Here is a 57,671-nt window from a genome sequence, read left to right as displayed (position 1 = left end):
ATTATGGATTTTGAGTTTAAATCAAACGACACTTTTACAAAAAGACTAAAAGCTTATGGCATCCACGACTTTCAATCGCTGCTATTTTTTGTAAAGAATTTGCCTTATGGAAGAAATACAAATAGGGAGGATTTATATTTGATTATATCAGAAAGTAAGGGAACTTGCAGTTCTAAGCACGCTTTTTTAAAGGCTGTTGCAATGGAAAATAATTTTTCAGAAGTCAAATTGATGCTGGGAATTTATAAAATGAGCGAAATCAATACACCCAAAATAACTCCTGCTCTTTCTGAAAATAATCTGAATTACATTCCTGAGGCTCATTGTTATCTTAAATATAAAGATGAAAGAGTTGATGTAACTTCCGCCACTTCAGATTTTGCAAGGATTAAAAAGGATATTATGAAAGAAATCGAAATTCTACCTGAACAAGTCTCGAACTTTAAAGTTGATTTTCATAAGAATTACCTCAAAAAGTGGCTTACGGAAAATGAAGTGAATTTCACATTTGAAGAAGTTTGGGAGATTCGTGAAAAGTGTATTAATAATATTTCGCTTTAAACTAAGATTGGCGCCAAACCTCACAGGTTTTTACTTGTCCGCCGCAGGAGGAAAACTTGTGAGGTTTTATCAGAAATATATTTTTTCAGAGTTCCAAAAACCCTCGAAAATTTTCAGTATTCACAACATTAACTTCGGTATTGTAGGTTTCCCCGAAAAGTTTTGGAATTTTGGTTTCGGCTTTAGGGTTGAATTTAAATTCGAAGCCTTTTATTTGTCCCGCATTTTCTTCCACATAATCAATTTCCTGTTGGCGAACGGTTCGCCAAAAATACATTCGGGCATCACTCTTAGAATAACGAAGCACTTTTAATCTTTCAGCAATTATAAAATTTTCCCATAGAGCGCCTTTATCGGCACGAGTTTCAAGCAAATTCAGATTGCCTATTACGGCGTTTCGTACTCCGTTATCATAAAAATAGATTTTTTGATTGGTCTTAATTTCATTGCGAAGGTTTTTGCTAAAACTTGGTATTTTAAATATTACATAAGCTTTACAAAGCATATCAATATAATTTGAAACAGTGTTTTTGTCGATACCAACCAACTGTGCAACTTCATTATAACTCACTTCATTGCCAACTTGAAAGGCAAGTGCCCGTAAGAGTTTGTCTAAGACTTCCGCTTTGCGAATACCGCTTAACGCCAAAATATCCTTATACAAATAACTACTCACAAGCTCCTTAAGAACTTCCTTTTCAGAACCAATTGATGTAAGAACTTCTGGATACATTCCATATATCAATCGAAGATTAAGTTGCTGTTTTGCTTCAAGATAACCAACAGTATTTTCCATTTCGGACCAGGAAATCGGGAAAAGTTCATATTCCCATTTTCTTCCGGTTAAGGGTTCATTTATTTGATTGTTCAGTTCAAAAGATGATGATCCGCATAGCAGAAGTTGAACATCTGGAAATTGATCAGTTATAATTTTAGAGGTAAGTCCAATATTTTCAATACGTTGGGCTTCATCGATAAAAACGTAATTTTTCCCACCAATTATATTTTCGAGCTCCTTGGTATTTGGTGAATTTAGAACTTGGCGAACTGTAGGATCATCGCCATTTAAAAACAGATAATTCTTATTGAGTAGAATTTCCCGAATAAGCGTCGTCTTCCCAACTTGTCTTGGCCCAATGAGAATAATGGCCTTACCATTACCCATTTTCTTCTCAATATAAGGTTGAATTATCCTTTCGAATTGCATATATGGTGATTGTATTCACCAAATATACGTATATTCAGTGAATACAATCACCGATAATCACATTGTTTTAGAGATATATTTTAGTTTTGGATGTTCTATCTTTGTGAGTGTAGATGAAAAAGATCCAAATAAATACCCAGAATTTTACCCTTCACCCAAGCGGTGCCATTTATTGGGAAGATCAAAAAATGCTTCTAATTGCAGATGTCCATTTGGGAAAAGTTGTTCACTTCAGAAAATATGGCGCTCCCGTTCCTGCAACTGCCGCATATCAAAATTTCGAAAAACTCACTGAGGTCACCAATCATTTTGAACCAGATACTGTGTGTTTTCTCGGCGATTTATTTCACAGCAAATTAAACGAGGAATGGAATGATTTTGAAAAATGGGTGGAATACTGCAAAGCCAAAGTTATCCTTATTTCAGGAAATCACGATATTATCCCAAACTATTTATACGAAGATTTAGGTGTAAATGTGTTTGATGAGTTGTTATTGGATGGTTTTTATTTAACACATCACCCAACAGAACTAGAAGAAATGTTTAATTTTTCTGGTCACATCCACCCAGGAATTAGAATGAAAGGAGTGGGCAGACAATTTTTAAGACTTCCTTGTTTTTATAAAACAGAAAACCAACTTATTTTACCCGCTTTTGGTAACTTTACGGGGAAACACATTTTAACCCCTTCGGAAAAAGATGAGGTTTATGCAATTGTGGAAGGAGAAGTATTCTGTGTTTCTAAAAACTAAGCCATTATGAAAAAGACACTACAAATAGCTAATATCATACTTTTCGCGATAATGGTTTTTGTTAACTATCTTTCGGGAACGGGTGCAATAAATAATACGACTATTGCAGATATTTCAAAAGCTAACAACAACTTGTTTACACCAGCGGGATACGCTTTTTCCATTTGGGGACTTATTTATTTGATGCTTTTGGGCTTTGTAATTTACCAAAGCCGAAGTCTTTTTAAAAAAGTGCGGGATGATGCATTTATTTTGAAAACAGGCTGGTGGTTTGTACTTTCCTGCTTCGCCAATATAATGTGGATTACCTTTTGGCTCTATGGTTTTATGGAATATTCCATTCTTGCAATTTTTGTGCTTCTCTATTCCCTCTTAAAAATCGTGATGAAAAACCGAATGGAACTTTGGGATGCGCCAATTTCCGTAATAGCATTTCTTTGGTGGCCGTTTGTATTTTATAGCGGCTGGGTTACTGTTGCAAGCATCGCAAATGTTTCGGCTTATTTAACCAGTATAAAATGGAATGCTTGGGGTTATAGTGAAATTTCCTGGGCAGTGACAATGATCATTATTGCAGGAATCATAAACCTAGTAGTTACTTGGAGAAGAAATATGCGAGAATTTGCCTTAGTTGGGGCTTGGGCATTGATTGCCATTAGTGTAGCAAATTGGGAAGTAAGTCAAACAGTTGCCAATGCAGCACTTGCCGTTGCGGTAGTTTTAAGTATTAGCAGTGGGTATCACGGTTTTAAAAATCGCGCAACCAGTCCAATTAATAAATGGAAGGAATATTCTCAAAAAAAGACATAAGATTTAAGACCCTTCTACGACCAGAAGGTCGCTAGACTTTACAAAAATCACATAAAAAATAACTTTAGATATTAACCAAATCTACAGCTACAACTATCATCTCAATTTCGTTTTCGTTTTCAGTTTCGATTTCCCTCAAACCATTCCCTTAATATCATTCCCCCAAGTTGGATAAGCGAAAATCATTGCCTTTATATTTTCGCAAGTCAATTTTCCACACATTGCTAGCACAAAAAGATTTATCATTTCACCAGCTTCCGAAGCGATAATGTGAGCGCCAAGAACAATATTTCTGTCTTTGTCGACAATAGTTTTATAAGCATAAACCTTTTCATTGATACGTTTGGCGTTAAACCATTGCGGGACACTTTTATATTCTACCACATAATTATATCCTTTTTCCTTGGCTTCTTCTTCGGTCAACCCAATAGTTGCCACTTGTGGAATAGTGAAAACAACGGATGGAACGGGAGGAAAATCCATTTTTGTATGATTCCCTTTTCTGATATTTAACGAAACAATTCGCGCTTCTTGAGAGGATGTAGGCGTTAATGGAAGCGACCCACTTGCGGAAACATCACCACAAGAATACACACTTTTATTGGTGGTATTTTGAAGATATTCATTTACCGAAATCCCACCTTTTTCAAAGGAGACATTTCCTTTTTCTAAATCTAAATCATCAATGGAAGGAACGCGGCCAGCGGTATTAAAAACCATTCGCGCATCGACCGATTGGGTTTTGCCGTTCTTCTGAAATGAAACACGATAATTTTTCTGAAGTTTTTCCACTTCGGAAACCTTTGCGTTGAAAATAAATTTAATTCCCAATTCTTCCGAAGCTTTTGTAAGGTGGGAAACAATATCTGCATCAAAAGGACCGAGTGGACGAGGTCCAAACTCAACAATAGTAACCTTTGCCCCACAACGAGCTGCGATGTGCGCAAATTCCATCCCAATATAACCTCCACCCACAAATACAATGCTTTCTGGCAATTCTGGCAATTCTAAAAAGTCATCACTTATTTTTAAATAATCTCTTCCAGGAATTTTCAGCTCCATCGGTTTTTGTCCGGTAGCGATTACAATTTTCTTCGCTTTCACTGTTTTGCCTTCTACCGAAAGGGTGTTTTCATCCAAAAACTGCGGGGATTGATGGTACATTGTAATTCCAGCTTCATTAAGATCTCTTTCGGTTGTAAAGGGAATTGCATCGGTAAAAGTAGATTTAAATTTCTGAAGCGCGGTCCAATCAATTTTTGGAACCGAAGCGATTCCTTTTCCCTCTAAACACGCTGCAAGATGCATCGCTTCAGTTATTCCTACCAATACCTTTTTAGGATCACAACCACGCTGAGAGCAAGTGCCGCCAAATTCACGATTGTCGGCAATTGCCACTTTCATTCCTTCGGCTGCGCAATCATACGCCACGGATTTTCCGGCTGTACCAGTTCCTATTACAAAAACATCGTATTCTTTTATTGCCATAATTAAGGTTTTTTAGACCCAAAGGTTTCGGAAACCTTTGGGGGTCTATATAATTCGTGTGATCTTAAAAATACAGAAACACGAACCTAATGAATGTTAGCAAAATGATAAAGTTGAAAACAAAAGCCTTACAGGTCTTTGAGACCTGTGAGGTTTGGATTAAATTTGCCGTTCGATGCAAAAAAAATTCGCTACTTCACTCTATTCACGGTCTTTGCAAACGCAAAAACTGGGGGAAACTATATCCAAAAATCAAGCAACAATTGCGGTTTCGGGCCTTATTGGCTCTTCGGTTTCAATGGTTTTGGCCCAAACATTTAAAAATGGAGACCTTCCTTTTCTCTTAATCCTAAATGATAAAGAGGAAGCCGCATACCATCTAAACGATCTCGAAAATCTCTTGGGAGATAAAAATGTGCTTTTTTATCCCGGAAGTTACCGAAGACCCTATCAAATTGAGGAAACCGATAACGCCAATGTTTTACTGCGAAGTGAGGTTTTAAACCGAATTAATTCCAGAAAGAAACCTGCATTTATCGTTACTTATCCCGAAGCGCTATTTGAAAAAGTAGTTACCCGAAAGGAATTAGAAAGAAATACATTAAAGATTGCAGTTAACGACCAACTTTCAATCGATTTTGTAAACGAGGTTTTGTTTGAATACCATTTCAAAAGAACAGATTTCGTTACCGAACCAGGTGAGTTTTCTGTTCGTGGTGGAATTTTGGATGTTTTCAGCTTTAGCAATGACGAACCATACCGAATTGAGTTTTTTGGGGATGATGTTGATAGCATCCGGACTTTCGACGTGGAAACACAACTTTCTTTAGAACAGGTGAAAAAGGTTTCCATCATTCCGAATGTGGAAAACAAGATGATTGATGAAAATCGAGAAACGTTTCTGAAGTATATAAATTCAAAAACCGTGGTTTTTCTGAAAAACGAAGAACTTTTCAGCAGTGCTATTGACACCCTGTTCAATAAAGCTACTGAAGCTTTTAATGCAATCGATTCAGAAATAAAACGCGCAAAACCGTCTGAGTTATTCTGTACTTCGGATTTATTGAAACAACAACTTGAGGATTTTACTTCAGTTCATATAAAAAATGGTTCGATTTCGATTTCAGATTTGATTTCGTTTTCAACTAGACCACAACCTTCATTCAACAAACAATTTAATTTACTGATTGAGAATTTGAATGAAAATACGGAGAATGGATATAAAAATTACATATTCTGTAGTAGTGATCAGCAGGCAAAACGCTTTCAAGATATTTTTGAAGATGCCGAACAAAATGTGCAGCAGTTTGAAACCGTCGTGTTTCCGTTATTTCAGGGTTTTATTGATGATGATTTAAAAGTAGTTTGCTATACCGATCACCAGATTTTTGAGCGTTATCATAAGTTTCAGCTGAAAAATGGGTACGCTAAAAAACAGGCAATTACTTTAAAGGAAATCTCTAATCTGGAAGTTGGTGATTATGTGACGCATATTGACCACGGAATTGGGAAATTTGGCGGACTTCAAAAAATTGAAGTGGAAGGAAAGATGCAAGAGGCTATCAAACTTTTTTATGGCGAACGCGATATTCTGTACCTCAGCATTCACAGTCTTCATAAGATTTCAAAATATAACGGCAAGGATGGTCGTGAACCCAAAATCTATAAATTGGGTAGTGATGCGTGGAAAAAACTAAAGCAAAAAACGAAAACCCGTGTCAAGGAAATTGCTTTCAATTTAATTGAACTCTACGCAAAACGTAGAACGCTAAAAGGATTTGCTTATGATCCGGACAGTTATTTACAAGCAGAATTGGAATCTTCCTTTATTTATGAAGATACGCCAGACCAAAGTACCGCCACGGAAGATGTAAAAAAAGATATGGAAAACGAGCGGCCAATGGATCGTTTGGTTTGTGGCGACGTTGGCTTCGGAAAAACGGAAGTCGCCATTCGCGCGGCTTTCAAAGCGGTAGACAACGGAAAACAGGTCGCTGTATTAGTACCCACAACTATTTTGGCGTTTCAGCATTTTAAAACTTTTTCGGAACGTCTTTCAGAAATGCCCGTAAAAGTTGATTATCTAAACCGTTTTAGAACTGCAAAAGAAAGAAAAGCAGTCTTGGAAGGTTTAAAAGACGGTCGACTTGATATTGTAATCGGCACGCATCAATTGGTAAGCAAATCGGTAGAATTTAAAGATTTGGGATTGTTGGTAATTGATGAAGAACAAAAGTTTGGTGTAGGTGTTAAAGACAAATTGAAAACCATTAAGGAAAATGTAGATACGCTAACCCTAACGGCAACCCCAATCCCGCGCACCTTGCAGTTTAGTTTGATGGCTGCGCGGGATTTATCGGTAATTACAACGCCTCCTCCAAACCGTTATCCTGTGGAGACGCACGTTATTCGTTTTGGGGAAGAAAGCATTCGCGATGCGGTTCGTTATGAAATATCACGTGGCGGACAGGTTTTCTTTGTTCACAATAGAATTGAAAATATTAAAGAAGTCGCAGGATTGATCCAGCGCTTGGTGCCAGATGCGAAAATCGGGATCGGCCACGGGCAGATGGACGGGAAGAAACTGGAAGATTTGATGCTTCGGTTTATGAACAATGAATTTGATGTTTTGGTTTCTACAACCATTATTGAAAGTGGCTTGGATGTGCCGAATGCAAATACTATTTTTATCAACAACGCCAATAATTTCGGACTTTCCGATTTGCATCAGATGCGTGGACGCGTAGGTAGAAGTAATAAAAAAGCATTTTGCTATTTTATCACCCCAGATTTTTCTGCAATGACGGATGAAGCGAGAAAACGAATCACTGCTTTAGAACAGTTTTCAGAATTGGGAAGTGGAATAAACATCGCAATGAAAGATTTGGAAATCAGAGGTGCTGGTGATTTGCTTGGTGGCGAACAAAGCGGATTTATCAACGAAATTGGTTTTGAAACCTATCAAAAAATTCTTTCAGAAGCCATTGACGAACTCAAGGAAAAGGAATTTAAAGATCTTTATGACGACACTTCGTCGGAGTCTATCCTGAGCGGAGCCGAAGGACGAGGAGACCGGAAATTTGTAAAAGAAATTACTATAGACGCAGATTTCGAACTTCTTTTTCCAGATGATTATGTCAATAATATTACTGAAAGGCTTAATCTCTACACAAAGTTGAACCAGTTGAAAAACGAAGCAGAGCTACAGAAATTTGAAAAAGAATTGCTAGATCGTTTTGGAGAACTTCCCAGGGAAGCAGAAGATTTGCTGAACAGCGTAAGGATAAAATGGCTTGCTATTTCTATGGGCTTAGAGCGTTTGATAATGAAGAAGAAAAAGATGGTCGGTTATTTTGTTGCAGATCAACAGAGCGCGTTTTACCAAAGCCCTTCATTTTCAAAAGTGCTTCAATATGTGCAAATTCATCGGCAAAAGGTGACGATGAAAGAAAAACAAACCCGCAACGGATTGCGTTTGATTTTGACTTTTGAGGGGATTTCTTCGGTTGATAAAGCGTTGAATGCTTTGGAGCCTTTTAAAAACTAACTCTTCCAGGGTTTCAAACTCTGGAAGAATTGCAAGACCTGACAGGTTTTAAAAACCTGTTAGGTCTAGTCTTTAATTGAATGTCGGGTAAATGTCGGGTTAAATTCCCTTCAAAATAGTGCACTATATTTACTGTCATCGTACTATTGCTTCATAAATTCTTAGACAAATGAAACAACCTGAACTTGGCCGAAAAATTTTAGAACTCCGAAAGCAAAAAGGCTTTACGCAGGAGGAACTTGTGGAGCAGTGCAATATAAATGTGCGAACCATTCAGCGTATAGAAGCTGGGGAAGTTACGCCACGAAGCTTTACCCTTAAAACTATTTTGAATGCACTAGGTGAAGATTTGGAAAATCTAAAAGAGGCCGAATCCTTAGCATTTGAAAACTTCGATATAAAAGAAATCAAATCTTTTACGTTCTATATAAAACTTGCTTGGATTTGTGGCTTGATTTATTTTCTTTCTGGCTTTGTAGAGTTCGCAGTTGATTATGCCAGATTTTATGAAGAGGAACTGATAATTTCAAATGGAGCTTATATCAGTATGAAGTTTATAGTTATGATCGCTTATATTTATTTTATATGGGGGTTTGTTTTAAGCGGAAAAATCTTTGACAACTATTTAATGAAAATTGGAGGTTTCTTTTTAATAGGAACAACTATTTTGTTTTATGGTTACGATATGGTTTCACTTTATGTTGAGCCATTTTATATGGAGTATGTTTTAGTAGTACAATCCATTTTCTGCGGAATTGGAAGTTTTATTTTTGGCTTCGCATTGCTTCGATTACTAAAACCAATGGGTAGTATTTCCCAAATTGCCGGCGGATTTGAAATAGCGAGCGGAGTGTTTTTTATAATTGTTTTTATGGCTTGGTTAGGGTATCTGTTTTTAATTCCTAGTATTTTTTTACAAATTATTTTGCTCTACAAAATTGGGGAGTTTGTAAAAAATAAAAGCTGAAATTTTTACGATTTAAGATTTTTGTGAAGAATTACTCTTTTTCTTGTTAAGTACTTGTGAATTCCAGATAGCTGTGCAAAAGATTGATAACTTTGCATTTTTAATTCACTAGCTATGTTTAACAAGGCATTTCTTCTTTTTCTTATAATCCCATTCTTCCTTTTTTGTCAGGATTCCAAGACTGAGAATGCCTTAATCGGAAAATTTTCGCCTGCCAAAGATTATGATTTTGGAATTCTATATCGTCTAACGCCTACTGGAAAAGTGTATGCAAAAGATTCCAAGGTAGGGGAGAATGGAGAATTTAAAATAAATTTGGATTCACTACCAAAAGGAAGTTATCGATTGGTGTATAATTTACCAGAGGAAGTAAACTATTTCGATTTAATATTTAACGGGAAAGATGAAGTTTCTTTTACGTTTTCTGAAGAATCGGGAGTGGTATTTAGCGATGCTCAGAATAAAATGTTGTCCGAATACTTGAATAAAATGACCTCAGTCGAAAATGAGCTTAATTCAGAATTGACTGCTGATAAACCAAATGCAAACGAGACTGAAAGACTTCTTAGAAGCCAATTAGGAATTCAAAATAAAGCTGAGAAAGAGTCGGAGAATTCCTTTGCTTCCTTATTCATTAAGGCCAACAAGCCTTACATACCGAATGATTTTAAAAATAGAAACATCTACTTCGGTGACAAAAAGAGCAATTTTTTCAAGAATTTCGATTTTGAGGATAGACAACTGCAAAGCTCCTCCTTTCCCATAAAAATTATTGAAAAATATTATTACGAATTTATCGAGGTACAAGGCGCTTCGTTTTATCGTTCTATAATAAATGATATTTCTTTTGAGCTCCGAAATTGCGATTCTGAATTTCAAAAAACATTATTAGCTGAGTTCTGGCAATCATTGGTCAATAGAAATAAAAATAATGCTGCCAATTATTTAGCCGAAAATTATTTATCTGACCTTGCTTCTTCTCTTGATGATACTGCACTTAGTGAAAAATTAAATTTATTTAAGAATCTTGCCATAGGAGCCAAAGCTCCAGATTTTTCTTGGAAAGATGAAAACGATAATAAAAATACATTTTATACTACAGACGTGGCCGACTATTATGTTCTGGTTTTTTGGAGTTCAGAATGTTCACATTGTATGGAGCAAATGCCGGTTTTGAATGAGAAAATGACAAACCTTAAAAGTGAGAAAATTAAAGTTATCGCCATTGGCCTGGAAATGGAAGATGAGCCTTGGAAAGAAACAATAACAAAGCTTCCGAGTTTTATTCATGTGTTTAAAACGGATGAAGATCGCGCAAATATTACCTTAAAATATAATATTACTGGAACTCCCACCTACTATGTTTTGGACAAGAATAAAAAGATTATCGGGAAGCCTCGGGGTCAGAAAAATCTGTTTGGCATAATTGATTCTTTGGAAGCATATAAAAAATAGTCCGTAAAGGTTATTTCTTGCAAGGCGTGGTGCTGAGATTGTCAAAGTATATTGCCGTAGGCTACATTGTAGGTCATTATATTGGGAATTGGTAATACCTACAAGGTTCTAAAAACCTCGCAGGAAAGAGAAATAAAGATAGAGATTCCCGTCATAGTTTATCCTGAGCAGTAGCCGAAAGATGGGAATTAAAAGTGATAGAATGCATTTTCAAAATGCTCTAGGCTTTCGGCTTTTTGATTTTTCAGAATAGCAATGATATCAAATCGAACTTCAACATCAAGATCATTTGAAACAATATATTCGTTCGCAGCTTTCACCAAATTTTTGATCTTACCAGGAGTTACAAAACTCTGTGGATTCCCAAAAAAATCACTGTTTCTAGTTTTTACTTCAACGATTACAACAGTTCCTTCCTCTTTTTGAGCTATGATATCTATTTCTGCTTTGTCGAAAAAGAAATTGCGACGTAAGATTTTATAACCGCTCGTCATTAGATATTGAGCGGCTATCTCTTCTCCTATTTTTCCGAGTTCGTTGTGTGAAGCCATAATTCTTAAAAATAATAAATATCACGGATTTAAGCTGAAAAGATCAGTTTGCTCTGTAAGATCCATAGCTTCAATTTCGAGTGATTTTTAATTCTTGAATATATTTCTAGAATCGAAATTCATCTGGAATCTCCTCAAGTTTCAAAGTAGTGTCACTGATATTTATAATTCTAAATTCCTTAATCGGTGGAAATGCACTATCCCGATAAGGCCGGCTATCTGCCAAATCAATTTTTAAAGTATTGCCCTCTACGTGGTATCCCCCAATAAATAATGATGGATTATACAGATTTCATCATACCGACGCAGTGAGATTTTATTGTCTGACGAAAAGTGCAATCGATCACTCTTTTTAGAACATACATTCCTATAGTTTTCAAGATGTTGGTTTGAACCGTTGATTATTGTACCAGTTTGTACAAAAGCCCAATTTCCCCAAAGACTTCTAGGAAGCGGCTGTTGAAGAGTAACACAACTGGAGGTTACAGTGTAAATTAGCACTACTAAAACTGCATTTTTTAATATTGAGCTTTTCATATATAGTGGATTATTCAAGTGAAAGTTACAAAATCATTGTATGAAAAAGGGAACTTTTTAGCAATCAACGGATATTATTAAATAAACAGCGCTTATGAATGAGTAAACCGCATTTTAAGTTTTTGAAGAAGACGCTAAATGAAAAAAACTATTTGTCAGTTTTTTAAAAAACAAGTCTAGTTTCATTTTCAGTCACTTCCAAAGTAATATTTCTCCCCATAATTAAGGCTCGATTGTCTTTACAATGTCCCGCAGGTACATTAAAACAAACTGGATAATTATATTCTGAAACTACTTCCACAATAATTTCTTGCGCGGTTTTTCCGAAGGGAATGGTGTTATCATTCATCATTGTCATTCCACCAACAATCAAACCCGCCAAGTTTTCGAGCATTCCATTTCGTTTCAGATTCATCATCATTCGGTCTATGTGATAGAGATATTCATCCAGATCTTCAATAAAAAGAATTTTCCCATCGGTATTTATTGCTGAATCACTTCCGCAGAGGGAATAAAGTACGGAAAGATTTCCACCAATAATTTCACCTTTGACCAAACCTGGTCGATTAAATTTATGCAAGGCATTGTGCTGAGCTTGTCGAAGTGTGTTCTTCTTGTCTATGTTTGTCTCAGATGAGATAGAATGTTCTTCCCCAAATAAAACCTTCCGAATGGACTCCCTCGTTTCTTCAGTTTTCTTTTCAACTTCCAGACACATTTGAGCGTGAAGGGTTTCAACTCCTAAATTATTTATGTGCGAATGCAATACCGTGACATCGCTATAACCAATAATCCATTTAGGATTTTTTTTAAATTTTAAAAAGTCTAATTTATCAATTATCCTAACAGTTCCATAGCCACCACGTGCACACCAAATTGCTTTTATATTTGGATCGATCATCATTTGCTGAAAATCTCTTTCTCGCAAATCATCACTTCCGGCAAATTGGTTTTCCTCGGCTCCAATCGACTTCCCCAAAACAGCTTTTAATCCCCAGTTTTCGAGCAATTGTAGCGCGGGTTGCAACTCTTCTTTTGAAACTTTCCTTGCAGTAGCAACTATGGCTACAGTATCGCCAATTTGAAGAGATGTAGGTGTTATCATGAATTGATTTTAGTCCGCAAATTACTACATTTATATGTACTTTTGTTGTCTCAAAAAAAATTATGAATCAAAATCCAAATAGGTACACAATTACCGCAGCTCTACCATACACAAACGGCCCTGTTCACATAGGCCATTTAGCGGGCGTTTACGTGCCAGCCGATATTTACGCGCGTTACCAAAGACTTCAAAATAAAGATGTTGCCTTTATTTGTGGGAGTGATGAACACGGAGTGCCAATTACAATTAAGGCAAAAAAAGAAGGGATTACCCCGCAAGAAGTGGTCAATAAATATCACGGAATTATCAAAAAAAGTTTTGAAGACTTCGGAATTTCCTTTGATAACTATTCGCGTACTTCTGCGGAGATTCATCATAAAACCGCTTCAGAGTTTTTTAAAAAATTATATGAAGATGGAAAATTCACTGAAGAGGTTACCGAACAATTATACGACGAAGAAGCCAATCAGTTTTTGGCAGACCGATATATCACGGGAACATGTCCAAAATGTGGATATGAAGAAGCTTATGGCGACCAATGCGAAAAATGCGGTTCTAGCTTAAACGCCACGGACCTAATCAACCCAAAAAGTGCCATTTCTGGAAATGTCCCTATTTTAAAGGAAACCAAACATTGGTTTTTACCTTTAAATGAATATGAAGATTTCTTAAAACAATGGATTCTCGTTGACCATAAAAAAGATTGGAAGACCAATGTTTATGGGCAATGCAAAAGCTGGATAGATGATGGCTTACGTCCGCGTGCTGTGACTCGCGACTTGGATTGGGGAATTCCTGTGCCAGTGAAAGGCGCCGAAGGAAAGGTTCTTTACGTCTGGTTTGATGCGCCTATCGGTTATATTTCTTCAACCAAAGAATGGGCGGCGCGTGAAGGAAAAAACTGGGAAGATTATTGGAAAGACGAAAAAACCAAAATGCTTCATTTTATAGGAAAAGACAACATTGTTTTTCACTGTATCATTTTCCCAGCGATGCTAAAAGCGGAAGGAAGTTATATTTTACCTGAAAACGTTCCTGCAAACGAATTTTTAAATCTTGAAGGAAATAAAATCTCTACCAGTAAAAACTGGGCAGTTTGGTTGCACGAATATTTGGAAGATTTTCCAAATCAACAAGATGTTTTGCGATACACTTTAACTGCAAACGCACCAGAAACCAAGGATAACGATTTTACTTGGGCCGATTTCCAAGCTCGAAATAATAATGAGTTAGTAGCTATCTTCGGAAATTTCATCAACCGCGTATTAGTTTTAACCGATAAATATTACGAAGGAGTTGTACCTGAACCATCAACTTTTTCCGAAGTTGACGAACATACTTTAAAGGAATTAAAAGCATATCCAGCCGTGATCGCAAGTTCTTTGGAGCGTTACCGTTTCCGTGAAGCGCAAGGAGAGTTGATGAACGTTGCTCGCCTCGGAAACAAATATCTCGCGGATGAAGAGCCTTGGAAAACCATTAAAACCGACGAAGAGCGCACAAAAACTGTTATGTATGTTGCGTTGCAAATAGCTTCAGCTTTGGCGGTCTTAAGTGAGCCGTTCCTGCCGTTTACTTCAGATAAATTGAAAAACATGCTGAACTTTCAAGGCTTAAAAATTCAACCTACTTGGAAAAGTGTAGCCGTACTTTCTCACCCTTCGGGGGAGATGCCTTTAGGCAGAGGGGGACACAAAATTGGAAAAGCTGAACTCCTTTTCAGCAAAATTGAAGACGAACAAATACAACAACAATTAGACAAACTGGAAAAGACTAAAATGGATAATACAGCAGATAACAAACAGGTTCCTTCTACAGAAGAAGCTTCGGAAGAGATTGCTTCGGCTGCAATAGCCTCTCAAAAAGAAACCATTCAATATGAAGATTTCGTAAAACTTGATATGCGTGTTGGAACCATCATTGAAGCTGAAAAAATGCCGAAAGCAGATAAACTTCTGGTTTTAAAAGTTGATACAGGAATTGATATTCGTACTATCGTTTCAGGTATTGCGCAGAGTTTTACTGCTGAGGAAATCATAGGTAAAAAAGTTACCGTACTTGTAAACCTAGCGCCTAGAAAACTGCGTGGTGTGGAAAGTCAAGGGATGATATTGATGACAGAAGATATTAATGGAAAATTGGTATTTATGAATCCTGATGCTAGTGACGTCGATAATGGAGCAACTATTAATTAAATTTTCACCATTAATAAATAATCCTCGTTTTTTAGAAATAAAGAACGAGGATTTTTTTTGCTTTCTTTGATAGACCCAGTTTCTTGATAGTTAGCTATATAAGCATTAAACTTCTTTCATATTGATCTTCTTATTTTCATTCATAAAATACCTGTAATTCTTCTTTCTAATTCCATTTTGAGAAATATTATGTTCTTTTAAAAATAGCTATAACTAGCTATTTCACAGTATTTTGCAATCGTTTAAATTTATGGGGTTCTTATATTCCTGATTATGAAACGAAAGCAAATAGAGAGTTTATTGGCGGGCATTACTTCGCATTTAAATGTAGAAACACCAGACGACGGCAAACGCTTAAGTGAGCTACAAAAATCCTTGGCTGAAGTTTTACTCACCCAAGAGATCCCCTTAAAAGAAATTGAATCCAACATACTGGCTTCAAAAAGTATTGTTTCTATAAACTTCGACAAAGGTCGGATAAAAGATATAGTATCTGAAGCAAAACCTGTAGACTCAGAAAATGAAATGCAGGTAGCATTACGCACCTCCGATTTTCAATCCAAGCTTTTTCAAGATGCAAGGCAAACTGGCTCTTTAAAGAATGTTATTCCTTTATTAACAGGAATAAAAAAGGCGAAAACAGAGGGGCCATTTTTAGGAGCAGGTGGGATTGATCTCTCTTTCGATTTCTTTCCAATATTAACCAAACTCAATTCATTATATATTGAAGGGCAAACATTGCCTGCATTATTGTTTAAAACGCGCACTTTTAGATTTCCTATTGAAATTCCATTCCCACCCATAATAATTCCGCAACAAAAGAAAACTTCTCATGAGACTAGAAAATTAGGATCAATTGAAAAAAGAAAAATCAATTTTCCCAAGAAAATTTCTGATTTAAAAATTGGAAATTCCCTTTTTTCGGATAAACTGATACTAAAAACACCTAAGGATCTTTCAGATTATTTCCCACAAACCACTCGTCTTTACCAATTAGCTGGGAATACGATTTGGGTGCGGGCAAATCTTTTGAGTCCTGCTGCGCCCCATGGACATTATTGCGGACTGCGAATTACAGCCGGAACGGTTTTTTTAAATTCTTTGCCAACCAATGAGAAAAATAATAAAATAACCGTCAGTAAAAATACCACTATTACCGTAAATATTAATTTGGCACAAAAGGATGCTCCAACAATTAACGACGAAATATTCGGTGTGGATGCAAAGGAGGCTTTTTATAAGTTGCCGGAAACTTTTAGTTTTACCCTCAAAGACACCCAAAAATCAATTTTGGGTATTTCCCAGATAGAATGTAGTGTATTTGGAGAGAAATATTCCTTAAGTTATGAGAATTCCCAGAGTACTGATTATAATGAATTAATATCAAGCATTACAATTCCCATAAAAAATGACCAAGTTGATTTTTCCGTCAAAGAATGCAAATCCGAACTTATTGATCTTTCAGGAAACGCAGTCATAAAAAATAATTATTGGACGTTGTTCAGCAATGCGATTGATATTACAAAACCTCTGGAAGCAGATGGAAATGGAGGTTTGCTATTTGAATGTGAAAATGGCCTCTTCTGTAATATCAAAAAAACCGAAGAAATTCTTTCCCTTTCCCAGCCGTCAGTTTTTTTATATCCAGGAAATATACTTTTAATTGATCAAAAAAGTAATGGAGAAGGTTTGCAACGAGAGATAAACCTATGGAAGGAAGAGGATAAAGTTTTTGGAACCTCGTTTCAAATCAAATACCGTAAAGAAAGTGTTTTGCTCTTTCTCAGCGATGGTAAAGGGGAAGAGAGTTTAGGCTTACTTGCGGATTTAAATTTTAAAGTAGATCGGCCAGTAAAAGTGAATGGAGAACCTGTAAAAATAAATACAAAAGAAAGTTTAGTGTTTTTTAATGGGAAGTCAAAAACCAGAAGCATTCTGATTTTGGATCTGAATATTTTACAGGATAATTATATTCCGCCCAGTCCAAATCAGCCATATCCTGATTCTGTAGTACCGCTTGCTTTTGCCCTTCAAAATGCACTTTTAACCGTAACTCCAGTTATGGCCATTTCATTAACCGGAAATTTTGATGAAGATTTTCAAAATGTTTATCAGGCTTCACTGAATACTTTATACGGAATATTCAATTACATACCCACACTTCCAGATCCATACGCTGCAAATATTGGGATCTTGATAAGGAACAATCCGAGGCAAAAAGAGAATATTTTTAGAATCCGGGATGTTGTTCTCAATTTATTGAATACTACTTCTTGGAAAGAAAATGACCCAATAACTACTGAGTTCAAATTTCAGGCATTACCTAACGCGAATAATATTCAAAACCAGACTTATAATGCCCAATCTAATGAAGGCAATGCAGATGCGGAAAAAACTGATTTCCAATCTATGTTTAAATCATCAACAGATGATTATACCGAACTAAGTAAAGCCAACTTTTTGTCTAAATCCTACAATAATCAAACGAATACAAAACCCAATGATACAATAAGGATAATTGAGGAAATAGAGCTAAATATTCTAAGTAAAGACCGCTTCACATTATTGGATGTTAGTAGCAACGCAAACCAAACTGGCGTGAGTTTTAAACAATACCAAAGAAGAAGAAGACAAAAAGATGACGGAGGCGATGCCACCTTGTGGGAATTTCCGCTTCAAATCAATAAAATGGACGTAATCGCCCAAGGAATAAACTCTCAGGTATTTATGTTGCCACAAATTTCGTGGGAACCTACCTTCAATTTATCAGAACAGGTTGTAACGGACGGCTCAACAAAAGCAAATGATCCGCCACAAGGCTTTAATTATTATCCAAATGATGGTCTGCCAACTTATGTGGGAAACTTAAGTGATGAACCTGTAGCTCTTTCTCCCATTCCTTTGTCCAGATTTCTGGTGGATATTTATAAATCGAAAAAGGATAAAATTACCTATGCGCTTTTTAATCTTCCTTTTGGAATGGTGGCGCTGAGTCTTCTCGACAATCAATCAGACCAAACCAAAAAACCAACCATCACCAATATTAGTCCGAAATTTAATGATTCGGTTAAAGGCGGAATCCAACTAGAGCTTACAGCCGGAAATTCTTTTGCCGCAGAAGGAGATTTATTTCAGGGAATAACCGTTCAACTTCCCAATGTTCTAGATATGGGCGGATTTGGTGATAAATTTAGCACCTTGGGCTCCAGTGTTCACGAAATATTCAGCCGGGAATTTAGTGAAGCTCCCAATAATCCAAACGACAGGACAAGACCAGCCGTACCTTTGGAAAAAATAGGATTGAGTGGTTATGGTGCCAATACTTTTAGTGATTGGAGAAATAAAAATGCCGCCTTCGCCGCTACTAGCCAAACTACATTTAATGTCACCACCGGTCGCACCATGCAAGAAGTGGTTCAGGTAAAAAGTGTTATCTACCCCTGGGGAATTTTTGTAGTACGTACCATTACAATCCTAAGATTGAGCAATGGTTATATTATGCGATTGGACAGTGGATGGCAAGCTGTAAATAATGGTAAATTCTACTTCGGAATAAACAATCAACCAAATCCCTATGAAATACATGCGGGCTTGGTCCGTGGACTATACAACGTCAAAAATATCCGCGAAAATAGTTTGACCTTTAAGGATGAAATGGAGGTGAAAGATGGAGATACTATTTTCGATCCTGAGACCAACAAGGAAATAATTTATCACGGCGCTAGCTATACTGAAGATGTTCTTTTGCGAGGATTGACCTTTGATGCGGATATTGATATTGAAAGTGTTATTGAAGGACAAAATCCCACCACAAATCGAGTTCCTTCCAAAGGCGTTTTGGGTTTTGTGCAATTAGCGCCAAGAGGAATGGCAATTTCCAAAGAGAACTTATTTAATCTACTCGCTTCACAAAATGACTCCATAGGTGCCCCGGTTAACTGTAGCCTTAAAATTGCAGATACGGAGCAACATATGAAGATCAATAGGGTTGATGTGAATAATTCCAAGGATATGAGCAACCAACCCATTTTTGTTGCTGCTGCCAGGGGATCGGTCGTTTTGCCCAAGGAAGGAAGTTGGACCATGGTTACTCATAAAGCCAGTGATGGAACAGTAACGCCCTTGGATACAAATATATCTGTGCCATTGATCCGTAAAGGAAAATGGGATTTGGGTAAGCTGGAAAATATTGTCGATCTACAAAACCTTCAGCGAATCGCCCATCCTATAGAATTGGTGCGCGAAGCAGGTGCTGAAACTATCAATTTTGGATTTTTACAAAATTTGGATACCCAAAAATTGTTGTTTTTAACGCCTTCGTTTAAAATAGGAATAGATTCTTTATTAAGTAAAACCCCGCCCTTAATGGCAGATGGATATCGTTTGCTCAATTCAAAAGGGATTTTTCCGAATGTGGGAGATGCCATTGACAATTTAGGAGATGCTGTAAAACTATTAAAAGTAGCAGGTGGTGCAAATGATATTTTTTCCAAGGTTGCAGGAGTAACCGATGGCGCAAAAGATGTTTATAAACTACTTGAAATAGCTTCAAAAGTGGATGGAGGGAAATTAGTGGATCAAGGTTACGAAATCCTAAAATCTGGAATAGACGGTCAAATAAACAAAGCTTTGAATTTTGACTTTCCCGCTGGAGATTACAAATTGATCAACAACGAGAACTTTAAGATCATTATAAAATACAAAGCTGACAATGAAAGTAAATTGGATTACAATCTAGATTCCTTTGCGGATGATTTTGAAGATCAATGGCGTGGAAGATTGAACAATGTGTCTATCGTGGTCAGCTTAGGACCTTTTACTGATTTAATGACTGTAATGGGAAATTCCAATAATGAAAAAGGTAAGGAATCAAATTTTGGAGGGAAAATATCAGCAGGTGCGGACACATTGCCAACTCCAAAAATAGTTTTTAGTGATGCAGTTGAACCAGTAATTCAGATACTAGAAATTCTACAAGATGTTTCCGGAGGAGATTATGCCGATGCCTTTAACAAAGGCCTCAAAGTGGCTATGAGCAACAGTGCAAATATTTGGGAATATAAATATGAAGCTACCAAGGAAATTGGCCTCATCCGTTTTCCACCCGCACCTGCTTATGAAGCGCCACAAACTCCTTTAAAATTAGAAGCAAGCCTGAGCATTGGCTTTAGTTTTAACGCTGCGCTAAAGGTTACCAGTGATCCTAAAGATCTTTTGCCATCGGCAGGAGCGTTCTTCAAATTTCATGGTGGACTTCAAGTAATGTGTGTGAGTGTTGCCGCTGCCACAATATATGCCATCGGAAATGTGGATTTGAAAATTGCTGCGGACACTACTCCAATGTTGGGGGTAGATATGAAATTTGGTTTCGGTGCCCAGCTATCTGTGGGTTTACCGGTAATCGGAACGGTGAGTATCCAGTTTATGATAAGTGTTGAAATCCACGCAGATACTGGTAATAATGTATCGGTGGCCGCCATGATGATGTTCCGTGGACATGCCGAAATTCTTGGTGGTATAGTGGGTGTTACTATTACCATTGAAGCAAAAGGTGCCATAGAAAAAAGCGGAGACGGTCCAACCAACTGTCGCGCTAGCGTAACTTTTGGTTTGGATATTAGTATCGCTTTTATCATCAATATAAGTTTTAGTAAAAGTTGGGAAGAAACAAAACAAATCGCGTAAACAATACAGTAAAATAGTCAGGATTTTCAATTATAAAGATTATGGAAGAATTAGATGATATTCGTTTTACCTTAATGGTATTTCCGCAAAAGGTTGATGTCGATGGACATCTCCATCTCAATATATTGTTCGTTCCCCGCAATTTCAGCCCTCTGGAACCTGTGGATACAGTATTTGGCGAAGCTGGAGAAGCGCAGGCTTTTGCAGATGCCCAACCTGTTTTTAAAGCTATGATTGTAAATAATCCCAATGAATTTCCTGGGATTTTAGAAAATGAAGGAAATGGAATTCCAATAGACGTAATATATTCAGAAATTTCCAGAACTATTTATGAAACTCTTAAAAACACCACGGATGAAGAGGGTAAGCCGAAATATTTTGATATCGATGAAACCTATAGTACAAATCCGGATCAACGCATGCCCAAAGCAATGGATGCATCAAAATCCATCAAAAAATATTTGCCACTTTCCTACCAAAACGCCTTTAATTTTACAGGACCTCGTACCCCGAACGCCGTGACCGATGACAGTTATGCCTGTGCCATGCGACATAGGGAAAAGCCAAAAACAGTAGTTGAAAATAACAAAGTAAGTTGGGGAAAAGTGTATGCCCATTTACTTCGCCAGCCACAATTGGCAGAAAAAGCTGGACTTTTATATAGAAATATTAAAATTCCCTTAGCAGAAACTGACTTCAAAAATGGTGGTTGGTTATATGTGGATGTGGCTGATGATAGTGTTTATTTTCCTGAACAACAAAATTCCCTAGAACCCGGAAAGGATATTTTTATTAAACGTTATGCCGCTCGGATTCCTCAATTAAAAAGAAAAAATGACAAATTCTTGGAGAGAAGTCTTTTTGCGGCTGTTTTATTCCCAGTAATAAAACCCGACGAGACTCCTAAAGGAATATATGATGAACTTTATATAGAAAGTTCCACCTACAATGATGGTTTTGCTAAAATAGTCCACGCCAACCAGCCAGTGAGTAGTAATTTACTCGCAGATACGCAGGATGGAATGCCTCCACAACAGGAATTGGGTATACGTTTAGGGTGGGACGATGAACAAATATTAATTTGGTATCTAAGACAACTTGCCAAGGACCCCAATGTTGACGCTGGAAATAACCGGCTAGATGCGCCCTTGGGAGTAATGGGTTATCATATTGACGTGCAAGAAATAAAAGTTGATGTAGATGAAGAAGAGAATTGGGAAAGCCTTACCGCAGTAAAAAGCAATGGAACTATGCTATTGGACACTTCAAGTGATGTTCCCATCAATCTTGGTTCCTATGAAGGTGAATTGCCATTTCAAGTATATCCCGTTAAAGTGTATGGTGAAGAAGAAGAGAACTATTGGTTGCCCATTTACTTTGCCAATTGGAACGACCATTCTATGGTCCTTCCAGATAAAATAGCTTCGGAACTCTATTTAAACCAGCACGCTATTCAAAAAGAAGATATTAAAGATCCAGACAGTCCCGTAAAAGATCGAAAGGTGACAATTTCAGATACGTATAAACCGCTCACCCAAATAAATCACTTGCGCTATGGAAAATCCTATAAATTCCGTGTTCGTCTGAGTGATAATACGGGCGGCGGACCGACGGTGGATCAAGCTCCAAGTCAAAATGGAGTAAGTGATAAAGCGGAAATGCATTTTAAACGATACGTGGCTCCCTATGCTTTGCGCATTGTAAATGATGATGCAATAGATCCCTTTAACGATGAACTGAGCTTTAATGGAAACAACTTAAAATTAAAAAGACCACTAATCGGATATCCGGCGGTAGTGTATACAGGAAAATATGATGATCCCGTTGCTTTACTGCATGAATCAATAGAAGCTCAATTAGCCGAGGTGGATTCATCAGGAGAGGCCAATGTAATAGTTGGTATCGCCGATCCTGATGTCGTGAGTGTAGAAGTAAAAGTTGAAGTAGAAACGCTCAAAATGGACAATCTTAGGAGTGACACAGGAAGAGACAATTTTATTAAGCTTTACACCACGCGCCGAAAATTCAAAAAAGACTATGATCAAGAATTAACTCTTGAATTCAATTATCAAGATCTTCCCGTAATAGATTTTGATTTGCCATTTGAAACCTATGCCAGCGATATTCAAGATTCCAGCGGAAAAATTGTAATACCCACGAGCAGAAACATTCGCCTTAGCTTAAGACCGGTATGCGATGGAGATGACAGTTATTGGGGAAATACTGATGTTGCCGCGGTTGATAGTAGATATGGCAAACCCACTATTCTTAAAATGCGCAGGAATAGCGAAAGTGAAAAAAACATCTTAACCGATTTAAATGCCGCTAAGGTGATTCAGGCATTATATTTACAACCGGATCCCATCATTCCAAAGCAAGGGGAAATTTCAATAAAAAATATTCTTCCTGAGGATGGCGGCTTGCCAAATATTCTTCAACGTCTCGCCCAACAAATTGATGTTGCCTGTAATAACGATCCAAAAAATCTGACTCTTTCTGCAGAGAAAGGAGAAAGGATCCAATTTTGGTGTAGCAATTTAATACGTCATACTTTAAGTCCAGATAAGAGTAGCATTACCTTCGCCAATAAAAATGAATTGATCCATAAATGGTATGTGGCAACTTCAGTAAAAATCAATAGAGATTGGAGTTGGGACGGATTGGAAACATTGGCTTTTACTATCGAAAGGAAAAAGAGCATGAAAAACAACCCTACAGAGACTACTGATCGCGAAACCATGCTAGAAAGTATTCCATACCAACAAATTGGAGATGTTGATATGCGAAGAATTGCCTCATTCCAGGCAATCCAGGAAGGGGAGGACGAGAAAGTTCATCGCGAGTATACGCGATTGATATTTATAGACGCCGTAGATACGCTTCCCGCCACCGGAGAAGGTCCCGATACCATTGCCGTGAAGTATAGAATAAAACCACTTTTAAAAACAGGTATTACTTTAAAAGATGATGCATTCGAAACCAATAATCTATTGGTGCCAACTACAATTAAACCAAGTCAAATTCCAAAAGTAATAGGATCGGGAATTGCTCTTTCTCCTTATATTAAAGATGATAAATACTCAAAAACCGAACCTCGAAAAAGATTTCTATGGCTTGAATTTGATCAATTGCCCGATGATAATCGTGATGCCCTTTTCGCTAGGCAAGTGGCATATTCCCCTGACCAATTGATTAGCAACAACCATCCCGAATTGTACAAAGTAGAAGAAGATGTGCCACTTGTTCTGGATCCAGAATATACTCGTGTTATCACCCCAGATTCTGGTCATGACCATTCCGGTTTAAAAGCGATGAAAAGAATGCAAAAATCCAGTGAAGCTGACCGCCATTTCTATATTTTGCCATTACCCGAAGGATTACATCACGAAAGTCCCGAACTTTTTGGATTCCATACCTATGAATTTAGATTTGGACATACCGAACAGCTATGGAGTACCGCCCAAGGCAGATTTGGGCGTTCCTTTAGATTGACAGGTCTTCAACATCCATCACCTACTTTATTATGTGCTATCAGCAGAATCGGAAATATTATCACTGTTAGTGCGCCATACGCTTTGGCCGTTAGCAATGGAAAAAACGTAACTGCGAGTCCACCGCGTACTTCTATTTGGTGTTTGCTATATGCACAAGTTGCTCAGGCAGATGGTAAAGCCATTAGAAATATTTTGATTCACGAAGGAATATTACAACCTTTAAAAACCGATGTCGATCCCACAACTGGGATTTTTATAGACAAACTTAATGGAAGAACGCAACAGGGTGCAATCACCTTTACCAACAATGAAATAATCCATAAACTAGAGGCATATGGCCTACCTGAAAATTCGCCATTAAGTATTATCTGTGTAGAAGTCTTTGGATACATTCGCAATATCAGGGAACATATTACTTCCATATGGTATGACAATCATATCGTAAAAGAAGTCGCGCAGGGCATAATAATGGATGTCGATAAAAAAGGAAGCGATTATATGGGAGAACAACAAATTGAGAGGGCTTTGAAAAGAAGCGGTGAAGTACCTAAGGATACCGGTATACCTCTTAGCAGAGATCTAGGGAAATACAGGATTTTACGAACTTCTCCACTTACTGAAGTTCCAGCAACCTGCTGTGTGGATTGTTAAATTAAATATTATTGGAAGGAAAAATTGAATTGATTTTTAAAAAAGCACTTAGATTTTTCTTTCCAATTTTCTGAATTATGTTTTTACGATGATTGTTGACGGTGTGAATGGAAATGCATAATAGTTTGGAAATTTGTAAACTGCTATGGCCTTGTGCAATTAGCTCAAAGATTTCTTTTTCCCGATCACTCAAATGATTTAAATCTTGATTATGTTCTTGAAGAAATAAATTTTCTGCAACCAAATTATCAAGTTTTTGCCCCATATAACTGCATTTATTTACCAAAAAGGAGATGTTCAACAAATATCTTTCTGTTTTTTGGGTGATAACATAAATTTGCGAGGTTGTAAAAAACCAAACATATTCACTGGATTCATTAGGGCGTATGCGTTGGAAGAAAGAAGTTGACTTATCTGTTGTGATGGTCCGTAGCTGCCATTTTATCTGCTCTCGCTCCTCGGAAGGAAAAAATTTGGAATAGTATTTTTTACCCATTTCCAAAAGTTCAGATTTGCTTCGTTCCAAAAAGTTACATCCGTATTCATTTATATATATGTTTGCCCAGGTTTTAAAATCCTGAACGGTAACAATTGCAGGAATATTCTCTGCCAAAGCAAAAATAGAATCCAGTTTATAAGATATAACTATTTCTGGATCTATGACTTCAAAAGACAGATTTACGAAACGTTTCGGGCGAATGGAGGTGGCCATAGTCTTAGAATATAGTTGGTTTATATTTTAATAATATAATTGGGGATATTATTGAAATAAGATCTAAAATTGTACCTTTTAAAATAAAACTTTTTATGTCTAAAAAGGGATATTATAAAAGTATGAAAGAATCGATAAACGTGTAAATTAATAAGGTTAAAATACTTATCTATTTCTTAATGATACAATACGTGCGAAATCCAATAAAAAAACGTGTTAATTTTTATAGGAACCCTGACAAACCGATATAAATCTATTAATTTTTCACCGCATTTATCTAAAATCTTTGACTTTTGAAAAGTATAGAAACCTACATTGTCTCCCAGACACAACTTCCAACTAAAAGTGTGCATAATACTATAAAACTATTAAACGAAGATTGTACCATTCCCTTCATTTCCCGTTACCGAAAAGAGCTGACAGGAAATCTCGATGAGGTTCAAATTGGCGATATCGTAAAGTTTAAAGAGCAGTTTGAGGCGTTTGAAAAGCGTAAGTCCGCTATTCTAAAATCCTTGGAAGAACAAGAAGTTCTAACTTCAGAACTTCAAAATAAAATTGAGGAAACGACAGATTTAATCGCTTTGGAAGATCTGTATTTACCCTACAAAAAGAAACGAAAAACCAAAGCCGACACGGCGCGCGAAAATGGTTTGGAACCTTTGGCGAAAATAATAATGAGCCAATCCCGAAATCTTGGAAGTTCTGATATTGCTACACTTGCAATGAAGTATGCAAAGAGAGAAGTAAATTCTGAAGAAGAAGCTTTGGAAGGCGCTCGCCACATTATTGCAGAATGGATCAATGAACGTACGGACATTCGGAATATGCTTCGAAACCAGTTGGAGCGTTTCGCTACAATTTCGTCTAAAGTTGTAAAGAAGTATATTGATGATGAGAAAGCCCAGAAATTCCGTGATTATTTTGACTGGAATGAATCTTTAACTAGAATTCCATCACATCGGTTATTGGCTATTCTCAGAGCTACTTCCGAAGGATTTATTCGAAATAAAATAGAGATTGACGACGAGAAAGCACTATTTAAAATCGAAGATAGGATCATAAAGTCAAACGATGCGGCTTCAAAACAAATAAAACTTGCAATTGAAGATAGCTACAAACGCCTTTTACTTCCAGCACTTTCAAATGAAGCTCTTTCCGCAGCAAAAGAAAAAGCTGATGAAACTGCAATAAACGTTTTCGCCAAAAATCTAAAACAATTGTTGCTCGGTTCGCCTTTAGGTGAAAAGCGAGTTTTGGCAATTGATCCTGGCTTTAGATCCGGATGTAAAGTGGTTTGTCTTGATGCCCAAGGCAGTTTGCAACACAATGAAACCATCTATCCGCACGCTCCAAAAAACGATACAAAAGGTGCGATGAAAAAGATAAGTTCGCTAGCTGATGCACATAAAATCGAGGCAATTGCGATAGGGAATGGAACAGCTTCAAGAGAAACGGAGCAATTTATCAAACGAATTCACTTTAAAAATCCAATACAGGTTTTTGTAGTGAGCGAGGCTGGTGCTTCTATTTATTCTGCTTCAAAAATTGCACGGGATGAATTCCCTAATTATGATGTTACGGTGCGAGGTTCGGTTTCCATCGGGCGCCGTTTGCAGGATCCGTTGGCCGAATTGGTGAAAATTGATGCTAAATCCATTGGTGTGGGTCAATATCAACACGATGTGGATCAGGCTAAATTGAAGAGTTCTTTGGATACTTCAGTGGAGTTATGTGTGAATGCCGTAGGTGTAAATATCAATACAGCAAGTGTTCCGTTATTGAGTTATGTTTCTGGAATAGGGCAAAAACTTGCTGAAAATGTGGTTAATTATCGTGAGGAGAACGGCGCTTTTACCTCACGAAAGGAAATAATGAGCGTACCGCGTTTAGGTGCAAAGGCTTTTGAACAAGCAGCTGGATTTCTTCGCATTAGAGAAGGAAAGAATCCGTTGGACGATTCATCTGTACACCCAGAGAGTTATTCAGTTGTTTCAAAAATAGCGAAAGACAAAGGGGTGAAAGTTTCAGAGTTACTTGGAAACAAAACACTTCTTCAGAAAATAGAGCTAGAAAAATACGTCACCGAAAAAGTAGGAATGCCCACTTTAAAAGATATTATTAAAGAATTAGAAAAACCGGGATTAGACATTCGCGAAGAGGCAAAAGTTTTTACTTTTAATCAAGACATAAAAAACATCACCGATTTGCAGGAAGGTCAATTACTTCCTGGAATTGTAAACAACATCACCAATTTCGGCTGTTTTGTAGATATTGGGATCAAAGAAAGTGGCTTGATTCACGTTTCCAATCTTGCCGATTCATTTGTTTCAGACGTAAGTGAGCACGTACATTTGCATCAACAAATCATCGTAAAAGTCCTCGATGTGGATGTGGACAGAAAACGAATTCAGCTAAAACTTCATAAGTAAGTTTTTCTGTGTTAATGTTTTGTTTATTCCCCTTATAAGCAGGTTGCTATCCATATTTATGAATTATTTTTGCCGGCTTTATTATTAATCTCTACAATTTTACGATTATGACAAAGCCCAGAATAGCCCTTGTCATTGGAATTATTTGTATTTCTATTTTTCCAATTTTGGTAAAACTTAAGTTGTCACCTCCAATAATTTCAGCATTTTATAGAATGGCAATTGCGGCTGCTGTGTTGGTTCCATTTGCTTTACTAACAGGAAAATTGAAGGTTCCTTCAATAAAATTATTAATACTCACCATGGTCTGTGGGTCAATATTCGCACTAGATGTGGCTGTTTGGAATATTGCCATTCAAGAATCTTCGGCTACACAAGCCACCCTTCTATCCAATCTTTCCCCAGTATGGGTAGGGATTGGATCGTTTTTCTTTTTAAGGAATAAGCCTACGAGAAATTTTTGGATTGGAACAATTATTGCAATTTTCGGGATGATAACGCTAGTTGGTTATCACTTTTTTGTAAACTTAGATTTCGATCTAGCCTTTATTTTTGCCGTTCTTTCTGGTATTTTTTATGCCGTATATATGTTGGTGAGTAAATATGTGCTTTACGATGTGGAAGTGGTTCCTTTTATCACTTTAAGCACGTTTACGTCGGCGGTTTTTCTTGGAATACTAAGCTACTTTCTGAAGGAACCTTTTACAAGTTTTAGCGAAATGGGGTGGCTTTCTTTACTTATTCAGGGTTTGGTTTGCCAATTAGCAGCCTGGTTACTTTTGGGCTATGCTACCAAGCATATGCGTGCAACTAGAGTTTCGGTGAGTTTATTGGGGCAAGCGGTTTTAACCACCATCTTTGCTTGGGTGTTTATTAATGAGGAGGTCACTTTTCAAATGATTGTGGGCGGAATAATTCTCTTATTCGGAATACGGGTCACCTTCTATACTAAGACAATTCCAATCATTGGAAAAGAGATTAAAAACCCAGAAATAGTTTTAAAAGGTTAATTCAATTTCGTTGAAATCATTTTGATTAAACATGGTTTCGTAGGTTTCTAAATCGACCTTATCTGCAAGCTTTAAGGTGAAAAGATATTGCTTTTATTCGGAATAGAGAAAGATGATTTTTCTGTTTTTTGCGAGTGCATTTATTTAACTTCAACTTTAAAAGACCGAAAGGATTGTCCAATGTAATTTGCTATAATTAAAAGCCGTCAAATGAAACGAATAATTCTGTTTTTTCAAAAGTATTCAAGGTTAAAACTTTAAAAAATGAATCCAAAATTTGGACTTGCTTTCTTTTTAAAATAGGATATTTGTTAGGTTTCGACAAAAATTTCTTCTTATGCTGAAAATCGCGTATCATCCTATTTATAAACATCCTTTACCGGAAGGACACCGTTTCCCAATGGAAAAGTATGAACTTTTGCAACAGCAATTATTATATGAAGGGACTTGTTATACCGAAAATTTTTTTGAACCTGATATACTTTCCGAAGAACATATTTTGGAGGTTCACACCAAAGAATATCTTGATAGTTTAATAAACCTAAGCGTCGATACACGTGCAGCGCGAAAAATAGGTTTTCCGCTTTCGGAAATGCTTATTCAAAGAGGGCGAATTATCTCAAAAGGAACGTTAGATTGCTGTGAATTTGCTTTAAAATATGGAGTATCAATGAACATTGCAGGCGGAACCCATCATGCATATACCGATCACGGGGAAGGTTTCTGTATGTTGAACGACCAAGCCATTGCGGCACGCTATTTATTGAAGTATTATGGAGAAAGTGGAGAGATTGCTTCGCAGGCTAGCAATTTTGTTATCAAGAAAATTCTGATTGTAGATTTAGATGTGCATCAGGGAAACGGGACGGCAGAAATTTTCCAAAATGATGATGCTGTTTTTACATTTTCTATGCACGGAGCTGGGAACTATCCTTTTAAAAAGGAAAAGAGTGATTTAGATATGGCAGTTCCTGATGGAAGTGGCGATGAAGTATATCTTCAGAAATTAAAAGAAACTTTACCAAAGCTTATTGATGAACAGAATCCAGATTTCATTTTTTATTTAAGCGGTGTAGATATTTTAGAAACAGATAAATTAGGAAGACTGAATTGTTCTGTGGAAGGTTGCAAAGAACGCGATCGCTATGTATTGCAATTGTGTAAAGATTTAGAAATCCCTGTTCAGGTTAGCATGGGCGGTGGCTATTCACCAGATATAAAAATTATTATAGAGGCGCACGCGAATACGTTTCGATTAGCGAAAGAAATTTATTTCTAAGACTTAAACTCCGCTCAGTGAACGAAAATTCTTATTGAATAATGTAATGGGAAATAAAAAAGAACCCTCCTACGCTAGCCAACTACGCCGAAGTGGCTACGAAGGCCGTAAGGCTACGGAGGACAAGGAGAAGAAATCCTCCTACGCCAAGGCTTCGGAGGACAAAGGGAAAGGCCTTAAGGTTGAATGTTGCGAAAAGTACCTGAAAAAAGGAGAACACAAACGCTGCAAGCGCTGTCCTTGTTTTGATATGAGTGATACGGGACGGTTAAATCGGTTTAAGAATCTTGAAATAAAAATCGATTCTCAAGTTTAAAAATTACAAATAAAGTCCCATTTTTATTTTCCAATACGGAATTTTCTCCTCGAAATATTCAAAGTAAGGTTTTAAAGATTCGGGATTTTGAAGCTTATCTTTTGCTTCCTTCATCTTCTTAATTTCTTCCGAAGTAATAAATTCTGAAAAATCAAAAGGCTCTCCGGATTGATGTATTTTTATAAAATGTCCATAAATTGAATCTTCTGAAAGTCCGCGTTTAGTAGCTATCTCAGATGGTAAAAGATTATCTTCTACAAACATTTTATACGTACGTTCATGAGTTGGTAAATTGCTGTCCAAATTATCGAAATGGCGGTTGATGACTTTTAAGAACTCGTCAGCATATTTTTCGAGCTTTGCTTCTCCAACTCCTGAAACTTCTGCAAATTCTTCACGGGTTCTAGGTTTTTTATGCTCCATATCTTCCAAAGCGGCATCACTAAAAACGATATATGCGGGCATTTTTGCCTCTTGTGCTAATTTTGAACGGAGCATTCTCAGTTTTTCAAAAAGATCTGCTCGCTTTCTTGGCGTTCTTTCTGTTTTTACTTTTTCTGTTTCCTGAATTACTTTTGCTAAACTTACTTTTTGTCCTTCAAATAAAACTTTTTTAGCGAAAGGTGTGAGTAACAATCTTCCGTTTTCATGAAAATGAATTTGTAAAACGCCTTGATTCAAAAGCTGAATAACATATTGCTGTAAATCGCGCCACGAAATATCTTTTGCCGCCCCAAAAGTTTTGATATTTTGATATCCTTTTTCAAAAACTTGAGCGTTTTGTGCGCCCCGAAGTACATCTAAAACCATTCCCAAGGCTTCTTGCTCGTGTAATCTAGTTACCGCGGAACAGATTTTTTGTGCGATAAGGGTCCCATCAAAATATTTTGGTGGCGTTTTGCAGATATCGCAATTGCCGCAATCTTCGGTGATGTGCTCTCCAAAATAGCCGAGCAGTGCTTTTCTTCGGCAGCTTAATGCTTCTGCAAACTGCTGCATTCTTTCTAACTTTGCTAATTGATAGGCTTCGGTTTCGGTGCCTTCGGCAAATTTCCGAAGCATAATCACATCTGCAAAACTGTAGAAAAGTACGGTATGAGAAGCTAAGCCATCTCTTCCGCTACGGCCAATTTCCTGATAATAACCTTCAATATTTTTGGGCATATTATAATGAATCACCCAACGTACGTTGCTTTTATCAATGCCCATTCCAAAAGCGATTGTTGCAACTATAATTGGTGTGCGGTCATTTAAAAAATTATCCTGTATGGTACTTCTTTCTTCCGAAGTAAGTCCGGCGTGATAAGCTTCGGCTTCGTGACCTTTGGCGCGAAGAGTTGCCGCGAGTTTTTCGGTGCTTTTCCTGCTTAAACAATAAACGATACCACTTTGTTTGCCACGTTTTGCAAGAAAATTTAAAATCTGTTTATTGCGATTTTGACCAGGGCGAACATCTAAATAGAGGTTTGGTCGATCAAATGAAGCTATAAAAGTTTTGGCGTTTGGAATTGCGAGCTGGGTTGCAATATCTTCACGGGTAGGACGATCTGCTGTTGCTGTCAAGGCAATTAATGGAACACTTGGGAATTGTTCTTTTAAACTTTTCAGTTGCGTATATGCCGGTCTAAAATCGTGGCCCCAACTGGAAATACAATGCGCCTCATCTACTGCGAAAAGACTGATTTTTATTGAATTCAGAATATAATTCAACTGCGGGAGACTTTCCGGCGCAACATAGAGCAACTCTAAATCTCCGTTTTCTAATTTTTTCAAAACCTCTTGTTGTTCTTCATAGGGTTGTGAACTATTGAAAAAAGTAGCTGAGATTCCATCTGCTTTTAAAGCATCTACTTGATCTTTCATCAAAGCAATTAACGGCGAGATTACAATCGCAGTTCCTTCCAAAGCCAAAGCTGGCAACTGAAAACACAATGATTTTCCACCGCCTGTTGGCATAATAGCAATAGTGTCTTTTTGGTCTAAAACGTTATTGATTATCTCCTCCTGGTTAGCAAGAAAATCATCATAACCAAAATGGGTTTTTAGAAGGGATTTTATATCGGTCGGGTGGATTTCTGATGTGGAATGCATACTGGTAAAATTAAGAATAATTATTGCGTTTGTTCCGACCCTTAGGTATGATTTTTATAATTCTTGGCTTTGCCAAGTATAACAAAAATCACTCAAGAACCTTTGACTGTTCTTTTAATTAAACATTGGAATATACTGTAATCACTCAGGGATCTTTGATTGTTCTTTTCCATTAACATTGTGAATGAGAAATCATTCGAGCCACTTTGATTGTAAATTTCTTTTTTGAAAGAGTTGTTGGTTCTATTAATTGTCCATTTGTGAGAGCTTCTTTCTTTTTTCTAGACCATCTTTTTAGTCGGTGTTCTCTTTCATAAGCGTGATCTATTCTTGTGAAAATTTCAACATATATTAAATGAACTGGTAATCTTTCAATTTATTTCTTTGCTTTCGTCCCCCTCGGCTCCGCTCGGGGATCCAGTGGTTTTGTTTGAGCAATGAGAATTGTTTTTGCAAACCGACAATTGATGTAATTCCTTATATTTTTTAAATACGAGTGCTTCTTTCTTTTTTCGATTCCAATTCTGCACCTGTTTTTCACGATGAAATGCTAATTCGATCCGAGGATATTCTTCAAAATAAAAAAGTAATACTGGAAGCCTTTTAACTGTGTAATTAGCTCCATGCCCACTTTGATGTTCTAAAAACCGTTGCATCAAATCTATTGTGCTTCCCGTATAATAGGTGTCCTCATGACATTTAAGAATATACATATATCCAGTTGGCATAATATTGAATCAAGATGATTATAAAAGATATTAAAATAGTCCTCGGCTCCGCTCGTACACCGGAACAGTCTCCGGTGTCCCAGCAGCGCCGAGGACACAAACACTATTTGCTCAACATTAGCAACTCATTACAAAACACTTCTGTTATATAATGCTTGTTTCCTTCTTTGTCCTCCCAAGAGCGGTTGGTTAATTTGCCCTCTATGGCAATTTCCTGTCCTTTGGTAACATAAGTTTCTACTACCTTTACTAGGCCGCCTCTTACAACTACATTGTGCCAATAGGCGCGTTCAACTTTTTGACCTTCCTTGTCTTTGTAACTATCATCTGTGGCCATTGAAAATTTAGCCATTTTGTTGCCATCGGCAAAAGTTACGATTTCTGGGTCTTGACCCAATCTTCCAATCAACTGTACTTTGTTTCTAAGTGCGTTCATGATTTCTAATTTTTAAGATTAAACAATTGATACTATCGAAGTTCATTATATCCGACAGGACAAACTTAGGAGAGCTTCCAAATGTTAGTTGGTTGTTAATCACTTACTTTCGTTTATAGTTGTTTGTAAGCGTTTGTAATTGAATATGATTGTTGGATATTACTGTTATGACTTACACTTAGACGATTCCTTAAAAATGAAAGACAGAATAGGGTTTTTCTGAAAAATGTTGAAATTATCTCGTTTTGAAATAGATTAAATTTAAAAGTCTAAATGATTTCCAGAATTATTGAAGAATTTGTTTATGATTTTCTTAATTTTTAGCGGTGAATAAATCTCGATTTGAGAGAAGGTGTGAAGCATAAGCATCAGAAATCTTATTATTAAAATAACTATTGACAGGACAATAATGGGGCAGATTTTGAAAAATATTATAAGCTTGCGAGATTATTACTAGATTTTTATAGGCTCAAAAGCAAAATGAAGTTGATTCAAAAGTACATTTTGAACCAACTTCATTTTTTATTCTAAATTGCAAGCGTTTATTAAACAATAAAAATACTTGCAATAGCATTAACTTCATCCATCGTCAGTGGCTCGTCAAAGGATTCCGTTACAGCCTTGTCACCACCAACACTGTTAAACATGCCGCTTAAGTTCACGCCTCCTTGGGTTAAATTACTTTCGGGAGTTGAACCTTGATAGATTGCATCAAAAGCACTTGGTAAAGTGTTTTCAGATTTTGTTATCCAACCTTTTTCGCCTCGCATTCTTCTAACTTGTGAAGCGTGTTGCGCTTCTACTGAATGTATCTGGAGCGCATAGGTTAGCAGCGCATCGTCATCAATAAGTCCTCCAGCTTGTCCCTTGTATGCACGAACACCTGTATCTTCAAAACCTTGGGCCAAAGCCATAAAAGTTTGATAATTGCTGAAAGTATCTAAGTTCAAACCACCAGGTGCTCCCGTGAAGTCAAAAGTAGGTTCCTCTATGGCATCATCACCTAATGCTGCTAATAAAAAGTCAACATGTGAAGTTTCGTGTTTTGAGATTTGTGCGAAGACAGCTTGGTCTTCACTTGGAATTAAACCAGAGGTATCTAAACCCATTTGGTAGAAATTGCGTTCTAAATATTCCAACGCGAGTGCGAAATTCAAAATCTCAGTAGGAGAAGCCATCATAAATGATGCTGGCATAGCCATGGTCGCTGCTCTTGTTTTTGAGCTTGTTGCTGCCAATCCAAAAGGAATAGAAGCTACAGCAAGGTTTTTACCCAATGTTCTTAATTGATCGAAGGAATCACGTCTTGAACCTTTCTTGTTCAAAAGTTCACTATCAGAAAGGTGATCCATAATTTTTATAATATTCATAATATGTTTTTTAAATTTGAAAAATGATTAATTAAATTTATGACCTATCCAACGCCCTGTTCCATGTAGGTAAAAGGAGTGGTAATAAAACCACCTGCGGCAGCAATGATCTCTTTTGGAGGAAATGCTTGTCCTAAACCTGTTACGGGATCGATTACATCATCACCTGCAAAAGCACTGGAGCTGCTTCCATCAATTGTTCCTGTGGCAATTATATTTCTTATTGCAGAAGCATGTCTTGCTTCCACCGAAACAATTTTTCCTGCAATTAATAGATAACCTGGATCGCTAAGAAGTTTTCCTGCGCCATTATAAGCTCTTACCCCTGTATCCTCAAGAGATTGGGATGTGGCTAGAACTGTATCACGGTTTGAAAAATCCAGACCGGCATAATCAAATTCCAAAATAGGAAGCATTAAACTCTCATCATTACCTACTGCAGCTCCGATTGCTGTTTTGAAGAAATCACGGTGAATTACTTCATGGTAATATAAATCTGTCATTACTTCTTGTTCATTCTCGCTAAATGCACTTCTAAAATTTGCATTATTTACAACTCTTGTGTAGAAATCTGCTTCTAGTTGCTCAAGAGCATATGCATAATTAAGTACTCCGAGGTCACCTGTGCCTAAATCGAAAATTCCGTTTGGAGGCAATGGCGCATCGTCATCATCACTACAACCTGCCATCAATAAAATACCTGATCCTACAACGGCTGCTCCGCTCAATTTCAGGAATCGACGTCGTCCATTCTTGATGGATCCTACTTCACTTACTTTCACTTTGTTTTTCATAATAGTTTTTGTTTTTAGAGTTAATTGTTAAATTTACGTAAGGGAGGGATACATGGTTTTCTATTTCAAGTTAAATATTTATTAACGGTTTAATAAAAACAGTTAAATAATGAAATAATGGCAAATTTGCCTTATTTTAATTTCGTTTTTAATAAAAAGATTGTGGTAATATTATCATAATATTAATTATTCGTAAAGAATGAACAGTAATAGATTAGAAGCTTTTAGCGATGGTGTGCTGGCCATAATAATTACAATTATGGTGTTGGAACTGAAGGTTCCTGAGGGAACGGATTTGCAATCACTAAAATCTGTGTTGCCCGTATTCTCTAGTTATGTACTTAGTTTTATTTATGTTGGAATTTATTGGAACAATCATCACCACATGATGTATACCGTAGAAAAAGTAAGTGGTGGAATACTTTGGGCGAACCTTCATTTGTTGTTTTGGCTTTCCTTAATTCCTTTTGTAACAGGTTGGATGGGAGAAAATCACTTCGCTAAACTGCCCATGGCAATGTACGGTGGCGTTCTTTTAATGGCGGCAATTGCGTATTTTATTTTGCAGAAAAGTATCTTGGCTGTGCAGGGAAAAGATTCCTTGTTGGCCAAATCACTGGGAAAGGATTTAAAGGGGAAAGCTTCGCCACTATTTTACATTATCGCAATTAGCATGTCTTTTTTCAATACATGGATTGCTGGCGCCATATATGTATTGGTGGCTTTCATGTGGTTGATTCCCGATAAACGGATAGAATTAATTTTTAAAGAAAAGCAATAATATGATTTTAAAAGGACAACTACCAAGTTTGTCCTTTTAATTCCATAGCCGCACGTAATACATCACTTTGGCTTATCTGTCCCACAAGTTTGCCATTTTCTAGAATTGGAAAACGGCGGCGTTTGGACTCCAAAAACTTGTTGGCAGCGTCCAGCACGTTCATTTCTCCATCAATGGTGTCAACGTTTTTAATCATGTGTCGTTCCACTTTTACGTCTTCCATGGGATGATTGTGATACCTGGAGTCACTCAGTTCCTTTAAACAATCTCCTTCGGAAATAATTCCAACCAGTTCATTTTTGTCATTTACAACAGGGCCACCAGAAATTCTCTTTTTCAAAAGTACTTCCATAACTTCCATAATGGATTGTTCTGGCCTGAATGTAATTAGATTGCGAGTCATAAAATCAGAGACCTTTATTCTTTCCGAAGTACCTTTCTGGGGCTTTGCTCTTTTGCCCATAAAACTTTTAATTCCCATAATATCAAATTTTTGCGAACTTCTAAGATAGTCAATTTTTTGATAGGTTAGGTTTTTACACCATTTAGAAATTAATGAATTTATAGTTTTTAGATTTCACATATGTTTCTTACTGCTTCCTTTTCCTATAAAGCAGAAGATATTCCTTGTTATTTAAAAATAATCTTTTGATGGTATTCATCTGTAATTCAATGTTTAATATTTTCGTTCAAAAGATATGTTAGCTTAAGTGAATTATTTTATTTGCCTTAACAAATAATATTTTTAGCTTTGCCTAAAAATATAGATAATGAAAACCAAAAAACATCTGTTAGGTGCTTTAATTTGTATTCCTCTCCTGTTTGCTTGTGAAGCTTTAGGTCCGCAAGAACCAGAAGAATATGAATTGTTGGACGGGCCTGTTGAAGATCTTAATCAAGCAGAAGCCAAACGTTTTATAGAAGGCGACAAGGCTTTTAACGATCAAATATTTACTGTGGAAACTGGGCTGGGCCCCATATTTACCGGAACCAGCTGCGTTAGTTGTCATGCAGGAGATGGAAAAGGACATCCTTTCGTAAAGTTTACCCGTTTTGGACAAGGCCTTCCAGGGGTGAAAAATTACTTAGATCAGGGCGCTCCACAATTGCAGAACCGAGCGATTCCTGGTTATGAACCCGAAACATTGCCACCTGGAGTGCCTCACGCGGATCTTATAGCGCCCATAGTTACAGGTCTCGGATTTCTGGATGCGGTTTCGGATGAAGATTTATTAGCAATGGCAGATCCCGACGATTTGGATGGCGACGGTATTAGTGGCCGCGTGCACTGGAATGATAGGCCAGACTATGTTAATGACCGGACAGGAACAATTTCTGAAAATGGAAAATACATTACTCGCTTTGGAAAAAAAGCAGGTATGTATGACTTACTTCAACAAACTGCGGATGCTTATAATCAGGATATCGGGATTAACTCGTTCTACGAACCTTATGAAACCTATAGTGGTGACAAAGTGCAACCAGAAATCGATAGAGCAACTATTAACGACGTGGTATTTTATTTAAAAACCTTAAAAGCTCCGTTACCTCGCGATCAAGACAATCCCGATGTTATTGCTGGATCAACATTGTTTGAAAGTGCACAATGTATTGCTTGCCATAAACCAACTTTACGAACATCATACTCTCCTATTGTGGCTATTTCTTATAAGGAGTTCCATCCTTATACCGATTTGCTTTTGCACGATATGGGACCTGAATTGGATGACGGTTATACCGAGGGATATGCTTTTTCCTCCGAATGGAGAACCGCTCCACTTTGGGGAATCGGTCTTGCTAAAGATTCGCAAGGAGGCGAGTATTACCTTATGCACGATGGAAGAGCTAGAAGCATTGAAGAAGCCATATTACTTCATGGAGGAGAAGCTCAAAACTCAAGAACCAGCTATCAAAACTTAGGTCAACACGAAAAAGAGCAACTCTTAACCTTCATTGAATCTTTATAAAATGGACAGAAAAAAATTTTTAAAAACTTGTGGAGTCGCTTTGGTTGGATTACCCTTTGCTTCAGCGATTTTAACCTCCTGCCAAAGTATTTATTATGCTTCCAGCAATATGATAAACAATCGACTTGTAGTTCCTCTTTCTGAGTTCAAAATTATAAAGAAGTCCAGCACCGCGTATCGCGATTTTGTAATGGTAAAATCTACTTCGGAAGGTTTTCCTATCTGTTTGTATAAAACAGGAGAGAATCAATACAGTGCATCCCTAATGAAATGCACACATCGTGGATGCGAGCTTAATGTGGGTGGAGGAATTTATAGCTGCCCTTGCCACGGTAGTGAATTCGATGCTAAAGGAACTCTTTTGGAAGGTCCAGCCGACCAAGATTTAAAAACATACAAAACAACAATCGACAATGAAAATATTTACATCGAACTATCTTAAAGCAAGTCTTCTTTTATTTAGTTTTTTCTGTGTGGGGAATTTACTCGCCCAAGAATATGAAACCGAACAGGAGAATTCTAATGATGACAACCACTTAAATATGGATGCCGTTTTTAGCAGACCTTCCCTGAAATTTGATAAAGTTCCAGTAGCATTAGGAGGATATTTGGAAGCAAATACAATGCATAGAACCGAAGAGGGAATATCTGAAGGCTTATCTTTTCAAGCCAGACGATTAACGATTTTTATGGCAGCTTCCATTTCAGAAAGAGTTAAGTTTTTAACCGAAATAGAATTTGAAGACGGCGGAAAAGAAGTAGCCATAGAATTTGCCGCACTTGATGTAGCATTTCATCCTATGTTTAATTTTAGAGGTGGGATTGTTATGAATCCCATCGGCGCATTTAACGAAAACCACGATGGGCCAAAGTGGGAATTTGTGGAACGTCCAGATGTAGCAGTAAATATGTTGGCTGCAACCCAATCGAATGCAGGCTTTGGGATGTACGGTAAAACCTATTCTGGAAATTGGATTTTTGGATATGAAGCATATCTAACCAATGGTTTCAACAGTAAAATAATTTCCAATGAAGAAGACAAAACCTTTCTGCCAGCCTATAAAGAAGGAGAGGATTTATTTGAAGAAAACTTTAGTGGAAAAGCGATGTTCTCTGGAAAACTGGCAATTAAAAACAGAAAGATAGGAGAGATTGGTTTATCATATATGGGAGGTGTTTACAATAAGTTTGAAGATGATGGAGAAGAAATTGAAGATAAGGCCAGAGTTGACGTATTTGCCATAGATTGGAACACGACAATTAAAGCCACCGGCACTTATATAGTTGGAGAAGCGGCATTTGTAAGAGTTCAAACTCCTGAAACTTACACGCCACAGTACGGCAATAAGCAACACGGTGTTTTTATGGATGTGGTGCAACCAGTGTATAAGAAGAAAATATTTGAATGGGAAGATGCTACTTTTAATGTTGCAGCAAGATTTGATTATGTAGATTGGAATGTTGGAAAATTTGAAGCAACAAATACCAATATCGGTGATCAAATTATTGCTATTACCCCAGGAATTAGCTTTCGACCTACATCGAAAACAGTTTTTAGAATTAACTATCGCTACGAATGGCAAAATGATATTATTAATAATCCAGCCGAAAGAGCCGCCACTTGGTATATGGGCTTCAGTAGTTACTTTTAATCGGGAGGTGTCCGATGACAATCGATGGGGATATGGATTTATTGGTTATTAGATAAGCTGTTAATTCATTAAAGTTCTTATTTTTGTTAAGGTTGAATTCATTTGGTAACTGTGTTTGATCATTAAACTGAATTTCAGCATTTCATTCCCCTACAAATTGAATCGGGCACTACTGATTAAATTCCAAAAACTATAATATGAAAAATCTTTATGCGGTTTTATCTCTTCTTCTTATAATCGCATTGAGTTTTTATAGTTTTTATGGATTGATGCCTCAATACGACGAAAACGAAGGTATTCCCCCCACTGAATTCTCCGTGGATAGAGCTTTGACTCCTTTGGAGGAAATTGCGAAAGCACCGCATTATTTAGGCTCTCAAGCACACGAAGATGTGCGAAAATTTTTGATAGGTGAATTGCGAAAGCTGGGTTTGGAACCTCACATCCAAGAAGGATTTAGTTTAAATCCGCAATCAAAAACCTTAAATAAACCCATAAATATTGCTGCTCGCATAGAAGGATCTGAAGAAGGAAAAGCCCTTTTACTACTTTCTCATTATGACAGCGCGCTCGTTCCTTCCTTTGGAGCAAGTGATGATGGCACAGGTTTAGTTACAATTTTGGAAAGTTTCCGAGCTTATCTTGCTTCTGGAAAACGTCCGAAAAACGATATTATCATTCTTTTTACCGATGCAGAAGAAATAGGACTAGATGGGGCTAAACTTTTTGTCAATGAACATCCCTGGGCAAAGAATGTGAGCTTGGTGCTCAATTTTGAAGCACGTGGAACCAGTGGTCCCAGTAATATGATTTTGGAAACCAATGGTGGGAATTCTAAATTAGTAAAGGAATTTATCAAGGCGAATCCAGATTTTCCTGTGGCTTCTTCGTTGATGTACAGCGTTTACAAAATGCTGCCTAATGATACGGATTCCACTATTTTTAGAGTAGATGGTGATATAGACAGTTTTTTCTTCGCCTTTATTGACAGCCACTTCAACTATCACACGGCTAATGACAATATGTATCATCTGGATTGGAACAGCTTGATGCATCAAGGAAGTTATTTGCTCCCGCTACTTCATTATTTCGCAGATGCCGATCTGTCAAGTTTAAAGTCTGATACAGACGATGTTTATTTTAATTTTCCCGTGCTAAAAATGGTTCATTATCCCTTCTCGTGGATATTACCGATGCTTATTTTGGCAACGCTGATTTTTTGGATCCTTATTTTTTATGGAATCCGTAAAGGAAGACTCTTAGGGAAGAGTATTGCTAGAGGTTTTGTTCCACTTTTATTATCCTTGATCACTTGCGTACTTATCGGTTTCTTCGGCTGGAAATTACTGTTCGTTCTTTATCCGCAATATCTAGAAATTCAACAAGGGTTTACTTATAACGGGCATTGGTATATTGCATTTTTCGTCTTTCTTTCCTTGGCCATTACGTTTGCATTTTATAAAAAATTTGCTATCAAATTCAACGAAGCAGCATTTTATGTGGCACCGTTATTTTTCTGGCTCTTGATAAATTTGACAGTTTTTATAATTCTGAAAGGTGCAGCATTTTTTATTATTCCAGTATTCTTTGGACTTATATCTTTCTTTGTAATGCTTCGTCAAGAACGTCCAAATCTTTTAGCATTGACGCTTTTAGCAATTCCCGCAATTCTTATTTTTGTGCCGCTCATTCAATTTTTTCCAGTTGGATTGGGGTTAAAAATGTTGGTGATTAGTTGTGTTTTTACCGTATTGCTTTTTGGGTTGATGTTGCCGATTTTCACATACTATAAAAGAAAAGTTTTACTCTCGGCAGTGTGTTTCTTACTCGCGATTTCTTTCTTTATAGTAGCACATTCCAAAAGTGATTACTCCGATGAAAGAAGAAAACCAAACAGCCTTGTTTATTATAAAGATGCAGATGCAGGAAAAACGTATTGGCTCACTTATGATAAAGAAATTGATGAATGGACCAAAGAGTATCTAGGTGAAACGCCTGAAGATGCGTCCATAATTACGGGCGATGCAGCCTATAATAAATATGGAACTAATTTTAGTTTCGCAGCTGAAGCGCCTGAAAAAGACATAGCGAATTTCGAAGTTATTTTAGAAAAAGATACATTAGTTGAAAATCTTCGAAATGTCAAATTTATCATTGTTCCAAAGCGAAAAGTGAATAAAATCGATTTGTATAGCGTGGAAAATACTGCGTTTAAATATTTGGAATTCAATGGACAAAAAGCTTCTGTTTCAGATACATTGAAAGATTATAGAGGAACTAAAAATGCGGCGCTTATCAATTATTATGTTTCGGCTAATGACTCCTTAAAAGTGAAGTTTTCAGTTGAAAAGAATACACCTGTTACTTTTAAAGTAATGGAATATTCTTTTGATTTAATGGACAATCCAGATTTCAAAATAACAAAGCGGCCGGATTATACTATGCCAAAACCTTTTGTAATTACAGATGCGGTGATGGTAAAACGCACTTTTTCGGTAGATTCTTTACATCGGAAAGTTGTTAACACCATTTTAAATTCTGTTGATTAATAGAGATTTTTATTTCGAAATTTTCTTTGTCTCTGCTTAGAAGGAGGTAATATTCTTAGGTATTTATTATTAAACGATATCTTCTTAAATTAATAACCCCGTGCTTTAGCCTAGGGTTTCCCCATCAACTATAACAAAGGCTTTAGCCAAAATGTTCGTATATCAATACCCATCTTTCAAATATATCACTGCCAATTCTCAAGTGTTTCGAATCTGCGGAGCAAAGCCTTTTACTTAATGAAAAACCTATATTTGCAGTTTTATCATAATAATGCACCAATGAACAAATCAATCGCCATTGCCGGTCTTGGATGGCTCGGACAACCTCTAGCGCATCGCTTAACAACTTTGGGCTATAAAGTTAAAGGCTCAGTTACAAGTATTGAGAAAGCCACAATGCTCCAGCAGAATGGAGTTGAAGCCTATCCAGTGGAAATTTCTGAAAGTGGTGTTCAGGGGGAAGTAAAAGTCTTTTTGAAAAATGCTGATTATTTAATTATCATGATTCCTCCGGGCTTAAGAAGAAACACCGGCACTGATTACGTACTGAAAATGACTCATTTTTTAGAAGAGATAAATAATGCTTCGGTACAAAAAATTATTTTAGTCAGTAGTACTTCAGTTTATGATGATTCCCAAAGAAATGTGACTGAAGAGGACGAACCAAAACCTGAAACAATCGCAGGAAAGCAGTTGAGGCAAGTAGAAGAATTATTCAATCATTCGCATGACTTGGAAACAACAGTTGTGCGTTTTGGCGGCTTGTTTGGTGGGAGTAGAAACCCAGCAAAGTATTTGGCTGGAAGAAAAGATTTAGCAGGTGGTGCAGCGCCCGTAAACTTGATACATCGGGATGATTGTATTAAAGTCCTTATAGAGATTGTTAGGCAAGATGCCTTCGGAAAAACTTTTAATGCCGTAAACCCAGACCATCCCAAAAAGTCTGATTACTATATTCAAAAAGCAAAAGAGCTTGGATTGGAACCGCCAACATTTGCTGAAACTGATTCTGGGGAAATATTTAAACAGGTTGATTCCGAAAACTTGGGAAATGTGCTGGGATATGAGTTTAAAAATAAATTGAGTTAATTCTCGCTATTAACGAAAGCAATACCTTCAAGGTTTTCTCCTCTTGCGGACATGTGGAAACCTTACAAGGTTTTCTCATATATTGACAAAATAAGGCCGGTTCAGGCTAAAGTAATTTGTTTGATTTTGATTAAAAAGTAATATTGCAATATTTCTTCTTATCCTTTATGTCAAAGGCTTAAGGGCAGATTATCATTTCTATATTCTCACTTTATTCATTGTTTGTTAAAATAAAAAGGAGCCAATTAAGGCTCCTTTCAATTCAAATTATATTATAACACTACCAAATACGAACCCTGTCTTCTGGGGCAACGTACATTGGATCGCCTTCTTTAATATCAAAAGCTTTGTAAAAAGCATCAACATTTACTAAAGGTTGTGTAGCTCTTACCATTCCTGGAGAGTGCGGATCTGTTTTCACTTGATTTTTAACAGCTTCATCACGAGCTTTGGTGCGCCAAACAGTGGCCCAACTCATAAAGAAACGTTGCTCTGGAGTGAAACCGTCAATATCATCAGGACGTCCGTTTTCTTTATAAAAATGTTGCAAACCGTCGTAAGCGGCAAGAACGCCACCTAAATCACCAATGTTTTCACCCAAAGTGAATTTTCCGTTGATGTAAACACTGTCCAAAACTTCTACATTACTGTATTGCTCGGCAAGTTTATCGCCACGCTCGGTAAAGTTTTCAAGATCTTTAGCTGTCCACCAGTTTACTAAGTTTCCGTCAGCGTCAAAACGCGAACCGCTATCATCAAAAGCGTGTGATATTTCGTGACCGATTACAGCGCCCATTCCACCGTAGTTTACAGCTTCATCTGCTTTATAGTCATAAAAAGGAGGTTGAAGAATTGCTGCTGGAAAAACGATTTCATTGTTGAATGGATTGAAGTAAGCGTTTACCGTTTGTGGGTTCATTCCCCATTCGGTCCGGTCTACAGGTTCATCTATTTTTTCTAAGTTATCTTTATAATTCCATTGTTGAACGGCAACCATATCGTCATAATACGAGTTTCCAGGTTTTACTTCCATAGAAGAGTAATCTTTCCATTTATCAGGATATCCTATTTTTACGGTAAACTTGTTTAGTTTTTCGATAGCCTTCGTTTTTGTGCTATCAGTCATCCAATCTATATTGTTAATACGCACTTTGTAGGCATCAATAATATTGGCAATCATTGCTTCCGCTTTTTCTTTAGCTTCTGGTGGAAACATTTGATCTACATATAATTTTCCAACAGCTTCACCCACACTTCCATTTACGGTTGCCATGGCACGTTCGTTGGCTGGTTTTTGTTTTTGGGTACCGTTTAAGGTTTTACTATAGAAATCCCAGTTGGCCTTATCAATATCTGTTGTAAGCATTCCAGCAGAATTATTTAAGGTAGCCCAACGCATAACAGTTTTCCAAGTATCTATATCTGGATTTGCAAACATTTTTTGCACTGTTTCCATATATTTAGGTTGCATCACAAGTACGGTATCCAATTTTTTAGCAACACCCATATCTTTAAAAGCCTTTTCCCATTTAATCTCCGGCACCATTTTTTGTAGTTCGGCAATACTTCTTGGGTTGTTGAAGTTTCTAAAATCGCGGCTTGCAACTTTGTCCAATCTCGGGGTTGCAAGTTTGGTTTCGAATGCGAGAATAGTCTCTGCCTGTTTGTGTGCAGATTCTTCACTATCACCCAAAAACTGAAGCATTCTGGTAATATGCGCCACATACTGCTGGCGAATTTTTTCTGAAGCAGGATCTGTATTGGTATAGAAATCTCTATCTGGAAGGCCTAATCCTCCTGGGGTAATGTACGCAGAGTTCATCGAACTGTTAGATGGATTTGAGAAAGCTGCTACACCAAAAAATGGCTGAGAAACACTCACGGCATCTTCCGTAGCTACTTTTTGAAAGTCCTCCATATTTTTGATGGCCTCAATTTTCGCAAGTGTAGGTTTTATTGGGTCAATACCAGCTTCGTTTCTTGCAACAGTGTCCAGCTTTGATTCGTAGATCATCAAGGCTTTTGCTTGATCGGTATCATCTGCATAGTCGCCGCTCTCTTTTGCTTTTTTCATAATATTAAGCATGTCGGCATCAGTCTTTTTCCGAAGGATTGTAAATCCACCCCAACTCGTTTGATCGTCTGGAATTTCATTTTCCTTCATCCAGTTTCCGTTTACGTAGTTGTAAAAATCAACTTTTGGGCTTACGGTAGTATCCATGTTTGCGAGGATAATTCCGTGCGGTTCATTGTCTGTTTTGGCCACTTCGGTTTTTTCCTTACAAGCGGTGGCCGCTGCAGCAACAACTGCAAAAGCCAATACAGGTTTTAAAAAATTCGTTTTCATTTATGGTTTTTATTTATTTTAAATAATTATGAAAGGATAAGTTGTCCTTTCGTTTTGAATGTTACACTTTTTTATTCTTAATATCTTGTAGCTCCAGATTTAGTATCGAATCTCGAAATCGTTTTTGTTTCTTTAGTTCGTTTTCCTCATTGTCCTTTCTTTGGAAATCGATTTTGTCTTTCTGAAATTTTTGGTTGAGTTGAACAATCAGGTTTTTTAAAGCCATATTCATTTTTTCTATGGAATTCTCTAGCTTTAACGAATCAATCTTGGATTGGTTTGCGGCTTGAAACAATAGTTCCGAACGAGTTTTAAGAACAAACAATCTGCTTTTAATAGGGTTTGTATTAAGGGTGTCTGGAATTTTTTTAACGAGTGAATCGGAATATTCCCTTAAAAGTTCAGAACGGTTTCGAAGTTCTTGATAGTTGCTGCCGTTTGCATTTTTTGCTTCGGCAACATAATCTTCTAAAATCCCCCAGTGAATGGCCTGCTCCTTCGCCGGCGCGGAAAGCTCAGGAAATTCAAAATTCTTGTTTCCGAAAAGAATGGATACATCATTTTTTGGTGCTTCTTCTTTTTGATCCTCTGAATTTCCGCAGGATATAGCAAGTAGCACTAACGATAAGAGTGGAATTATAAACTTCATATAAAAAAAAGGTTTACAAAGATACTGGTTATTAAACTAATGACACAGAAAATTTCGATTCTCCTGGGAATGTTTTTTTTGAGAATTTTTATACTATTTTGCCACTCCCCAAATCTCGGGAACACGAACCCACCTGCCTGTTTGCAGGTTAACAAAAATTAGCTTGTTTGTTGAAAACAGTTATGCAATCGGCATAGTTTTAAATTTTGCAAATCTGACTGCCGTCAGGCAGGTGTAATAGACTTTCAGTCTGTTTTTAATGTTCTTGCCAGATTAGCACCGATTGACTTAATGATATAACAGTAGCTCTGCAAACATAATTTACTGATGATTATAATATTATAAAATCACTTAGATGATAGAAAAAGAACTGTGTTATACTTTCCCTATGCAGAAGTATTTAAAGTCTTACAATTTATGATGAGGATAAACAGATTTCACTTTCTTTTAAATGCCACACCTTCTAATATCTGTATATTTGCATTTCAATTTTAGAAAAAAATAAATTCATGAAGAAACGAATTCTCATTATCGGCGCCTGTGGACAAATAGGAACAGAATTAACCTTATATCTTCGAGAGAAATTTGGCAAACACAAAGTGATTGCTAGTGATATCCGTGAAGGAGATAAGCCGCTCATGAAAAGTGGTCCTTTTGAAATTCTCGACGCCACAAATTACGATGAGGTTGAAGAGGTTGTGATTCGTCATGAAATAACTGATGTCTATTTAATGGCAGCCATGCTTTCTGCTACCGCCGAAAAATTCCCTATGAAAGGTTGGAATTTGAATATGGATTCACTTTTCAATGTTTTAAAACTGGCGAAGGAGAAAAAAATTGAAAAGCTATTTTGGCCTTCCAGTATCGCTGTTTTTGGACCCACTACACCCAAAAATGATACACCACAACGCACCGTTATGGAGCCGAGCACGGTTTATGGAATTAGCAAACAGACCGGTGAACGTTGGTGTGAATATTATTTTAATCGCTATGGCGTAGATGTGCGCAGCATCCGTTATCCTGGACTAATTAGCTACAAAACCCTGCCAGGTGGAGGTACTACAGATTATGCAGTTGATATATACCACAAAGCCTTAAAGCACAAAAAATATATCTGCTTTTTAAATTCCGAAACAACTTTGCCAATGATGTTTATGGATGATGCCATTCGCGCCACCGTAAGCATTATGGAAGCTGACAGGGAAGATATAAAAGTGAGAAGTTCGTATAACCTTTCTGGGATGAGTTTTGATCCTGAGGAAATAACTGCAAGCATCAAAAAACACATTCCTAAATTTGAAATTAGCTACGAACCTGATTTTAGACAACCCATTGCTGACAGTTGGCCACAGAGTATTGACGATAGTGAAGCTAGAAAAGATTGGGGCTGGGAAAGTAAAATCTCCCTCGACGAAATGACTGAAATTATGCTTACTAATTTAAAGGATAAATATCAGTAAAAAATGATGTTGGTTATTTATTAAATTCTACTTCCAAAATATTGGCAGTTCCATTTCTACCTTCATTGGAGATAAAAACGGTTCCTTCTGCTGAAAATGCAAGGCCTTCTGGTTGTGGAAACGACTTTGGATACAACTGATGTAGCTTTAATAGTTTTCCTTCGTTGTCCATGATCAAAAGCTGTGGTTTTTTCTTGGAAGTCAGAACATAGATATTTCCGTTTTTCGGATTAATAGCAATTTCAGAAGGATAAAAACTACTTTCTATATCGCCATCGTCACCTTTATCCTTTTTCTCAAATATTGGATCGTCTAATGGAATTTTAAGGATAGGAAGTGTTTCAGATTTTTTAGTTTCCAAATTAAATGCATAAATTCCCTTATAGCTATCGCTGTGAGGGTCTTTATTTTTTACAGTATATAGAAGTCGGTTATTTAGAGTATCTGCCACCAAAGACTCCATATTGTTTTTTCCCGAAAAAGGTGTTTGATATTGTTGAACTTCAAAATCGGGACTGAGGTAATTGCTTACTTCAAATAATTTTCCACTACTCTCCATAACATAGGCGGTGCTATCAACGACTGCCAAGGCTTCATAATCACCCGATTTGGCGAAATTCACTTTTTTTTCCACGAGTTCTGTATTGAAGTTGTAGATATAAATAATGCCTTCCTCATCTTGTACACAGGCCATTTTATCTTCTGAAATCCAGCTAATTCCTGAAATTTCGTTGAGTTCATTCGGCATATCCCATTTGTGGATTATTGTATATGTTTCGTTATCCAAACGTGGATTTATAGCAGGATTTTCAAATGCCCACCACAAAACACCTACAAAGGCGAGCACGCCAACAATAATAAAAAATGCAATTCTGTTTTCATTCATAATGTATCAAATATAGAGATGAATAAATTAAGTGAAAATAATGTGGTTTTTACTTAAAGTTATGGTAAAAAAGACTTGAGTGTATTCCTAGGGAAATCACAACACATAAACCTTTTGTTGGAATCGGGCTTAGGATGTTAATTCAGAGCGTAGGAATAAGATTGATTTACAGGTTTTTCGGTTATCATAAAAGGAAACCTTGCGCTACGGTGGTTGCTTGATTCTCCTTCCTAAACTAAACTAAAAGGATTTCAAATTTTTAAGAATACATTTAAAAGTCTAATTGGAATTGGCTTTCAGATTCTATCACAACCTAAACAAATTGAGCTCAATTTACACCATGGAAAATCAAGCGAGATTAGGAAAATATATGTAGATTGAAAAAGTTAAAAAAAACATTAAAAATAGATGAGTAAAATAGGTAACACTAATTCAAAACGTTGGTTTATTGCGATTATGGGAACTCTTCTTCAGGTTGTGTTGGGCACTGTTTATGCTTGGAGCTTTTTTCAAAAACCAATCAGTATCGAGTATGGATGGACCAATGTAGAAACCATGTGGATATTTAGTTTGTCTATTTTATTTCTTGGAATAGCGGCCGCCTTTGGGGGAATACTTCTTCCCAAATATGGTCCCCGCAAATTAGCCGCCATGGGCGCATTACTTTATGCTGTAGGTTATCTGATTAGTGCTTATGCTATGTTTATTGCCAGCTTGCCTCTTTTCTATATTGGTTTTGGAGTAGTTGGTGGAATAGGCCTGGGTTTAGGTTATGTAACTCCTGTTGCCACAGTCTCCAAGTGGTTCCCCGATAAAAAAGGTTTTATCACCGGAATGGTTGTTATGGGTTTTGGCTTGGGTGCATTTGTAATGTCGAAAGTTATTGCGCCTTTTTTAATAATTATGACTGATGGCAACATGGTGCAAGTGTTTTTGTATATTTCGTTAGTACTTCTTGCCATTGGGATTCCTGCCAGTTTATGTATGAAGAATCCTCCCAAGAACTTTGTTCCTGAAGGATATACTTCTCCTGTGAAGCATACTGTAAACAAAAAATTCAAAGAGAGTCTAAGCATTAAGGAGAGCTTATTATCTACAAAATTTTTAGGAATGTGGCTTGTCTTTTTTCTAAATATAGCGGCTGGCATTATGTTTATTAGCTTGCAATCGCCAATGATACAAGATTTGCTGCTACTAAAAGATGCCACAATGAATACTGAAAGCCTCGCCATGGCTGGTGCTACTCTTATTGCTGTCAGTTCTTTGTTTAATGGGATTGGTCGTTTTATTTGGGGTGGATTATCGGATAAGATTGGAAGAATCCAGGTTTTTCGTCTCATTCTAGGGTCTCAAATTTTAGTTTTTATCCTTATGATGGTCACAACAAATCCTTGGCTCTTTGGAGGTTTAGTATGTTATGTATTACTATGCTATGGTGGTGGTTTTGGCGCAATGCCATCTTATGTTCTTGATGTTTTCCATTCAAAATTAATGCCTGTTGTTTATGGCGTAATTCTTACTGCTTGGTCTATTGGAGGAATTGTTGGTCCTCAGCTGGCCGCTTTTATCAGGGATTTTTACGCCGAAACCCCCAAGATGATTGGGCCAAGAACTTATATGGCAGGAGCAATTTTGCTAGGAATTGGTTTTATTGTAAGTCTAATGCTGACAAACAGAGCGATTGGTGAAGGAAAGAGGTGAGACGGAACATGAAAACGAAATCGAAGACGAAATTGAAAAAGAAGATGAAGTTGAGTTAGAAGCTGAAACCCGTTTAAGTAGAATTAGACGTTGAACCGGGTTTTATCTTTTCAATCTAGACTTACTCATAAATCCTGAACCCACTACCGACTAAAGTCTATCAACTACCAACTATTTTGTAGCCTCACCAAGAATCGAACTTGGATCTAAAGTTTAGGAAACTCTTGTTCTATCCGTTGAACTATGAGGCCATTATATATAGGAATGTAAATTTAGTTATTTTCAAGAAGGAGACGAAAATTCCATGAATCAGTTTTCAAAATAATAGGCCAATGACTCTGTGTCCTCCGTACCTCTGTGGTGAAATTAATAACTAGTTCAAAAAAAAACAGGTTCAATCAAAATTGAACCTGTTTTTTCTATTAGAAAATATCTTTTAAAACCTACGCTTCACAACTAGCACAATCCTTTTTCTGTGCAAATTTTTGTGCGGCATTCATACTGTGTTGGTAGTACAGCGATTTTAACCCTAGTTTCCAAGCAGTAACGTGAATCTTGTTGATCTCTTTTACCGGCATTTCGGGATGAACAATTATATTTAACGATTGTCCTTGGTCAATATGATTTTGACGGTTTGCAGCTTGATAGATTAGATCCATTTGATCTATTTCAGAATAGGTTTTAAAAACGTCTTTTTCTTCATCTGTCAAAAAGTTAAGATGCTGAACAGAACCGTCGTAATCGCGAATATTTCGCCATATTTCGAGTGTGTTCATTCCTTTTTCCTCAAGCAATTGCTCCAAAAATGGATTTTTGATAGTGGTTTTGATCTTGGCGATATCCTTCACATAAACATTGGACCATATTGGTTCAATGCCTTGCGAAACTTGGCCTAAGATAAAAGCGGATGATGTAGTAGGAGCAATCGCGTTTAGCGTAGCATTACGTCTTCCATAGCCTTTTAGAACTTCTGGTTCGCCAAATTTTTCAGCCAATTCTTCTGATGCTTTATACGATTTTTCCTTGATTAACCTAAAGATTTCACTGTTTAAGTCGTATGCTTTTGCGCTGTTTAAAGGAAGCATTCTGGACTGTAATAAAGAGTGCCATCCTAAAACTCCTAAACCTAAAGCACGGTTGTCTTTAGCAAAGTTGTAAGCGCGTTCCATAAATAGAAATGTTTGTCTATCTTCCCTACTTTCAGAGTCGCGATAATCTTCTAATTTATCAACAAATTCGGTGATAACTGCGTCTAGAAAATAAACCATGGTTTCAACTGCATCGGTGTCTTTCCACTTATCGTAATGCAATAGATTTACTGAAGAAAGTACACATACAAAGGACCAGTCGTCATTGGATGGTAGCATTATTTCGGTACAAAGATTACTCGCGTAAATAGGAAGGTCTTTGTCTTTATAAACGTCTGCTGCAGAATTGTTGGCGTTGTCCTTAAAGAAGATATATGGATAACCCATTTCGCCTCTTCGCTGAAGTACTTTTGCCCAGATGGAACGTTTTGCCTCGTCGCCGGCAATCATTTCTTCCATCCATTCATTGGTTACAGTAACACCGTGGGTAAGTTCCTGAATAGGGTTTCCTTCGGTACCAATTTCCAAGAACTCCATAATATCTGGGTGTTCTACTGGTAAATAGGGTGAAAAACGACCGCGTCTTACGGAACCTTGGCTTACAACATCAACCATAGATTCAAATAATTGCATAATATGAACCGCGCCAGATGCTTGTCCGTTATTTTTTACTTCAGCTCCACGATGACGAATTTTCCCAAAATAGCCTGAAGTTCCACCGCCAAGTTTCGACATCATTCCCACTTCAGATTGTGTGTAAAGAATGTTCCCCATATCGTCGCCAATATGCGATCCAAAGCAGCTGATAGGAAGACCTCTTTTCTTTCCGAAATTAGACCAAACCGGTGATGCCAATGAGAAAAATCCTTCAGACATATAACCAAAAAATTTGTCTGAATAGCCTGGGATACCCAAAATTTGTTCGGCTCTATCGGCGATTTCACGAATGCGTTCTTCTGCAGTTACGCCAGGGCTTAGATAACCTGAAGCTAGAAAATTTCGGCTGTGCTCGGTAAGCCATTCAAAGCCTTGTGGTTTTTTCTCTTCGGTATGATGAAGCGCTTCCTTTCTAGCGTTTACAAGGTTGTTGTTGTCGGAAATTGTTTCTGTAGTTTGTGTGTCGAGGTTTAGATTTTGATCGTTCATTTAGAAAAGGTCATCACTGGTTATACTTTGGGTTCTTTTACTGTAATTGATAGAGCGTTTTACGAAAAAATCGCCGTGCTTGGTGCCGATAATCTCATCGTCAAACCATTCCGTTTGAATCAAGAGATTTTGGTCTATATCAAATATTTTTCCTATCCCGATACTTTCAAGGGAATTATTAAAACGGTTTTTTATAAATTCATTTACTACATTTTTAGGAAGGAAATCGAGTTCGCCATCTTCAAAAATCCAATCCACAATTTTGCTTTCTGCCAAAAATGCTTCCTTGCACATTTCTTGAATCATAATAATGTAACTCTCATCAAACCACTCTGGATTTTCTTGTTTGATGATTTTGATAATATCAATTCCAAAATCACCGTGAATTTGCTCTTCTTTGGAAGTGGCTTCCACAACATTTGAAATTCCTTTAAACATATTTTTATGTTTGTTAAAGGCCATGATTATCAAAAACTGCGAGAATAGAGAAACGTGCTCAATGAATAAGGAGAACAGTAAAATAGATTCTGCGTATTCTTTATTGTCTTCACTTTTGGCATTTTTTAAAGCAGTTTCCAAATAGTGAACCCGCATCATAATTACAGGTTTTTTCTTAAGGTTTTGAAATTCCTCATTTAGGCCTAATATTTCAAGGAGATGTGAATACGCATCGTGATGGCGAACTTCACTCTCTGCAAAGGTTGCACCTACGGAACCAATTTCAGGTTTTGGCATTCTGTGGTAGATATCGCCCCAGAAACTTTTTACCGCAACTTCAATTTGTGAAATGGCAAGCATCGTATTTTTTATTGCCGTACGTTCCACATCGGTAAGGCGCGTTTTAAAATCCTGAATATCGCTGGTAAAGTTGAATTCGGTATGGATCCAATATGAATGACGAATCGCTGGCACATATTCATAGAGTGCTGGATATTCATAAGGTTTTAAATTGATACGTTTCTCAAAGATGTTTAATTTTCGCTTTTGGGTCTGCTGATTTCTATAGAGAATATATCCTTTAGCAACATCAAAAAAGCCGCTTTCCATCAATTTATTTTCCACGAAATCCTGAACTTCTTCCACAGTTGGAATATATTTCCCGTCTTGGCTTTTTCTGTCCAACAGAGCCTGGTAAACCTTTTCAGAAATGCGTTGAGCGTCTTCCGGTCCCCCGTGTTTAGCAGCGATCATAGCTTTTAAGGTTGCATCTGTAATCTTTTGTAAATGAAAGAGTTTCGTGGTGGCATCTCTTTTTATGACGTGGGTAATTTCCATGGGAATGAGGACTAAAAATTAGAAAAATAAATGAGGTATAAAGATGAAAATTTTATCAATGTCTTTTCAATGAAAAGACATTATGTTGTTAAATGTTTATCAACAATGAGGTGAGATTTGGAAAGAATTGGAGGTGAGAGTGTTTAGAAAAATGCAATGTTCCAGCCGTCAAAAATCGTTTTTTAAATGTTAATAAGAAATAACTATCTTTCGATTTTCAATTCCCTTTTGAATTTTTCTGGGCATAGATAGGCATCCTAAAATGACACGTTAATTTTCTGAAATAGCTATTTTTCTTTGATTACTTCTTTTTCAAACGATTCCGAAGCATACACAATACTCCGATTTCATCTTTGGAAAGATTTTCGGCTTTTTTAAGCAAGGTGTTTATCTCCTTTTCAAAATAGTGCAAGGTGCGACCATTAGTGTAATCTTCAATAATTCTTGGGTCTATATAGGAGCCTCTTGCAACAGAGGGAGTATTTCCCAATCTTTCCGAAACACGATTTACGGCTTCCTTTATGTTTTTATCCAATAATTTTTGATTCTTTTTGTCCACAACACCTAGCTCATCCAAAGCAATGGCGGCAATCATGGTTCCAGCCCAGGTCCTAAAATCTTTGGCGGAGAATTCTTCGCCCATTACTTCGTGGATATAAGCGTTGAGATCTTCGCTTTTTACATCGATGACATTATTGTCTTCATCTAAATATTTAAAAACCTCATAGCCCGGCATATCGTCTATTTCCTGAACTATTTTAGCTAATTTTTTATCGACAATGTGTTTTTCTTGGTCTTGATTAGACTTTCCATTGTAGCTAAAAATCATTTCATTGCCTTCAATACTCAGATGTTTATGTCGCAAAGTGGTTAAACCATAAGTCTCATTTTCCTTGGAGTAGGTTTCACTTCCGGCTCTGAAAAACGCAGCCTCCAATAATCGCAACATAGTAGCCATTACTTTTTCGCGATTTAACTTTCGTTTGCGCAAATGCTGCCCAGTAACCCGTCGCATATGTTCCAACTGATCTGCAAAATCAATGATGCGATCAAATTTTTTGGAATTTTGTTTTTCGGTATAGTTGGGATGGTAGATATATTGTTTGCGGTCTTTATCATCGCGGCCGGTAACTAATAAATTGGCTTTTCTATTTTCCTCTATTTCCACATCAGTCCAAGCGGGTGGAATGACGAGCGATTTTATCCAATCGCGCGTTTCTACATCTTTTATTGTCTTGCCCTTCTTATCCTGATAGGTAAAACCCTTTCCATGTCTTTTTCTGTGGTACATCGCTATTTTTTTGTTTTAAAAGTAAAACAAAAAAATAATTGTTCCTTTAAGATTGTGTTCTTCTTAAGAATTTTGATTGCTTAAAAATATTGATTAGCAAAATTTGGTAAAAGGTTTTATAGGACTTTATGGAATTGAGACGATTTGCCCATGCATTTTACATTTCTAAGTTTATCAGCTGTTAGAATCCCAAAAAGTAAGTCGAGAAGCGCTTAAAGCACAACCCGACTCCTTTTTTTCAGTTTTAATTCGCACCAAGCGCATACCTAAAATAAATACTGCGCTGATCCTGAGGGATGTTAGACTATTGTACTATCAACTTCTCAGTAACAATACCTTTTGAAGTTGATAACCTCATCAAATAAACCCCCGATTGTAGATTAGATACATCCAGGTTTGTTTCTTTATTGTTTAAGTTGGACTTTTTTAACACCAACTTTCCCGTAGTATCTATGATATCAATATTTCTAATAATATCCTTGTCACTTGCAATAGTAATTAAACTTGAAGCAGGATTTGGATACATACTGAAATTGTCTGCATGAAAGCCTTGGGCAGCAACTCCCATAGTGCCAATGAAATCATAATCATATATATAATCACAAACATACACCAACTCACCTAGATCATTTTCGGTGTACCAATGTTGGAGGATAGGCATATTCTTCATCTCAATAAGGCTTGTGTCTTTTGAATCATCCTCTGGATTGTAGGGTAAAACAAGCTGATCAACGGTAAATTCCAGATTGTATTCATATTCGTTTCTGTTCGTAACCGTATTGCCATTTTTATGGTCCCATTTTATGCAGTTTTTATTGTCGTCATAGAAGAACCACTCCGTACCAGCCGTGTCCCACGTGGAGCCGGACCAAAATGCTTGTGATGAAGTATTCAATGTGCCGTCTAAATTGTATTGGTAAACGATTTTCCAGGAGTTTTCCAAAGTACCTGAATTCCAAGTGTCTTGGGCGAACTCTTCAATAAGCAGGCCATCGACATTGTACGTTAGCGTACAAACTTCAGCTAAATCGGTTCCGCCAAAAAGGAGCTCCCAATCAGTAAGTCTATTATTTTCATAAAAATAGTTATAAACTCCGCCTAAGGTGAAAGTGGGGCCGCCAAAACTATTGTAATTTGATCGGGATAAACGATTTCCATTCGCGTCATAGGTGTAATCAATATAAGAAACGAGGGTCCAACTGCCATTTAGAAGTTGATGTCTATCCAGTTTGATGACATTGTTAGATGCGTCATAGGTTAGCGAGTCTTTCACTTCTATTCCACTTTCCAGAAGAATGTCAGTGGCCACCAATAGCATATCTGAATTGTAAGTGTATCTTTCGTGTTCAAGATCATCTGAAGATCGATACTCTGAAAGGGAATATTCTTTGTCAACATTCTGTGCAAATCCTGCAATTGAAAAGACAGCAGTTATACAAACGAGTAGAATTTTTTTCATGGTAGTTTGGGTTTTGTGGTTAGGTTTGTTAAAATTTTAACAACAAACTTACATTAATTTTGCTCAATCGTAGAACGGCCAACTTATAATACCACGCACTTAAATATAAAACTTTCGGGATTCGGAATTTTCGTGGAATACGGATCTGATATCAAAGT

The 57,671-nt window shown here is 37.0% G+C and carries 40 protein-coding genes and 1 tRNA gene; 21 read left to right on the top strand and 20 right to left on the bottom strand.

Going from position 1 to position 57,671, the window contains the following annotated elements:
* The first annotated feature begins 3 nt into the window (after positions 1 to 3).
* On the top strand, positions 4 to 561 hold the full coding sequence (locus G440_RS20010; protein WP_034259562.1) for a hypothetical protein: 558 nt from the start codon (positions 4 to 6) through the stop codon (positions 559 to 561).
* An 85-nt stretch (positions 562 to 646) separates the two neighbouring features.
* On the opposite strand, the gene G440_RS0113370 is transcribed toward G440_RS20010, so the two are convergent.
* Positions 647 to 1,768 (bottom strand): ATP-binding protein, encoded by a 1,122-nt coding sequence (locus G440_RS0113370; protein ID WP_026451769.1) that lies wholly within the window; start codon positions 1,766 to 1,768, stop codon positions 647 to 649.
* 113 nt (positions 1,769 to 1,881) lie between these two features.
* Here G440_RS0113370 and pdeM point away from each other — a divergent pair, with 113 nt between their 5' ends.
* Both pdeM and G440_RS0113360 read left to right on the top strand, forming a co-directional pair.
* Entirely contained in the window at positions 1,882 to 2,520 is a 639-nt protein-coding gene (gene pdeM / locus G440_RS0113365; RefSeq protein WP_026451768.1) for a ligase-associated DNA damage response endonuclease PdeM, read from the top strand.
* A 6-nt stretch (positions 2,521 to 2,526) separates the two neighbouring features.
* A complete protein-coding gene (locus G440_RS0113360; protein WP_026451767.1) occupies positions 2,527 to 3,330 on the top strand; it encodes a hypothetical protein in 804 nt (267 codons plus the stop codon).
* A 135-nt stretch (positions 3,331 to 3,465) separates the two neighbouring features.
* On the opposite strand, the gene G440_RS0113355 is transcribed toward G440_RS0113360, so the two are convergent.
* Complete coding sequence (locus G440_RS0113355; RefSeq protein ID WP_026451766.1) at positions 3,466 to 4,818, bottom strand: dihydrolipoyl dehydrogenase family protein; 1,353 nt, start codon at positions 4,816 to 4,818, stop codon at positions 3,466 to 3,468.
* Between the two features lie 175 nt (positions 4,819 to 4,993).
* Here G440_RS0113355 and mfd point away from each other — a divergent pair, with 175 nt between their 5' ends.
* The 3 genes from mfd to G440_RS0113340 all read left to right on the top strand — a co-directional run bounded on the left by mfd (position 4,994) and on the right by G440_RS0113340 (position 10,787).
* Positions 4,994 to 8,365 (top strand): transcription-repair coupling factor, encoded by a 3,372-nt coding sequence (mfd, locus tag G440_RS0113350; protein ID WP_026451765.1) that lies wholly within the window; start codon positions 4,994 to 4,996, stop codon positions 8,363 to 8,365.
* 169 nt (positions 8,366 to 8,534) lie between these two features.
* The gene (locus G440_RS20770) at positions 8,535 to 9,332 is read left to right on the top strand and encodes a helix-turn-helix domain-containing protein (protein WP_051285374.1); all 798 of its coding nucleotides are present in this window, start codon (positions 8,535 to 8,537) and stop codon (positions 9,330 to 9,332) included.
* A 114-nt stretch (positions 9,333 to 9,446) separates the two neighbouring features.
* Positions 9,447 to 10,787, top strand: coding sequence for a TlpA family protein disulfide reductase (locus G440_RS0113340; RefSeq protein ID WP_026451764.1), 1,341 nt, complete (start codon positions 9,447 to 9,449; stop codon positions 10,785 to 10,787).
* A 188-nt stretch (positions 10,788 to 10,975) separates the two neighbouring features.
* Here G440_RS0113340 and G440_RS0113335 read toward each other — a convergent pair whose 3' ends face one another.
* The 3 genes from G440_RS0113335 to G440_RS0113330 all read right to left on the bottom strand — a co-directional run bounded on the left by G440_RS0113335 (position 10,976) and on the right by G440_RS0113330 (position 12,980).
* The gene (locus G440_RS0113335) at positions 10,976 to 11,338 is read right to left on the bottom strand and encodes a YraN family protein (RefSeq protein WP_026451763.1); all 363 of its coding nucleotides are present in this window, start codon (positions 11,336 to 11,338) and stop codon (positions 10,976 to 10,978) included.
* Positions 11,339 to 11,587: 249 nt separating this feature from the next.
* A complete protein-coding gene (locus G440_RS21245; protein ID WP_157417985.1) occupies positions 11,588 to 11,875 on the bottom strand; it encodes a hypothetical protein in 288 nt (95 codons plus the stop codon).
* A 163-nt stretch (positions 11,876 to 12,038) separates the two neighbouring features.
* Entirely contained in the window at positions 12,039 to 12,980 is a 942-nt protein-coding gene (locus G440_RS0113330; RefSeq protein WP_026451762.1) for a S66 peptidase family protein, read from the bottom strand.
* 62 nt (positions 12,981 to 13,042) lie between these two features.
* Here G440_RS0113330 and metG point away from each other — a divergent pair, with 62 nt between their 5' ends.
* The 3 genes from metG to G440_RS0113315 all read left to right on the top strand — a co-directional run bounded on the left by metG (position 13,043) and on the right by G440_RS0113315 (position 25,005).
* Positions 13,043 to 15,175 carry a methionine--tRNA ligase gene (gene metG, locus G440_RS0113325; protein ID WP_026451761.1) on the top strand — a complete coding sequence of 711 codons (2,133 nt, stop codon included), beginning with the start codon at positions 13,043 to 13,045 and terminating at the stop codon, positions 15,173 to 15,175.
* A gap of 273 nt (positions 15,176 to 15,448) precedes the next feature.
* Entirely contained in the window at positions 15,449 to 20,860 is a 5,412-nt protein-coding gene (locus G440_RS0113320) for a hypothetical protein (RefSeq protein WP_026451760.1), read from the top strand.
* Between the two features lie 41 nt (positions 20,861 to 20,901).
* Positions 20,902 to 25,005: a hypothetical protein gene (locus G440_RS0113315; RefSeq protein ID WP_026451759.1), complete on the top strand. Its 4,104-nt coding sequence runs from the start codon at positions 20,902 to 20,904 to the stop codon at positions 25,003 to 25,005.
* Between the two features lies 1 nt (position 25,006).
* On the opposite strand, the gene G440_RS20765 is transcribed toward G440_RS0113315, so the two are convergent.
* On the bottom strand, positions 25,007 to 25,717 hold the full coding sequence (locus G440_RS20765) for a response regulator transcription factor (RefSeq protein WP_026451758.1): 711 nt from the start codon (positions 25,715 to 25,717) through the stop codon (positions 25,007 to 25,009).
* A 302-nt stretch (positions 25,718 to 26,019) separates the two neighbouring features.
* On the opposite strand from G440_RS20765, the gene G440_RS0113305 reads away from it, so the two are divergent.
* The 4 genes from G440_RS0113305 (at position 26,020) to G440_RS19995 (ending at position 30,754) form a co-directional block, all read left to right on the top strand.
* A complete protein-coding gene (locus G440_RS0113305; RefSeq protein ID WP_034259584.1) occupies positions 26,020 to 28,149 on the top strand; it encodes a Tex family protein in 2,130 nt (709 codons plus the stop codon).
* A gap of 107 nt (positions 28,150 to 28,256) precedes the next feature.
* Positions 28,257 to 29,159 carry a DMT family transporter gene (locus G440_RS0113300; RefSeq protein WP_026451756.1) on the top strand — a complete coding sequence of 301 codons (903 nt, stop codon included), beginning with the start codon at positions 28,257 to 28,259 and terminating at the stop codon, positions 29,157 to 29,159.
* Positions 29,160 to 29,496: 337 nt separating this feature from the next.
* Positions 29,497 to 30,438 (top strand): histone deacetylase family protein, encoded by a 942-nt coding sequence (locus tag G440_RS0113290; protein WP_026451755.1) that lies wholly within the window; start codon positions 29,497 to 29,499, stop codon positions 30,436 to 30,438.
* 34 nt (positions 30,439 to 30,472) lie between these two features.
* Positions 30,473 to 30,754 (top strand): hypothetical protein, encoded by a 282-nt coding sequence (locus G440_RS19995; RefSeq protein WP_245574860.1) that lies wholly within the window; start codon positions 30,473 to 30,475, stop codon positions 30,752 to 30,754.
* A 3-nt stretch (positions 30,755 to 30,757) separates the two neighbouring features.
* Here G440_RS19995 and recQ read toward each other — a convergent pair whose 3' ends face one another.
* The 5 genes from recQ to G440_RS0113260 all read right to left on the bottom strand — a co-directional run bounded on the left by recQ (position 30,758) and on the right by G440_RS0113260 (position 36,173).
* Complete coding sequence (gene recQ, locus G440_RS0113280) at positions 30,758 to 32,845, bottom strand: DNA helicase RecQ (protein WP_026451754.1); 2,088 nt, start codon at positions 32,843 to 32,845, stop codon at positions 30,758 to 30,760.
* 371 nt (positions 32,846 to 33,216) lie between these two features.
* Positions 33,217 to 33,558 (bottom strand): GIY-YIG nuclease family protein, encoded by a 342-nt coding sequence (locus G440_RS19990; protein WP_245574862.1) that lies wholly within the window; start codon positions 33,556 to 33,558, stop codon positions 33,217 to 33,219.
* 118 nt (positions 33,559 to 33,676) lie between these two features.
* Complete coding sequence (locus tag G440_RS0113270) at positions 33,677 to 34,009, bottom strand: single-stranded DNA-binding protein (RefSeq protein WP_026451753.1); 333 nt, start codon at positions 34,007 to 34,009, stop codon at positions 33,677 to 33,679.
* A 545-nt stretch (positions 34,010 to 34,554) separates the two neighbouring features.
* Positions 34,555 to 35,379: a ferritin-like domain-containing protein gene (locus G440_RS0113265; protein WP_026451752.1), complete on the bottom strand. Its 825-nt coding sequence runs from the start codon at positions 35,377 to 35,379 to the stop codon at positions 34,555 to 34,557.
* A 44-nt stretch (positions 35,380 to 35,423) separates the two neighbouring features.
* Positions 35,424 to 36,173, bottom strand: coding sequence for a ferritin-like domain-containing protein (locus G440_RS0113260; protein WP_026451751.1), 750 nt, complete (start codon positions 36,171 to 36,173; stop codon positions 35,424 to 35,426).
* Between the two features lie 199 nt (positions 36,174 to 36,372).
* Here G440_RS0113260 and G440_RS0113255 point away from each other — a divergent pair, with 199 nt between their 5' ends.
* A complete protein-coding gene (locus G440_RS0113255; RefSeq protein ID WP_026451750.1) occupies positions 36,373 to 36,954 on the top strand; it encodes a TMEM175 family protein in 582 nt (193 codons plus the stop codon).
* Positions 36,955 to 36,973: 19 nt separating this feature from the next.
* Here G440_RS0113255 and G440_RS0113250 read toward each other — a convergent pair whose 3' ends face one another.
* Complete coding sequence (locus tag G440_RS0113250) at positions 36,974 to 37,435, bottom strand: CBS domain-containing protein (protein WP_026451749.1); 462 nt, start codon at positions 37,433 to 37,435, stop codon at positions 36,974 to 36,976.
* 289 nt (positions 37,436 to 37,724) lie between these two features.
* Here G440_RS0113250 and G440_RS0113245 point away from each other — a divergent pair, with 289 nt between their 5' ends.
* The 5 genes from G440_RS0113245 (at position 37,725) to G440_RS0113225 (ending at position 44,211) form a co-directional block, all read left to right on the top strand.
* On the top strand, positions 37,725 to 38,921 hold the full coding sequence (locus G440_RS0113245; RefSeq protein WP_026451748.1) for a di-heme oxidoredictase family protein: 1,197 nt from the start codon (positions 37,725 to 37,727) through the stop codon (positions 38,919 to 38,921).
* 1 nt (position 38,922) lies between these two features.
* Entirely contained in the window at positions 38,923 to 39,363 is a 441-nt protein-coding gene (locus G440_RS0113240; RefSeq protein WP_026451747.1) for a QcrA and Rieske domain-containing protein, read from the top strand.
* The gene (locus tag G440_RS0113235) at positions 39,335 to 40,573 is read left to right on the top strand and encodes a hypothetical protein (protein ID WP_026451746.1); all 1,239 of its coding nucleotides are present in this window, start codon (positions 39,335 to 39,337) and stop codon (positions 40,571 to 40,573) included. Before G440_RS0113240 ends, G440_RS0113235 begins: the two co-directional genes overlap by 29 nt.
* Before the next feature lie 197 nt (positions 40,574 to 40,770).
* Complete coding sequence (locus G440_RS0113230; RefSeq protein WP_026451745.1) at positions 40,771 to 43,122, top strand: M20/M25/M40 family metallo-hydrolase; 2,352 nt, start codon at positions 40,771 to 40,773, stop codon at positions 43,120 to 43,122.
* Positions 43,123 to 43,401: 279 nt separating this feature from the next.
* Positions 43,402 to 44,211 carry an NAD(P)H-binding protein gene (locus G440_RS0113225; protein ID WP_026451744.1) on the top strand — a complete coding sequence of 270 codons (810 nt, stop codon included), beginning with the start codon at positions 43,402 to 43,404 and terminating at the stop codon, positions 44,209 to 44,211.
* Positions 44,212 to 44,491: 280 nt separating this feature from the next.
* Here G440_RS0113225 and G440_RS0113220 read toward each other — a convergent pair whose 3' ends face one another.
* On the bottom strand, positions 44,492 to 46,558 hold the full coding sequence (locus tag G440_RS0113220) for a M13 family metallopeptidase (protein WP_026451743.1): 2,067 nt from the start codon (positions 46,556 to 46,558) through the stop codon (positions 44,492 to 44,494).
* 61 nt (positions 46,559 to 46,619) lie between these two features.
* Positions 46,620 to 47,207 carry a hypothetical protein gene (locus G440_RS0113215; protein WP_026451742.1) on the bottom strand — a complete coding sequence of 196 codons (588 nt, stop codon included), beginning with the start codon at positions 47,205 to 47,207 and terminating at the stop codon, positions 46,620 to 46,622.
* Positions 47,208 to 47,716: 509 nt separating this feature from the next.
* On the opposite strand from G440_RS0113215, the gene G440_RS0113210 reads away from it, so the two are divergent.
* Positions 47,717 to 48,667: an NAD-dependent epimerase/dehydratase family protein gene (locus G440_RS0113210; protein WP_026451741.1), complete on the top strand. Its 951-nt coding sequence runs from the start codon at positions 47,717 to 47,719 to the stop codon at positions 48,665 to 48,667.
* A 13-nt stretch (positions 48,668 to 48,680) separates the two neighbouring features.
* Here G440_RS0113210 and G440_RS0113205 read toward each other — a convergent pair whose 3' ends face one another.
* Positions 48,681 to 49,553 (bottom strand): SdiA-regulated domain-containing protein, encoded by an 873-nt coding sequence (locus tag G440_RS0113205; protein WP_034259553.1) that lies wholly within the window; start codon positions 49,551 to 49,553, stop codon positions 48,681 to 48,683.
* A gap of 408 nt (positions 49,554 to 49,961) precedes the next feature.
* Here G440_RS0113205 and G440_RS0113200 point away from each other — a divergent pair, with 408 nt between their 5' ends.
* Positions 49,962 to 51,254, top strand: a complete 1,293-nt coding sequence (locus G440_RS0113200; RefSeq protein WP_026451739.1) for an L-lactate MFS transporter — start codon at positions 49,962 to 49,964, stop codon at positions 51,252 to 51,254.
* A gap of 179 nt (positions 51,255 to 51,433) precedes the next feature.
* On the opposite strand, the gene G440_RS0113190 is transcribed toward G440_RS0113200, so the two are convergent.
* The 5 genes from G440_RS0113190 to G440_RS0113170 all read right to left on the bottom strand — a co-directional run bounded on the left by G440_RS0113190 (position 51,434) and on the right by G440_RS0113170 (position 57,513).
* Positions 51,434 to 51,505, bottom strand: a tRNA-Arg gene (locus G440_RS0113190).
* 192 nt (positions 51,506 to 51,697) lie between these two features.
* Positions 51,698 to 53,488, bottom strand: a complete 1,791-nt coding sequence (locus G440_RS0113185) for a ribonucleoside-diphosphate reductase subunit alpha (RefSeq protein ID WP_026451738.1) — start codon at positions 53,486 to 53,488, stop codon at positions 51,698 to 51,700.
* Positions 53,489 to 54,763, bottom strand: coding sequence for a ribonucleotide-diphosphate reductase subunit beta (locus G440_RS0113180; protein WP_026451737.1), 1,275 nt, complete (start codon positions 54,761 to 54,763; stop codon positions 53,489 to 53,491).
* A gap of 301 nt (positions 54,764 to 55,064) precedes the next feature.
* Complete coding sequence (locus G440_RS0113175; RefSeq protein WP_026451736.1) at positions 55,065 to 56,054, bottom strand: DNA topoisomerase IB; 990 nt, start codon at positions 56,052 to 56,054, stop codon at positions 55,065 to 55,067.
* Between the two features lie 304 nt (positions 56,055 to 56,358).
* The gene (locus G440_RS0113170) at positions 56,359 to 57,513 is read right to left on the bottom strand and encodes a T9SS type A sorting domain-containing protein (RefSeq protein ID WP_026451735.1); all 1,155 of its coding nucleotides are present in this window, start codon (positions 57,511 to 57,513) and stop codon (positions 56,359 to 56,361) included.
* Positions 57,514 to 57,671 lie beyond the last annotated feature (158 nt).

Origin of the sequence: Aequorivita capsosiphonis DSM 23843, assembly GCF_000429125.1 — a bacterium.
GTDB classification, from domain to species: domain Bacteria; phylum Bacteroidota; class Bacteroidia; order Flavobacteriales; family Flavobacteriaceae; genus Aequorivita; species Aequorivita capsosiphonis.
Note: the sequence above shows the minus strand (reverse complement) of the source record. Positions and strands in the feature narration are given on the sequence as shown.

Coding starts and splice junctions, on each gene's coding strand:
- G440_RS20010 (WP_034259562.1), top strand. CDS start 4: ATGGATTTTGAGTTTAAATCAAACGACACTTTTACAAAAAGACTAAAA.
- G440_RS0113370 (WP_026451769.1), bottom strand. CDS start 1,768: ATGCAATTCGAAAGGATAATTCAACCTTATATTGAGAAGAAAATGGGT.
- pdeM (WP_026451768.1), top strand. CDS start 1,882: ATGAAAAAGATCCAAATAAATACCCAGAATTTTACCCTTCACCCAAGC.
- G440_RS0113360 (WP_026451767.1), top strand. CDS start 2,527: ATGAAAAAGACACTACAAATAGCTAATATCATACTTTTCGCGATAATG.
- G440_RS0113355 (WP_026451766.1), bottom strand. CDS start 4,818: ATGGCAATAAAAGAATACGATGTTTTTGTAATAGGAACTGGTACAGCC.
- mfd (WP_026451765.1), top strand. CDS start 4,994: ATGCAAAAAAAATTCGCTACTTCACTCTATTCACGGTCTTTGCAAACG.
- G440_RS20770 (WP_051285374.1), top strand. CDS start 8,535: ATGAAACAACCTGAACTTGGCCGAAAAATTTTAGAACTCCGAAAGCAA.
- G440_RS0113340 (WP_026451764.1), top strand. CDS start 9,447: ATGTTTAACAAGGCATTTCTTCTTTTTCTTATAATCCCATTCTTCCTT.
- G440_RS0113335 (WP_026451763.1), bottom strand. CDS start 11,338: ATGGCTTCACACAACGAACTCGGAAAAATAGGAGAAGAGATAGCCGCT.
- G440_RS21245 (WP_157417985.1), bottom strand. CDS start 11,875: ATGAAAAGCTCAATATTAAAAAATGCAGTTTTAGTAGTGCTAATTTAC.
- G440_RS0113330 (WP_026451762.1), bottom strand. CDS start 12,980: ATGATAACACCTACATCTCTTCAAATTGGCGATACTGTAGCCATAGTT.
- metG (WP_026451761.1), top strand. CDS start 13,043: ATGAATCAAAATCCAAATAGGTACACAATTACCGCAGCTCTACCATAC.
- G440_RS0113320 (WP_026451760.1), top strand. CDS start 15,449: ATGAAACGAAAGCAAATAGAGAGTTTATTGGCGGGCATTACTTCGCAT.
- G440_RS0113315 (WP_026451759.1), top strand. CDS start 20,902: ATGGAAGAATTAGATGATATTCGTTTTACCTTAATGGTATTTCCGCAA.
- G440_RS20765 (WP_026451758.1), bottom strand. CDS start 25,717: ATGGCCACCTCCATTCGCCCGAAACGTTTCGTAAATCTGTCTTTTGAA.
- G440_RS0113300 (WP_026451756.1), top strand. CDS start 28,257: ATGACAAAGCCCAGAATAGCCCTTGTCATTGGAATTATTTGTATTTCT.
- G440_RS0113290 (WP_026451755.1), top strand. CDS start 29,497: ATGCTGAAAATCGCGTATCATCCTATTTATAAACATCCTTTACCGGAA.
- recQ (WP_026451754.1), bottom strand. CDS start 32,845: ATGCATTCCACATCAGAAATCCACCCGACCGATATAAAATCCCTTCTA.
- G440_RS19990 (WP_245574862.1), bottom strand. CDS start 33,558: ATGTATATTCTTAAATGTCATGAGGACACCTATTATACGGGAAGCACA.
- G440_RS0113270 (WP_026451753.1), bottom strand. CDS start 34,009: ATGAACGCACTTAGAAACAAAGTACAGTTGATTGGAAGATTGGGTCAA.
- G440_RS0113265 (WP_026451752.1), bottom strand. CDS start 35,379: ATGAATATTATAAAAATTATGGATCACCTTTCTGATAGTGAACTTTTG.
- G440_RS0113260 (WP_026451751.1), bottom strand. CDS start 36,173: ATGAAAAACAAAGTGAAAGTAAGTGAAGTAGGATCCATCAAGAATGGA.
- G440_RS0113255 (WP_026451750.1), top strand. CDS start 36,373: ATGAACAGTAATAGATTAGAAGCTTTTAGCGATGGTGTGCTGGCCATA.
- G440_RS0113250 (WP_026451749.1), bottom strand. CDS start 37,435: ATGGGAATTAAAAGTTTTATGGGCAAAAGAGCAAAGCCCCAGAAAGGT.
- G440_RS0113245 (WP_026451748.1), top strand. CDS start 37,725: ATGAAAACCAAAAAACATCTGTTAGGTGCTTTAATTTGTATTCCTCTC.
- G440_RS0113240 (WP_026451747.1), top strand. CDS start 38,923: ATGGACAGAAAAAAATTTTTAAAAACTTGTGGAGTCGCTTTGGTTGGA.
- G440_RS0113235 (WP_026451746.1), top strand. CDS start 39,335: ATGAAAATATTTACATCGAACTATCTTAAAGCAAGTCTTCTTTTATTT.
- G440_RS0113230 (WP_026451745.1), top strand. CDS start 40,771: ATGAAAAATCTTTATGCGGTTTTATCTCTTCTTCTTATAATCGCATTG.
- G440_RS0113225 (WP_026451744.1), top strand. CDS start 43,402: ATGAACAAATCAATCGCCATTGCCGGTCTTGGATGGCTCGGACAACCT.
- G440_RS0113220 (WP_026451743.1), bottom strand. CDS start 46,558: ATGAAAACGAATTTTTTAAAACCTGTATTGGCTTTTGCAGTTGTTGCT.
- G440_RS0113215 (WP_026451742.1), bottom strand. CDS start 47,207: ATGAAGTTTATAATTCCACTCTTATCGTTAGTGCTACTTGCTATATCC.
- G440_RS0113210 (WP_026451741.1), top strand. CDS start 47,717: ATGAAGAAACGAATTCTCATTATCGGCGCCTGTGGACAAATAGGAACA.
- G440_RS0113205 (WP_034259553.1), bottom strand. CDS start 49,553: ATGAATGAAAACAGAATTGCATTTTTTATTATTGTTGGCGTGCTCGCC.
- G440_RS0113200 (WP_026451739.1), top strand. CDS start 49,962: ATGAGTAAAATAGGTAACACTAATTCAAAACGTTGGTTTATTGCGATT.
- G440_RS0113185 (WP_026451738.1), bottom strand. CDS start 53,488: ATGAACGATCAAAATCTAAACCTCGACACACAAACTACAGAAACAATT.
- G440_RS0113180 (WP_026451737.1), bottom strand. CDS start 54,763: ATGGAAATTACCCACGTCATAAAAAGAGATGCCACCACGAAACTCTTT.
- G440_RS0113175 (WP_026451736.1), bottom strand. CDS start 56,054: ATGTACCACAGAAAAAGACATGGAAAGGGTTTTACCTATCAGGATAAG.
- G440_RS0113170 (WP_026451735.1), bottom strand. CDS start 57,513: ATGAAAAAAATTCTACTCGTTTGTATAACTGCTGTCTTTTCAATTGCA.